The 56,273-nt window shown below is 68.5% G+C and carries 51 protein-coding genes, 1 tRNA gene and 1 pseudogene (2 of these 53 running past the window's edge); 24 read left to right on the top strand and 29 right to left on the bottom strand.

Translation table 11 applies throughout. The features are described from left to right. From fliL to M2437_RS18120, 4 genes are all read left to right on the top strand, one after another. Positions 1–148 carry the 3' portion of a flagellar basal body-associated protein FliL gene (fliL, locus tag M2437_RS18135; protein WP_003606770.1) on the top strand. 371 nt of this gene lie to the left of the window's left edge, so the window shows 148 of its 519 coding nt (coding positions 372–519); the start codon falls outside the window, past its left edge; the stop codon is at positions 146–148. 79 nt (positions 149–227) lie between these two features. Continuing rightward, the gene (gene fliM, locus M2437_RS18130) at positions 228–1,448 is read left to right on the top strand and encodes a flagellar motor switch protein FliM (protein WP_003606769.1); all 1,221 of its coding nucleotides are present in this window, start codon (positions 228–230) and stop codon (positions 1,446–1,448) included. Positions 1,449–1,461: 13 nt separating this feature from the next. Then, complete coding sequence (locus M2437_RS18125) at positions 1,462–1,950, top strand: DUF6468 domain-containing protein (RefSeq protein WP_012753229.1); 489 nt, start codon at positions 1,462–1,464, stop codon at positions 1,948–1,950. Next, entirely contained in the window at positions 1,947–2,744 is a 798-nt protein-coding gene (locus M2437_RS18120; protein WP_253388273.1) for a MotE family protein, read from the top strand. The genes M2437_RS18125 and M2437_RS18120 overlap by 4 nt, the downstream gene beginning before the upstream one ends. 3 nt (positions 2,745–2,747) lie before the next feature. On the opposite strand, the gene M2437_RS18115 is transcribed toward M2437_RS18120, so the two are convergent. After that, complete coding sequence (locus M2437_RS18115) at positions 2,748–3,242, bottom strand: glutathione peroxidase (RefSeq protein ID WP_253388272.1); 495 nt, start codon at positions 3,240–3,242, stop codon at positions 2,748–2,750. Positions 3,243–3,572: 330 nt separating this feature from the next. Between M2437_RS18115 and M2437_RS18110 the strand changes: the two genes are divergently transcribed. From M2437_RS18110 to M2437_RS18100, 3 genes are read left to right on the top strand one after another with little or no spacing between them, the layout of a single operon-like run. Beyond that, positions 3,573–4,271 carry an invasion associated locus B family protein gene (locus M2437_RS18110; RefSeq protein WP_253388271.1) on the top strand — a complete coding sequence of 233 codons (699 nt, stop codon included), beginning with the start codon at positions 3,573–3,575 and terminating at the stop codon, positions 4,269–4,271. A 46-nt stretch (positions 4,272–4,317) separates the two neighbouring features. Then, a complete protein-coding gene (locus tag M2437_RS18105; protein ID WP_253388270.1) occupies positions 4,318–5,559 on the top strand; it encodes a lytic murein transglycosylase in 1,242 nt (413 codons plus the stop codon). A gap of 6 nt (positions 5,560–5,565) precedes the next feature. Beyond that, positions 5,566–6,150 carry an NAD(P)H-dependent oxidoreductase gene (locus tag M2437_RS18100; RefSeq protein WP_253388269.1) on the top strand — a complete coding sequence of 195 codons (585 nt, stop codon included), beginning with the start codon at positions 5,566–5,568 and terminating at the stop codon, positions 6,148–6,150. A 39-nt stretch (positions 6,151–6,189) separates the two neighbouring features. Here M2437_RS18100 and M2437_RS18095 read toward each other — a convergent pair whose 3' ends face one another. The 3 genes from M2437_RS18095 to M2437_RS18085 all read right to left on the bottom strand — a co-directional run bounded on the left by M2437_RS18095 (position 6,190) and on the right by M2437_RS18085 (position 9,235). Continuing rightward, positions 6,190–7,074 carry a translation factor GTPase family protein gene (locus M2437_RS18095; RefSeq protein ID WP_253388268.1) on the bottom strand — a complete coding sequence of 295 codons (885 nt, stop codon included), beginning with the start codon at positions 7,072–7,074 and terminating at the stop codon, positions 6,190–6,192. Positions 7,075–7,302: 228 nt separating this feature from the next. Then, positions 7,303–7,698: a GFA family protein gene (locus M2437_RS18090; RefSeq protein WP_253388267.1), complete on the bottom strand. Its 396-nt coding sequence runs from the start codon at positions 7,696–7,698 to the stop codon at positions 7,303–7,305. A gap of 193 nt (positions 7,699–7,891) precedes the next feature. Then, positions 7,892–9,235 carry a dicarboxylate/amino acid:cation symporter gene (locus M2437_RS18085; RefSeq protein ID WP_253388266.1) on the bottom strand — a complete coding sequence of 448 codons (1,344 nt, stop codon included), beginning with the start codon at positions 9,233–9,235 and terminating at the stop codon, positions 7,892–7,894. Between the two features lie 311 nt (positions 9,236–9,546). Here M2437_RS18085 and M2437_RS18080 point away from each other — a divergent pair, with 311 nt between their 5' ends. Next, the gene (locus M2437_RS18080; RefSeq protein WP_253388265.1) at positions 9,547–11,424 is read left to right on the top strand and encodes a sensor histidine kinase; all 1,878 of its coding nucleotides are present in this window, start codon (positions 9,547–9,549) and stop codon (positions 11,422–11,424) included. Next, positions 11,421–12,773 (top strand): sigma-54-dependent transcriptional regulator, encoded by a 1,353-nt coding sequence (locus M2437_RS18075; protein WP_253388264.1) that lies wholly within the window; start codon positions 11,421–11,423, stop codon positions 12,771–12,773. Before M2437_RS18080 ends, M2437_RS18075 begins: the two co-directional genes overlap by 4 nt. A gap of 13 nt (positions 12,774–12,786) precedes the next feature. Here the strand turns inward: M2437_RS18075 and M2437_RS18070 are convergent, their stop codons facing one another. From M2437_RS18070 to M2437_RS18040, 7 genes are all read right to left on the bottom strand, one after another. Further along, positions 12,787–13,845, bottom strand: coding sequence for a GGDEF domain-containing protein (locus tag M2437_RS18070; RefSeq protein ID WP_015823308.1), 1,059 nt, complete (start codon positions 13,843–13,845; stop codon positions 12,787–12,789). A gap of 254 nt (positions 13,846–14,099) precedes the next feature. Then, positions 14,100–17,111, bottom strand: a complete 3,012-nt coding sequence (locus M2437_RS18065) for a bifunctional diguanylate cyclase/phosphodiesterase (protein ID WP_253388263.1) — start codon at positions 17,109–17,111, stop codon at positions 14,100–14,102. 418 nt (positions 17,112–17,529) lie between these two features. Further along, positions 17,530–19,002, bottom strand: a complete 1,473-nt coding sequence (gene gatB, locus M2437_RS18060; RefSeq protein WP_015951442.1) for an Asp-tRNA(Asn)/Glu-tRNA(Gln) amidotransferase subunit GatB — start codon at positions 19,000–19,002, stop codon at positions 17,530–17,532. Positions 19,003–19,311: 309 nt separating this feature from the next. After that, positions 19,312–20,199: a cation diffusion facilitator family transporter gene (locus M2437_RS18055; RefSeq protein ID WP_015823312.1), complete on the bottom strand. Its 888-nt coding sequence runs from the start codon at positions 20,197–20,199 to the stop codon at positions 19,312–19,314. A 73-nt stretch (positions 20,200–20,272) separates the two neighbouring features. Continuing rightward, positions 20,273–20,536 (bottom strand): hypothetical protein, encoded by a 264-nt coding sequence (locus M2437_RS18050; RefSeq protein WP_056118228.1) that lies wholly within the window; start codon positions 20,534–20,536, stop codon positions 20,273–20,275. A gap of 32 nt (positions 20,537–20,568) precedes the next feature. Then, positions 20,569–20,817 carry a hypothetical protein gene (locus M2437_RS18045; RefSeq protein WP_253388262.1) on the bottom strand — a complete coding sequence of 83 codons (249 nt, stop codon included), beginning with the start codon at positions 20,815–20,817 and terminating at the stop codon, positions 20,569–20,571. Between the two features lie 66 nt (positions 20,818–20,883). Then, complete coding sequence (locus tag M2437_RS18040; protein WP_253389643.1) at positions 20,884–22,437, bottom strand: FAD-dependent oxidoreductase; 1,554 nt, start codon at positions 22,435–22,437, stop codon at positions 20,884–20,886. On the opposite strand from M2437_RS18040, the gene queA reads away from it, so the two are divergent. The 3 genes from queA to tgt are packed head-to-tail and all read left to right on the top strand — an operon-like array spanning position 22,436 to position 25,529. Beyond that, positions 22,436–23,542, top strand: coding sequence for a tRNA preQ1(34) S-adenosylmethionine ribosyltransferase-isomerase QueA (gene queA / locus M2437_RS18035; protein WP_015951447.1), 1,107 nt, complete (start codon positions 22,436–22,438; stop codon positions 23,540–23,542). The genes M2437_RS18040 and queA overlap by 2 nt on opposite strands. After that, positions 23,539–24,381, top strand: a complete 843-nt coding sequence (locus M2437_RS18030) for an aminoglycoside adenylyltransferase domain-containing protein (RefSeq protein ID WP_253388261.1) — start codon at positions 23,539–23,541, stop codon at positions 24,379–24,381. The genes queA and M2437_RS18030 overlap by 4 nt, the downstream gene beginning before the upstream one ends. Further along, on the top strand, positions 24,378–25,529 hold the full coding sequence (gene tgt / locus M2437_RS18025; protein ID WP_253388260.1) for a tRNA guanosine(34) transglycosylase Tgt: 1,152 nt from the start codon (positions 24,378–24,380) through the stop codon (positions 25,527–25,529). The genes M2437_RS18030 and tgt overlap by 4 nt, the downstream gene beginning before the upstream one ends. A 23-nt stretch (positions 25,530–25,552) precedes the next feature. Here tgt and M2437_RS18020 read toward each other — a convergent pair whose 3' ends face one another. Continuing rightward, a complete protein-coding gene (locus tag M2437_RS18020) occupies positions 25,553–25,810 on the bottom strand; it encodes a hypothetical protein (RefSeq protein WP_003602368.1) in 258 nt (85 codons plus the stop codon). A gap of 201 nt (positions 25,811–26,011) precedes the next feature. Beyond that, positions 26,012–27,079 carry a hypothetical protein gene (locus tag M2437_RS18015; RefSeq protein ID WP_253388259.1) on the bottom strand — a complete coding sequence of 356 codons (1,068 nt, stop codon included), beginning with the start codon at positions 27,077–27,079 and terminating at the stop codon, positions 26,012–26,014. Between the two features lie 134 nt (positions 27,080–27,213). Here M2437_RS18015 and M2437_RS18010 point away from each other — a divergent pair. The 3 genes from M2437_RS18010 (at position 27,214) to M2437_RS18000 (ending at position 28,782) form a co-directional block, all read left to right on the top strand. Continuing rightward, a tRNA-Lys gene (locus tag M2437_RS18010) sits at positions 27,214–27,289 on the top strand. A 181-nt stretch (positions 27,290–27,470) separates the two neighbouring features. Further along, positions 27,471–28,340: a hypothetical protein gene (locus M2437_RS18005; protein WP_253388258.1), complete on the top strand. Its 870-nt coding sequence runs from the start codon at positions 27,471–27,473 to the stop codon at positions 28,338–28,340. Between the two features lie 52 nt (positions 28,341–28,392). Next, positions 28,393–28,782 (top strand): hypothetical protein, encoded by a 390-nt coding sequence (locus tag M2437_RS18000; RefSeq protein ID WP_253388257.1) that lies wholly within the window; start codon positions 28,393–28,395, stop codon positions 28,780–28,782. Positions 28,783–28,841: 59 nt separating this feature from the next. On the opposite strand, the gene M2437_RS17995 is transcribed toward M2437_RS18000, so the two are convergent. Next, positions 28,842–29,441 (bottom strand): hypothetical protein, encoded by a 600-nt coding sequence (locus tag M2437_RS17995; protein ID WP_253388256.1) that lies wholly within the window; start codon positions 29,439–29,441, stop codon positions 28,842–28,844. A gap of 138 nt (positions 29,442–29,579) precedes the next feature. On the opposite strand from M2437_RS17995, the gene M2437_RS17990 reads away from it, so the two are divergent. The 5 genes from M2437_RS17990 to M2437_RS17970 all read left to right on the top strand — a co-directional run bounded on the left by M2437_RS17990 (position 29,580) and on the right by M2437_RS17970 (position 34,636). Further along, positions 29,580–30,308: a hypothetical protein gene (locus M2437_RS17990; protein WP_253388255.1), complete on the top strand. Its 729-nt coding sequence runs from the start codon at positions 29,580–29,582 to the stop codon at positions 30,306–30,308. Continuing rightward, a complete protein-coding gene (locus M2437_RS17985) occupies positions 30,277–30,558 on the top strand; it encodes a hypothetical protein (protein ID WP_253388254.1) in 282 nt (93 codons plus the stop codon). The genes M2437_RS17990 and M2437_RS17985 overlap by 32 nt, the downstream gene beginning before the upstream one ends. Positions 30,559–31,034: 476 nt before the next feature. Next, entirely contained in the window at positions 31,035–32,369 is a 1,335-nt protein-coding gene (locus M2437_RS17980; protein ID WP_253388253.1) for a leucine-rich repeat-containing protein kinase family protein, read from the top strand. A gap of 99 nt (positions 32,370–32,468) precedes the next feature. Next, positions 32,469–34,007 (top strand): CYTH and CHAD domain-containing protein, encoded by a 1,539-nt coding sequence (locus M2437_RS17975; protein ID WP_253388252.1) that lies wholly within the window; start codon positions 32,469–32,471, stop codon positions 34,005–34,007. Positions 34,008–34,129: 122 nt separating this feature from the next. After that, positions 34,130–34,636 (top strand): CYTH domain-containing protein, encoded by a 507-nt coding sequence (locus M2437_RS17970; protein WP_182568046.1) that lies wholly within the window; start codon positions 34,130–34,132, stop codon positions 34,634–34,636. Between the two features lie 9 nt (positions 34,637–34,645). On the opposite strand, the gene M2437_RS17965 is transcribed toward M2437_RS17970, so the two are convergent. The 3 genes from M2437_RS17965 to M2437_RS17955 are packed head-to-tail and all read right to left on the bottom strand — an operon-like array spanning position 34,646 to position 36,449. Then, entirely contained in the window at positions 34,646–35,527 is an 882-nt protein-coding gene (locus M2437_RS17965; protein ID WP_253388251.1) for a sigma-70 family RNA polymerase sigma factor, read from the bottom strand. Continuing rightward, positions 35,517–35,981: a carboxymuconolactone decarboxylase family protein gene (locus M2437_RS17960; RefSeq protein ID WP_082291317.1), complete on the bottom strand. Its 465-nt coding sequence runs from the start codon at positions 35,979–35,981 to the stop codon at positions 35,517–35,519. Before M2437_RS17960 ends, M2437_RS17965 begins: the two co-directional genes overlap by 11 nt. A 33-nt stretch (positions 35,982–36,014) precedes the next feature. Then, positions 36,015–36,449 (bottom strand): cupin domain-containing protein, encoded by a 435-nt coding sequence (locus tag M2437_RS17955; RefSeq protein WP_253388250.1) that lies wholly within the window; start codon positions 36,447–36,449, stop codon positions 36,015–36,017. A gap of 194 nt (positions 36,450–36,643) precedes the next feature. On the opposite strand from M2437_RS17955, the gene M2437_RS17950 reads away from it, so the two are divergent. After that, the gene (locus M2437_RS17950; RefSeq protein ID WP_253388249.1) at positions 36,644–38,371 is read left to right on the top strand and encodes an adenylate/guanylate cyclase domain-containing protein; all 1,728 of its coding nucleotides are present in this window, start codon (positions 36,644–36,646) and stop codon (positions 38,369–38,371) included. Between the two features lie 8 nt (positions 38,372–38,379). On the opposite strand, the gene M2437_RS17945 is transcribed toward M2437_RS17950, so the two are convergent. The 3 genes from M2437_RS17945 to M2437_RS17935 all read right to left on the bottom strand — a co-directional run bounded on the left by M2437_RS17945 (position 38,380) and on the right by M2437_RS17935 (position 41,642). Further along, entirely contained in the window at positions 38,380–39,201 is an 822-nt protein-coding gene (locus M2437_RS17945) for an alpha/beta fold hydrolase (RefSeq protein ID WP_253388248.1), read from the bottom strand. A 68-nt stretch (positions 39,202–39,269) separates the two neighbouring features. Beyond that, positions 39,270–40,457, bottom strand: a complete 1,188-nt coding sequence (locus M2437_RS17940; protein WP_253388247.1) for an L-dopachrome tautomerase-related protein — start codon at positions 40,455–40,457, stop codon at positions 39,270–39,272. A 90-nt stretch (positions 40,458–40,547) separates the two neighbouring features. Continuing rightward, positions 40,548–41,642 carry a catalase family protein gene (locus M2437_RS17935; RefSeq protein WP_253388246.1) on the bottom strand — a complete coding sequence of 365 codons (1,095 nt, stop codon included), beginning with the start codon at positions 41,640–41,642 and terminating at the stop codon, positions 40,548–40,550. 201 nt (positions 41,643–41,843) lie between these two features. Between M2437_RS17935 and M2437_RS17930 the strand changes: the two genes are divergently transcribed. After that, positions 41,844–42,086, top strand: a complete 243-nt coding sequence (locus M2437_RS17930) for a hypothetical protein (protein ID WP_015951539.1) — start codon at positions 41,844–41,846, stop codon at positions 42,084–42,086. A gap of 80 nt (positions 42,087–42,166) precedes the next feature. On the opposite strand, the gene M2437_RS17925 is transcribed toward M2437_RS17930, so the two are convergent. From M2437_RS17925 to M2437_RS17900, 6 genes and pseudogenes are all read right to left on the bottom strand, one after another. Then, the gene (locus M2437_RS17925) at positions 42,167–44,299 is read right to left on the bottom strand and encodes a sodium-translocating pyrophosphatase (protein WP_012254400.1); all 2,133 of its coding nucleotides are present in this window, start codon (positions 44,297–44,299) and stop codon (positions 42,167–42,169) included. Positions 44,300–44,646: 347 nt separating this feature from the next. Continuing rightward, positions 44,647–44,772: a hypothetical protein gene (locus tag M2437_RS17920; RefSeq protein ID WP_499006930.1), complete on the bottom strand. Its 126-nt coding sequence runs from the start codon at positions 44,770–44,772 to the stop codon at positions 44,647–44,649. Positions 44,773–45,127: 355 nt separating this feature from the next. After that, positions 45,128–45,475, bottom strand: a complete 348-nt coding sequence (locus M2437_RS17915; RefSeq protein ID WP_253388245.1) for a hypothetical protein — start codon at positions 45,473–45,475, stop codon at positions 45,128–45,130. A gap of 212 nt (positions 45,476–45,687) precedes the next feature. Continuing rightward, a complete protein-coding gene (locus M2437_RS17910; protein WP_253388244.1) occupies positions 45,688–45,903 on the bottom strand; it encodes a hypothetical protein in 216 nt (71 codons plus the stop codon). 217 nt (positions 45,904–46,120) lie between these two features. Then, positions 46,121–47,342 (bottom strand): annotated as a pseudogene (locus tag M2437_RS17905) (LL-diaminopimelate aminotransferase). Between the two features lie 145 nt (positions 47,343–47,487). Continuing rightward, entirely contained in the window at positions 47,488–47,853 is a 366-nt protein-coding gene (locus M2437_RS17900; protein ID WP_253388243.1) for a hypothetical protein, read from the bottom strand. A gap of 127 nt (positions 47,854–47,980) precedes the next feature. Between M2437_RS17900 and M2437_RS17895 the strand changes: the two genes are divergently transcribed. Both M2437_RS17895 and M2437_RS17890 read left to right on the top strand, forming a co-directional pair. Next, a complete protein-coding gene (locus M2437_RS17895) occupies positions 47,981–49,798 on the top strand; it encodes a PHA/PHB synthase family protein (RefSeq protein WP_253388242.1) in 1,818 nt (605 codons plus the stop codon). Positions 49,799–49,923: 125 nt separating this feature from the next. After that, positions 49,924–51,741, top strand: a complete 1,818-nt coding sequence (locus M2437_RS17890; protein WP_253388241.1) for a cation:proton antiporter domain-containing protein — start codon at positions 49,924–49,926, stop codon at positions 51,739–51,741. A 12-nt stretch (positions 51,742–51,753) separates the two neighbouring features. On the opposite strand, the gene M2437_RS17885 is transcribed toward M2437_RS17890, so the two are convergent. From M2437_RS17885 to M2437_RS17875, 3 genes are all read right to left on the bottom strand, one after another. Beyond that, positions 51,754–52,857, bottom strand: a complete 1,104-nt coding sequence (locus M2437_RS17885) for a helix-turn-helix transcriptional regulator (RefSeq protein WP_244426791.1) — start codon at positions 52,855–52,857, stop codon at positions 51,754–51,756. A 324-nt stretch (positions 52,858–53,181) separates the two neighbouring features. Beyond that, positions 53,182–55,272, bottom strand: a complete 2,091-nt coding sequence (glyS, locus tag M2437_RS17880; protein WP_253388240.1) for a glycine--tRNA ligase subunit beta — start codon at positions 55,270–55,272, stop codon at positions 53,182–53,184. 155 nt (positions 55,273–55,427) lie between these two features. Then, positions 55,428–56,273: the 3' portion of a PhoX family protein gene (locus M2437_RS17875; protein WP_253388239.1), read on the bottom strand. It continues 1,041 nt past the right edge of the window; 846 of the gene's 1,887 nt are visible here — the last part of the coding sequence; the start codon falls outside the window, past its right edge; the stop codon is at positions 55,428–55,430.

Genomic DNA, 56,273 nt, shown 5'->3' with positions numbered 1-56,273 from the left:
GACCTACCTGCGCGAGATCCGGGCGAGCGATCTTGCTGGTTCCGCCGGTCTCTACCGCCTGCGCGAGGAATTGCTGCGGCGGGTCAACATCGCGCTGCACCCGGCCAAGGCCGAGGCGGTGCTGTTCAAGGACGTGATCGTCCAGTGAATCGCGCGGCCGCCCCGTCCCGAAACCCAAATCTCTCCGAATCCCCCTTTCGTAAGACAACCGCGAGCGCGCGACAGGCATGATCGGCCCCGAAGACGAGTTGGAGGACGATTGGGCGGCCGCCTTTGCCGAGCAGGGCGGGGAGGGCGGTGGCGGCGACGCGTCGCTGGCCGAGGAATGGGGCGCGGCGCTCGCCGAGCAGGGCACGACCAAGAGCGCAGGCGACGTCGCCGCCGAATGGGCGACGATGATCGAGGACGGGGAGACCGAGAATCTCCCCGAACTCGCCGGCAACGACCGCATCCTGAACCAGGACGAGATCGACGGCGTCCTCGGCTTTTCCCTGCGCGAGCTCTCCGCCTCCGGGGCAGGGGGCGTGCGCGCCATCGTCGATTCGGGCGTCGTTCAGTACGAACGCCTGCCGATGCTGGAAATCGTCTTCGACCGGATGATCCGGTTGCTGTCGACGAGCCTGCGCAACTTCTTCCAGGATAACGTCGAGGTGACCCTCGACAACATCACCTCGGTCCGGTTCGGCGACTATCTCAACGCGATCCCGCTCCCGACCCTGCTCGGCGTGTTCAAGGCCGATGCCTGGGAGGGCTCGGGCCTCGTCACCGTGGAGCAGACGCTCGCCTACTCGACCATGGATCTCCTGCTGGGAGGCAAGCGCGGCGGCTCGTCGAGCCGGCTCGACGGGCGGCCCTTCACCACGATCGAGATGAGCCTCGTGCGCCGCCTGGTCGAGATCATCCTCACCGACCTCGAACTGTCGTTCCAGCCGCTCTCGCCGGTGCGCTTCGGCATCGACCGCATCGAGACCAACCCACGCTTCGCCACCATCACCCGGCCCGGCAACGCCGCGATCCTGATCACGCTCAAGCTCGACATGGACGGGCGCGGCGGCGGGATGCAGATCCTGTTCCCCTACGCGACGGTCGAGCCGATCCGTGACCTGCTGATGCAGAGCTTCATGGGCGAGCGGCTCGGGCGCGATCAGGTCTGGGAAAGCCACCTCGCCACCGAGATCTGGCAGGCGGATGTGGACATGGAGGCGGTGCTGCACGAGGTGACGCTGCCCCTGAAGCGGGTGCTCAACCTCAAGGTCGGCGACACGCTGATGTTCGACCGCAAGCCCTCTGATCTCATCACCGTGCGCTGTGGCGACTGGGCGCTGACGCAAGGACGGATCGGCCGGATCGACGATGCGATCGCGGTGCAGATCGCCCGGCCGCTGCGGCAGTCCCGCACAACGCTGCAGGCCTACGAGATCTCGATGCAGAACCGTAACGACGGGTAGCGGCAGGAAGACCATGATGACCTTCTTCGTCTCGATGGCCGCCGACGTGCTCGTCGCCGTTCTTCTGGTCGCCACCATCGCCTCCTCGGTGAAGCTGTCGGGGCGCATCAACCGGCTCAAGGCGGACGAGGCGGCCCTGCGCTCCACCATCGGCGACCTCGTGGTGGCGAGCGCCACCGCCGAGCGGGCCATCGCCGGCCTGCGCGCCACCCTCGACGAGTGCGACCGGACGCTGACCGAGCGTCTCGCCGGCGCCGAGCGCACCAGCACCGATCTCGCCGCACATGTGCAGGCGGGGGAGAGCGTGATCAGCCGCATCGCGGCCATCGTCGGCCAGGCGCGGACCACGGCGGCGCCTGCCGCCGCCCCCGCCGCGCCGCGTCCGGTGGCCATCGAGGCCGTGCCCGCCATCGGCAACGGCGAGCGCGTCGGCGCGGCGCTCGCCGCGGCCCAGGCCCTGTCCGAACGCGCCCTCGATCGCCTCCGGGCCAGGGCCGCATGACCCTTCCCGCGCGCCGACTCGCACGTCTCGCGAGCCTTCCGGCGCGCCCTTTCCGGCTGCGCCTGATCGACGCCGTGACCCTGGCGGCGATCGGGCTTCTCGTGCTCAAGCTCACCGCGCTGGTGGCCGCGGACGAGCCGGCGCCCGGCGCGCCGCTGCCGGAATTCGCCCGCGTGCTGGCCAAGGCGCGCACCAATTACGAGCCGACCGACCCGACGACCACGGGCTCCGTCTCGGCGCCGCCGAAGACGGCGGAACCCGCTCCGCCGCCGGTCTACCAGCCGCAGGTGCCCGAACCGGTCTCGGATAGCGAGCGGGCGATCCTGGAAAAGCTCGCGGCCCGCCGCGACACGCTCAAGCAGCGCCGGGACGAACTCGACCTGCGCGAGCAGATGCTCAAGGATGCCGAGCGCAAGCTCGAAACCGGCGTGGCCGACCTGAAGGGCGCCGAGGACAAGGTCGGGTCCGAGGGGACCAAGCGGGCCGAGGCCGAGAAGGCCGGGATGAAGGGCATCGTCCTCATGTACGAGACGATGAAGCCGAAGGACGCGGCCCGGGTCTTCGACCGCCTGAACCTCGAGACGCTGGTGCCGATCGTGACGGCGATGAACCCGCGCAAGATGGCCGAGGTGCTCGCCCTCATGGGCTCGGAGCCGGCCGAGAAGCTGACCGTGGCACTCGCCAACCGCGCCCGTGGCCTCGAAGCGCCCCAGGCATCCGCCGCGATCCCCGGCCTGCCCCCCGGCGAGTTGCCGGCGATCGATCCGGGGCCGACGTCACGGGTGGGACGGTAAGGGCTACCCGGTCGGCTCGGCCAGGGCCCGCTCGATCGCACCGTCCAGGGCCTCGGGCTTCGTGGATGGGGAGAAGCGGCCGATCACCCGGCCGTCCCGGCCGATCAGGAATTTCGTGAAATTCCACTTGATGGCCTGCGTGCCGAACAGACCGGGCTTCTCGCGCTTGAGATCGACATAGAGCGGGTCGGCGCCCGGGCCGTTGACCTCCACCTTGGCGAGGACCGGAAAGGTCACGTCGTAGGTCAGCGAGCAGAACTGCTCGATGGCGGCGGCATCGCCCGGCTCCTGTGCTCCGAACTGGTTGCAGGGCAGGCCGAGCACCACGAGGCCGCGGGCACGATGGCGCCGCCATAGGGTCTCCAAGCCCTGATACTGCGGCGTGAACCCGCATTTCGAAGCGGTGTTGACCACCAGAAGCACCTTGCCGCGATACTGCGACAGGGAATGCGGTCCGCCGCGCGCGTCGCGCGGAGCGTGATCGTAGAGGTTGCTCATGACCCCTCCCAACGCCGTCGATTGCTCAATAGTCCCACCTCCAAGGGTGATATTGTCCTGAATTTCATGGAACGATTCCAGGCTCGATTGGAAATTCCATTGTCCCGTGCCGTGCGGCGTCCCTGCAATTGCATCCTTGATCAAGCGGGGCTAGAGCGCTCTCGGCTGGGCCGGATACCGGCCTGGCGCAAGAGAGCACGTTAAAACAAGGGCTTAGTGTCTCCTACACAACTCCTGCCGCGCCAACGGGCCCGGAAGGGAGACGATCGGTGATCGGGCGTTGTGTGAGACAGTCTCAGAGCCCCGGACGACACTCGCAGGAGCTCCACCATGCCGTCCCTGTCCCGCGGAACCGCGTCCTCCACGGCGCTTCTGCTCGCCGGATTGATGGCCCTGGTCGGGCCGACCATCGCCTCCGCTCAGGATGCCGCGCCCGAGGCCGCCCCCGCGGAGCCGGCCGCGCGACCGAAGCCGCGCCCGCGCAAGCCGGCACCGAAGAAGGAAGAGGCGAAAGAGCCGGCGAGCGCCGCGCCCTCCGGCACGGTGCTGGAACCCGCAGCCGCCTCCGGATCGGCCCAGTGGCCGCCCGGCGCCACCTCGGTCAGCGAGAGCTACGGCGATTGGACGATGAACTGCAACCGCGCCGAGGCGCGCACCGATTGCGTGATCATCCAGTCGCAGGGCGACCGACGCACGGGCAAGCGGCTGTTCAGCGTCGAGTTGCGGCCGCCCAAGGACGGGAAGAGCGAGGGCCTGATCCTGATGCCGTTCGGCCTTCAGATCGAACCCGGCGTCTCATTCAAGCTCGACGACCGGCAACTCGGAAAGGGCGCGCCCTTCTCGTTCTGCGTCAGCGACGGCTGCCTCGTGCCGGTCAGCCTGCCGACGCTGGCCACCGACACGATGAAGACGGCGACCAGCCTCACCGTCTCGGCGACGAAGCCGGACGCCAAGGAGCCGACGATCATCACCGTGCCGCTCTCCGGCTTCGCCGCCGCCTTCGCCCGGGCGAGCGCCTTCGGAAGCTGACGCGCCCGGTCGCGCGATCGGCCGGAGAAATGGTAAGGCTGCGCCCATGCAGCCCTCTGCCAAAGCGCTCCTTCTCGCCACCGCGATCCTCGCCGGGCCGATCCCGGCGCGGGCCGAGGCACCGACCGACCCGGCGCCGCCGGATTTCGCGCGCTGCCTCGGTGAATTGAAGACGCTCGCCGAGGAGCGAGGGGTTCCGCGAACAGTGGCCGAGACGGCCCTGTCGGGGATCGCGCCCGATCCGTCGGTGGTGCCGGCAACCCAGTCGCAGGCCGAGTTCGTGAAGCCGGTCTGGGAGTATATCGAGGCGAGCGTCACGCCGGAGCGGATCGCGACGGGCCAAGCCAAGCTCGCCCAATGGTCCGAGGTGCTGGGGCGGATCGAGGCGGCCTATGGCGTCGATCGGCACATTCTGGTCGCCTTCTGGGGCGTCGAGTCGAATTACGGGGCCGCCCTCGAAGGCGCCGGCATCCGTCCGGTCGTGCCGGCGCTGGCGACGCTGGCCTGCGGCGATCCCGCCCGGCCCGGCCTGTGGCGTGACGAACTCGTCGCGGCCCTGAAGATCCTCGCCGACGGCGATGCCGACGCGGAACGGATGCGCGGATCCTGGGCCGGTGCCATGGGCCACACCCAGTTCATGCCGACCGCCTTCCTGCGCCACGCGGTCGATTTCGATGGCGACGGCCGGCGCGACATCTGGCACTCGGTGCCCGACGCGCTCGCCTCGACAGCCAACTTCCTGAAACAGTCCGGCTGGCGCGCGGGCGAGGGCTGGGGCCTCGAGGTGCTGCTGCCGGACGGGTTCGATTACCGGGTCGCCGACGAAACCACCGAGCGGCCCTTCGCCGAATGGCAAAGGCTGGGCCTCAAGCCAGCCAACGGCGCCTTTCCTGATGGTGCGGAGCGCCGCGCCGCCCTGCTGCTGCCGACGGGCGCGAAGGGCCCGGCCTTCCTGCTGGAACCGAACTTCCGGGTGATCCTGCGCTACAACACGGCGCTCGCCTACGCGCTCACCGTGGCGCATCTCTCCGACCGGCTGCGCGGCGCACCCGGCTTCACCCGCGACTGGCCGCGGACCGACCGCATGCTCACGACCGAGGAGCGCACCGACCTGCAGACCCGGCTCGCGGCGCTGGGTCATCCGGTCGGCGGCGCCGACGGCAAGATCGGCCCGAAGACCCGTGCCGCGATCCGCGCCTTCCAGGAAGCCAAGGGCCTCGTCCCCGACGGCTCTGCCGATGCCGCCCTGCTCGATCGGGTGCGGGCGGCGAACGCGCCGGCACCGTAGCCGCCGATGCGCGTCCTGCTGGTCCATTGCCATCCCCGCCGCGATAGCTTCAACGCGGCCCTGCGCGACACCGCCGCCGCCGCGCTTGAAGCGGCGGGCCATGTGATCGAACGGCTCGATCTCTACGAAGAGGGTTTCGATCCGCGGCTGAGTGCGGGGGAACGGGGCGCCTATTACGACGAGGGTGCCGGGCGGCCGGACCTTGCCGGCCACATCGCCGCCCTGCGCCGGGCCGAGGCACTGGTCCTCGTCTACCCGACATGGTGGTTCGGGCCGCCGGCCATGCTGAAAGGCTGGTTCGACCGAGTCTGGCTGCCGGGCGTGGCCTTCGCGCTGGGCGGGGCGAAGGTGCTGCAACCACGCCTCACCAACATCCGACGGATTGCCGTGGTGACGACCTACGGCTCGCCGCGCTGGCTGCTCTGGCTCGTCGGCTGGCCCGATTGGCGGCTGTTCCGCTTCGGCATCCGCCCGCTTTGTGCCCCGCGCTGCCGGCTCGACTGGATCGCGCTCACCGGCATGGATGGGGCCACGCAGCCAATGCGCGCGCGTTTCATCGAGCGGGTTCGCCGACGGCTGTCGGCGTTCTGATGTTCTTGCGCGAGCGCTCTCACGCTCGGCGCAAAATCCTTACGCGCGTAGCGCAGCAACCATCGGCGGCGGATCAAGATCCAACGATGGGACGGGTGCATAATGGCTGAATGCCATTGAAAAGCAGGCTTCGTCGCCGGCCACGGATTGCAGGCGCGAACCAAAACCAAGCATTTCAGCGAGCGGCACCGTCGCGGTGATGATGGTCGCGTCGCTGCGCACGCTCCTGTCCCGGATCAGGCCACGGCGACCTTGCAAGTCGCTGATCACCCGTGCGGCGGATCGCTCCGGTACGGCGATTTCGACTGCCATGATCGGCTCGGCGAGCACGGCGCTGCCGTGAAGCGCCTCACGGAAAGCTGCGCGGGCTGCGATTTCGAAGGCGAGGGGCGAAGAATCGATCTCGTGATAAGCGCCGTCGATCAGTTCAGCGGTGACCTCGATAACGGGACAGCCGGCCACGACACCGGCGCTCAGCACCGAAGCGAAGCCCCTCTCGATACCATCGACGTACTCGCTCGGCAGAATCCCTTCGGTCATCGTCGCGTTGAAGACGTTGCCGACACCGGGCTCGCTCGGTTCGAACCGGAGCTTCACGCGCGCGAACTGGCTTTCGTTGCCTTTGATCACACGCTTGTGCAGGAAGTCGATCTCACGTCGCCGGGTCAGTCTCTCGCGATAAGCGACCTGCAGCCGCCCGGTCTCGAAGGCGATCGGACCGGCTCGGAGACGCTCGAGTGCGGCGCCGAGAGAACTCTCGGTCCCGGCTTTGAAGATGAATTGGCCGGTCGTCGAATCGGTCGAGAAATCAAGGCCCGGAGTCTCGGCCACCAATTCCAGCAATGCGCTGCGCAGGCTGCTCCGGTCATCGTCGGACACCGCCGCGACGGAGATCTCGATCAGCGGCCACGGCGCACTGGGCATGACGGGCTCTCGGCAGGCGACGGACCGGCTATCCGCACGTTCTGCTTCGCAGGCGCATCAGGTAAATGCAACATAGGGTAGAATACAAAGCCCCACGCATGTCCCGGAGGATACCTCGTACAATCGACGACGATGAGGACTCATCGCCGATTGCTCACGCGGCGGCGTGGCGAGCTTCCGCCGAACGCCTGGAAACCGAGCATCGGTCGGGATCCATACAGCTTGGTATCAAGCGCCCGGAAATCGCTCGAAGCTCGGCAACCGGTGCGCCTCCTCCATCCAGGCGACGCGTTCGGCCACCTGGATATGCGCCTGCGGCGGCAGGGCTTCGGGCGTATCGAGGGTGCCGGTCTGCACGTCGATCATACCCGGCAGGGTCTGCTCGTTGACGTAGAACAGGCCCGTGCCGCAACGCCCGCAGAAATGCCGCCGTCCGTGCTCGGAAGAGGCATAGACCGAGGGCTCGCCGGAGATTGTCACGCGCTCGGCCGGCACCGTCGCCCAGCCGACCATCGGCGCGCCGGAATGGCGCCGGCAATCCGAGCAGTGGCAGAGCGTGTTATGGGCCACCTCGCTCGGCATCTCGTAGGTGATGGCCCCGCAATGGCAGCGTCCCTTGAGCATGAAACCTCCTCGAATCGCCAAGCAGCGATGCGCCGGAGGATAGAGCATCGTCTCCAAGGACCGGTAAGAACAGACGCTGCGAAAATGCGCTCCGAGAGGCCTCAGAAAGCGAGAAACCGCGGCAGCCCTTTTCCGGCTGCCGCGGCTCCCATACCGGACGAAGGACGCAGGACGGTGCGCCCTCCTGACCGGATCACTCAGCCGGCTGAAGGACCGGGGCAGGGGTCGCCTCGGCGACCGGCTTGCCACCCAGCGCGGCGTGAAGCTTGGCCTCGTCGACCTCACCTTCCCAGCGGGCGACGACGATGCAGGCCACCGCGTTGCCGATGAAGTTGGTGAGGGCGCGGCACTCCGACATGAAGCGGTCAATGCCGAGGATCAGCGCCATGCCGACGACCGGCACGGAGGGGACGACGGCGAGCGTCGCGGCCAAGGTGATGAAGCCCGAGCCGGTCACGCCCGCAGCGCCCTTCGAGGAGAGCATGGCCACCAGCAGCAGCAGGATCTGCTCGCCATAGGTGATTGGGGTGTCGGTGGCCTGGGCGATGAAGAGCGCCGCCATCGTCATGTAGATGTTGGTGCCGTCGAGGTTGAACGAGTAGCCGGTCGGGACCACGAGGCCGACGACGGGGCGCGAGCAGCCGGCCTTCTCCATCTTGTCGATGAGCGAGGGCAGGGCCGACTCCGAGGAGGAGGTGCCGAGCACCAGCATCAGCTCTTCCTTGATGTAGCGGATGAGCTTGAGGATGGAGAAGCCGTTGTAGCGGGCGACCGCGCCGAGCACGCCGAGCACGAAGATCGCCGAGGTCAGGTAGAAGGCGCCGACGAGGTAGGCGAGGTTGGCGAGCGAGGAGATGCCGTACTTGCCGATGGTGAAGGCCATCGCGCCGAAGGCACCGATGGGGGCGACCTTCATGATGATGTTGACGACGCCGAAGATCGCCTCCGACATCACCTTGATGATGTCGAGAACCGGCTTGCCGCGCTCGCCGAGGAAGGCGAGGCCGAAGCCGAACAGCACCGAGAAGAACAGCACCTGGAGGATTTCACCGCCCGCGAACGCACCGACGGCCGTCGTCGGGATGATGTTCATCAGGAAGTCGGCGATGTTCTGCTCCTTGGCCTTGCCGGCATAGGTCGCGACCGCCTTCGGATCGAGCGAGTTCGGGTCGATATGCAGGCCGTGGCCGGGCTGGAGCACGTTGGCGACGACGAGGCCGACGATCAGGGCCAGCGTCGAGAAGGTGATGAAGTAGATGAGCGCCTTGCCGCCGACGCGGCCGACCTTCTCGAGATTGGTCATGCCGGCGATGCCGGAGACGACGGTGAGGAAGATCACCGGCGCGATGATCATCTTGACGAGCTTGATGAAGGCGTCGCCGAGCGGCTTCATGTCGGCGCCGAGCTTCGGGTAGAAATGCCCGAGGGCAATGCCGATGGCGACGGCGACCAGCACCTGGAAGTACAGCGTGCGATAGAGCCGCTTGGGTGCGGGCGGCGCGTGGGGCGCGGTCAAAGGGGACGGCACGGTGGCCATGGGCGTTTCTCCCTGTCGGACGGTGGGCGGTCCGTCGGATCGGTTCGCCGGACGCCTCCCGAGGAGGATTCCGGTACCGTCCGCTCTTGCTTTTGGCCTCGCGGCACACAGCTCTGCAGTTCAGTCATGGCTGCGTTACGATCAGGGAATGGCAACCAGCATGCCAATCCGAAGGCGCCGATAACTTTTTGTTAAAGCACTGAAATGAATGATATTTCACGTTCGCAGGTGCAAGGCGCTGGAATGCCTGGTGCGGTGATCCGCACGCAGGGTTCCGGATCGTTCCGGAATTTCGCACTGGACTGGCCGCGGTGATCGTCGCCGCTCCGCTTTCCGCGAAAGATTACCGGCGGGCGCTCGTGGTGCTGGCGGGGCTCGCGGCTCTGCTGCTGTCGGGCTGGCTCGGCGGGCGGGTGGCGGAACGGTGGGCGCTGACCGATCTGCGGCGTTCGGCCTCCTCGACGCTTGGACTCCAGGTCGCGGCGCTTCGGGCCGAGATGCAGGCGCAGAGTTCGCTGCCGCTCGCGCTCGCCGCGGACCCCGAGATCGCTCGCATCGTGGCACCCGCGCCCGACCCCGAACTCGTCGAGGGTGTGAACGGTCGCCTCGCTCAGATCGCTGAGGCGACCGGGGCCGCGGTGATCTACGTGATGGGCACCGATGGCGTGACGGTCGCCGCGAGCAACGCGACCTCGGAAAAGAGCTTCCTCGGCCGGGACTACGGCTTTCGCCCCTATTTCAGGGAATCGATGGCGACCGGCTCCGGCTCGCAATTCGCGCTCGGCACGGTCAGCGGCCGGCCGGGCTACTATCTCGCTCGCCGGCTGCCCCGCGCGGCCGGCGTCGTCGTCGTGAAGATCGAGTTCGACGCGATCGAGGCGGCATGGCGCACGAGCCGCGAGAGCGTGTTCGTTACCGATGCCCGCGGTATCGTGCTGGTGGCGAGCGACCCGGCCTGGCGCTTCAAGGCTCTGCGCGCCATCGACGAGGCGGAGCGCAGGCGCATCCGCGAGGCGCTCGAATTCGGCGAAGCGACGCTCTTGCCCCTGCCACTCTACGCCGATCTCGGCGCGAATGATCTCGTCCGGGTCGGCGGCAGCGCCAAGCCCGCTTGGCCGGCGCTGATGCTCGACGCCCCGATCCCCGGCACCGAATGGCGCCTCCACACCCTGACCCCGATCGCCGCCGCGGTTCAGCGCGAGCGGGCGCAGGGCCGGGTGATCGCCCTGCTGACGACGAGTCTTGCCTGGGCCGGGCTCGCCATGCTGATGGGCCGGCGGCGGCGGATGCGGACCCGGCTCGCAGAGGCCGCCGCCCGGCGCGAGGACCTGGAGGCGCGGGTGGCCGAGCGCACGCACGCGCTCAGCGACGCCAACCGGCAGCTTCTCGGCGAGATCGAGGAGCGCCGCCGCGCCGAGGCCGAGCGCGAGCGCCTCGGCCGCGAACTGGCCCAGGCCGGGCGGCTCGCGGCTTTGGGCCAATTCGCGGCCAGCATGGCCCACGAGATCAACCAGCCGCTCGCCGCGATCCGCTCCTATGCCGACAACACCGCGATTCTCGTGCGCCGCGGACGCGTCGAGGATGCGGCGGAGAACGTCTCGGCGATCGGTCGGCTGACCGAGCGCATCGGCACCCTGACCCGCCAGCTCAAGGGCTTCGCCCGCCGCGCCTCGGGCCGGCGCGAGCCGGTGCGCTTGGCCGACATCGTCCGCGGGAGCCTCGAAGTCGTCTCCTGGCGCGCCGCCCAAGCCGGCATCGCCCTCAATGCGCCGCTTCCCGCGCCCGATCTCGCCGTGCTCGGTGACGGGCCGCGCCTGGAACAGGTCGTCGTCAACCTGATGCAGAATGCCCTCGACGCCGTGACCGGCCGCCCGGAGCCGCGGATCGCCCTGCGGGTCGAGGCGAGCGAGGAGCGGATCGCGGTCGAGGTCGCCGACAACGGACCGGGCATCCCGGAAGCTGTGCGGGCGCAGGTGTTCGACCCGTTCTTCACCACGAAATCCGAAGGCCTCGGGCTCGGTCTGGCGATCTGCCGCGGTATCGTCGAGGAATGCGGCGGAACGCTCGGGCTGCACTCGGGCGCCGACGGCACGACCTTCCGGATGGAGTTGACCCGCGCCCCCGCTCCGGCGGACGCGGGGCAGGACAAGCGGAACGCGAAGCCGGTCGGGAGCCTGGAGGCCATATGAGCAGCGAGCCGGACGGCGCGTCCGAGCGGATCGTCTTCATCGACGACGAGGAGGACGTGCGGCGCGCCAACCGCCAGAGCCTCGAACTCGACGGCTTCCAGGTCGAGACCTTCGAGGCGGGGGAACCCGCGCTCGCAGCGATCCGGGCCGAGCCACCGGGGGTCGTCGTCACCGACGTGCGTCTGCCGGGTCTCGACGGGCGCGCCCTGCTGGAGCGGATCCAGGCCGAGGACCCGGACCTGCCCGTGATCCTCATCACCGGGCACGGCGATATCTCGATGGCGGTCGCGGCGATGCGCTCGGGCGCCTATGATTTCCTGGCCAAACCCTATCCGGCCGAAGCGCTGATGGGGTCGGTGCGCCGCGCCCTCGACCGCCGCCGGCTCGTTCTGGAGAACCGCCGGCTCATCGCCCGGCTCGACGCGGCGATCGAGGAGGATCCCGCCTTCCTCGGCATCTCGCCGGAAATCGTGCGCCTACGCCGCCTCGTGCGCGACGTGGCTGGCGCCGATGTCGACGTGCTCGTGCTCGGCGAGACGGGCTCCGGCAAGGAGGTGGTGGCCAACGCCCTCCACCGCTGGAGCCGGCGCGCCTCGAAGAACTTCGTCGCGATGAATTGCGGCGCGCTGCCCGACAGCGTGGTGGAAAGCGAACTCTTCGGCCACGAGGCCGGCGCCTTCACCGGGGCGCTCAAGCGCCGGGTCGGGCGCATCGAGCACGCGCAAGGGGGCACGCTGTTCCTCGACGAGATCGAAAGCATGCCGCTGGCGCTTCAGGTGAAGCTGCTGCGGGTGCTGCAGGAGCGGGTGGTCGAGCCGCTGGGCACCAACGAGCGGCGGCCGATCGATATGCGGGTCGTCTCGGCCACGAAGGTCGATCTCGGCCAGGAGGCCGCCGCCGGCACGTTCCGCGACGACCTCTACCACCGGCTCAACGTCGTCACGGTCGTCATCCCGCCCTTGCGCGAGCGGCGTGAGGACATCCTGATGCTGTTCCAGCACTTCCTGGCCCGCGCCGCCGCCCGGTTCGGCCGCGAGGCGCCCCCCGTGACGGCGGCGATGCGCGATCACCTCCTGCGCCATTCCTGGCCGGGCAACGTGCGCGAACTCGATCATTTCGCCGAACGCTGCGCCTTGGGCCTCGCCGGTCAGGCCGCCCCGGAGGCGGCGCCGACGACAGCGCTCAGCCTGTCCGACCAGGTCGAGCGGTTCGAGCGCGGGGTGATCCGCGAGGAGCTGATCATGGCCGGCGGCGACGTGCGGCTGGCAGCCGAGTCCCTCGGCGTGCCGCGCAAGACCCTCTACGACAAGATCGCCCGCTACGGTCTCGCGCCGACCGATTTCCGTTGATCGCCGCGCGACCTCACGCGACCGCGGCCCGCGGCGTCGGGCAGACACGGTCGCGGCCGGTCCGCTTGGCCTCGTAGAGCGCGCGGTCGGCCCGCTCGATCACGTCGCGGGCGGCTTCGCCCGGCCGGTACTGCGCGACGCCGGCCGAGATGGTGACCTGTGCCACGACATCGCCGGTGCCGCGCTTGACCAGCCGCTGACCCCGCAGCCGGCCGCAGATCTCCTGGGCGAGCGCGACGCCGGCGCCGATGCCGGCCTCGCCGAGCACGATCGCGAATTCCTCGCCGCCGTAGCGCGCGGCGAGGTCGCGATCCGTCGTCTTCGCGCTGAGCAGCCGTCCGACGAGGCGCAGCACCTGATCGCCGAAGCGGTGGCCGTGCCGGTCGTTGAGACCCTTGAAGTGGTCGATGTCGAGCATGAGCAGGGAGAAAGTGCTGCCGGAATCGCTCCGGGTGCGGGCGATCGAGTCGCGCAGGAACCCGTCGAAGGTCTTGCGGTTGGCAAGCCCCGTCAGGGCATCGGTCGCCGCCGCGCGCTGCGTCTCGACGAGATCCTTGTGCAGCTTGGCGATGTGGGCGGCGGAGACCGAGAGCTGCTCCTCGAGCAGGTGATTGCGGGTCTGCGCCTGCTCGGTCTCACCGATCAGGGCGACGAGCGCCGTCATCAGCTCATCGGCGGTCGGCCGTGCATTCAGGCGGCCGGACCAATGGGTCAGGGCATCACCATAGCCGGCGAGCGCCTTCCGACTGCCCGCGACGCGCTCCGCCAGGGTACCGGCCGCCTCCGCCAGCCGGCCCGCCCCATCGAGCACGGAGGCCTCTGTCGCGGTCCCAGCGATGCAGGCGTCGTAGAGCGCGCTCGCCTGCTCCTCGGTCAGCGTTCCACCGGGTGCCAGACAGGCCGCGAGGCGTTCGCTCAGCGGCGGATTGGCGCCGGCGAAGAAGGTGTGCAGCAATTCGTAGTTCCGCGGGGAGGGCGGCAGCGCATATTGCCGCAGCGCCTCCCAGGCGCGGTGCGCGGGAGCCAGAGCGCGGTCGAGGTCCGGATCCGCCTGCTGCATCTGTCCCTGCATCACCGCCCCTCGAGCGCTTTCCGACGAAGCGGGTTCCGGTTCATCGAAAGAAAGCGCCGCAAACAAGAGGATAGAGCGGTGCCCGACCCAACGGGGTCGGACACCGCTCTCGCCATCGACGTCACGGCCGAAGCGATAGCCGATTACTCTTAAATTTCAGTCTTTCCGATCGACGCGCCGGCTCGCCCTCCGCTCAGGACTTCCGCCGATCCGTCTTCGACAGGTGCCACCATCCACCGTCCTCGTGCACCGGCTCAGGCTGCCACCCGCCCCGCGACGAGGGTCATGGCCTCCGCGGCGGGCAACGGGCGGCCGAGCAGGAAGCCCTGCACCTCGGTGCAGCCCTTGCGCCGCACCTGCACCAATTGCTCCTCCGTCTCCACGCCCTCGGCGGTGATGGCCATGCCGAGGCGCTCGCCCAAACCCACCACCGCGCGCACCACCGCCGCCGCCACGGGCTCGTCGATGTCGCGGATGAAGGCGCGATCGATCTTGATCTTGTCGAAGGGGAACCGGCACAGGTAGCTCAGGGACGAGTAGCCCGTGCCGAAATCGTCGAGCGCGATCCGCACGCCCATGGCGCGCAGGCGGTGCAGAGAACCGATCACGGCGTCCGAATCCTGCATCAGCACGCTTTCGGTGATCTCCAGTTCGAGCCGCCCGGCCGGTAGGCCCGAGGCCGCGAGCGCGCGCATGACGCTCTGCTCCAGCCCGGTCTTGCGGAACTGCACCGCCGAGACGTTGACGGCGACCCGCAGATCGCCCGGCCAGGACGCCGCCTCGCGGCAGGCCTCGTGCAGCGCCCAGGCGCCGAGTTGGGTAATGAGGCCGCTCTCCTCCGCCAGCGGGATGAAGGCCCCCGGCGAGATCGGCCCGCGCAACGGATGATTCCAGCGCAACAGAGCCTCGAAGCCCTGCGGTGCACCGTCCGCGAGGGCGAAGATCGGTTGGTAATGCAGCGCGAACCCGCCGGAGCGGATCGACTCGCGCATCTCGATTTCCAGGAGGTTGCGGGTCACGACCGCGAGAGCCATCCCGCTCTCGTAGAAACGGAAGGTGTTCCGCCCGGAATCCTTGGCCCGGTAGAGTGCGATGTCGGCGTTCTTGAACAGGGTGTCGGCGCTGTCGCCGTGCTTGGGCCAAACCGCCACGCCGATGCTGACGCCGACGGTGGTGGCGCGGCCGCCGAGATCGACCGGCCGCCCGGCGGCCTGGATCAGCCGGCGGGCGAAGGCGGCGATGCGGCGCTGCTTCCCCCGGCTTGGCAAGATGATCGCGAACTCGTCCCCGCCGAGCCGGGCCACCACGTCGCCCTCGCGCAGGGTCGTGCGGAGGCGGCCCGCGACGACGCGGAGCAGGGCGTCGCCCGCGGGATGGCCGAAGGTGTCGTTGACCGCTTTGAAGCGGTCGAGGTCGCAGCACAGCACCACCACCGAGCCGCCGTCGCGCCGGGCCCCGTCGATCTCCCGGGCCAGGGTCTCCTGGAACAGCCGGCGATTGGGCAGCCCGGTCAGCGCGTCGTGGCGGGCCATGTGCTCGATCAGCGCCTGGGCGCGCTTGCGCTCCGTCGCATCCGCGACGGTGCCCTCGAACCAGATCGGCCGGCCCGCCGCGTCGCGCACCACCCAGGCGGTCTCGGAGACCCAGATGCGTTCCCCGCCCGCGTGGCGGCGCACCTCGGATACGAAGTCCTCGACGTGGCCCTCCCGCTCCAGGCAGGCCAGGAAGGCCTCGTGCCGGCCCGGCTCGATGTACCAGTCATGGCTGAAGCCGCCCTCCGGCAGGGACAGGCCCGCATCGCCGTAGCCGTGCAGCCGGGCCAGCGCCCGGTTGGCTTGGACGATGCCGCCGTCGAGCCGGGCCCGATAGACGCCGATCACCGCATTCTGAAACAACGACTGGTAATCGGCCTCGGCCGAGCGCAAGGCCGCCTCGCTCTGCCGCGACGCCGTCAGGTCGGTGAAGGTGCAGATGTGGCCGCCGGAGGCCATCGGAGCGTGCCGTACCCCCAGAATCGTGCCGTTGGGCCGCATCCCCTCGTAGCATTGGACGCCGGGCGGGAAGTCACCGTGCTCCAGCCATTCCTGGGCTTCGGGCGGCGCATGCACGAACTCGCCGCGCCGGCCGAGAAAGCGCCGCACCGCCCTGTAGGACACACCCTCGTGCAGAACATCCTCCGGCAGTTCGAGGAGATCGCGGACGCGCTGGTTGTGGACCTGAACCCGGTCGTCGGGGCCGATCATGACGAGGCCCTGATCCATCGCCTCGAGAGCGGCCCGCATCGCCTCGCCGGTCTCGCGCAGGCGCTGCTCGGAGCGGGCCATGCCGGTGACATCGAGGCAGACGCCGAAGATCGAGACGAGGCGGCCCGCCTCATCGTGTTCGCCGATCCCGTGAACGGCCACCACCCGGATCTCGCCGTCGGGACGAAGGATGCGAGAGCGGTGCTCGTAGCCACCCCCCAGAGTCCGGCTGCGGCCCGCGAGCGCCTCGTCCATGGCGGCCCAGACGCGTTCGCGGTCATCCGGATGATAGAAGCCGATATGGGTTTCGAGCGGCAGCGTCGCGCGTTCGGCGTTGCGCCCGAAGATGCGGGCGATCCCGTCCGACCACGCGATGGTGCGGGTGGCCGCATCGATCCGCCAATGGCCGAAGGCGGCGATTTGTTCGGCCATGGCATGGGCCGCCTCGAGCGCCCTCTGGCGCGCCTCCCATTCCAAGAGATGCGCCTCCGCCCGCCGGCGTTCCGCGGCCTCGCTCGCGCGGTGGGCTTCGTCGAGCTCAAGATGCGCCTCGGCGACGAGCGCCAATTCTTGAAGGACGCGCACTCGGTCGGACGAGACATCGTCCCGCGGCACACAATCCATCAGGCACAGCGTGCCGACGACCCGGCCCGCTCCCGAGCGGATCGCCAGACCCGCGTAGAAGCGGGCATGCGGCGCGCCGAGGACGAGGGGAGAATGGACGAAACGCTCGTCGCGGATCAGGTCCGGCACCACGAGGGCGTGACCGCGCGGCTGGCGGATCGTGTGTTGGCAGCAGGCGTCTTCGCGGTCGATGACGGCCTCCGCGAGCCCGTAGCGGGCGCGGAAACGGATGCGATCCGCGTCGATGAGCGCGATCGCCGCCATGGGGACGGCGAAGATTTCGGCGACGGAGCGGCACAGAGCGTCGAGGCGGCTTTCCAACCCGTCCTCCCGCGGCGCGTTCTGGACGGGTGCAGCGGCTCCACGATCGCTGTGTGGCACCGGACGGGACGCGGACATCGCTTGGCTCCCCCGAAAGCGTCGACCGAGGCCGGCGCCCGAGGCTGGTGGGGAGAGCGAAGCTTCTCAGCTCGAAGTTAAAGGAGATTGGATGCTGAGAGACAATTCCTGAAAATATTTCCCCGCCCGCGACCCTCGCGACGCGAAATGCGAATTGACTTAACGTTGGCCCGAGGGTCGCCCGGCGACCGTCGGGCCAACATCTGCGGTAACGGCTCGAATCCTGATCTGGCTAGAGTTGTATCCGATCGGATTGCATCGAGCCGACGTCTCCAGGTCTCTGTTTCAATGCGCTTTCTTTCGCCGAACCGGCATCCGCTTCGCTGAAAAAGCGATCGAGGTCATCGCGTTGCCGCGCGTTCTTCCGACGAACCGGTGGCCAATTGATCGGAACGCACTCTAGATGCGACCACAGGGCCTACTCGATACCGAGTTTGTCCTTCAGCAGCGCGTTGACCGCGGCCGGATTGGCCTTGCCGCCCGTCGCCTTCATGGTCTGGCCGACGAACCAGCCGAGCAGGGTCGGCTTGGCCTTGGCCTGCTCGACCTTGTCGGGGTTGGCGGCGATGATCGCGTCCACCGCCGCCTCGATGGCGCCGGTATCGGTGACCTGCTTCATGCCGCGGGCCTCGACGATCGCGCGCGGGTCGCCGCCCTCGGACCAGACGATCTCGAACAGGTCCTTGGCGATCTTGCCTGAGATCACGCCGTCGCCGATCAGATCGACGATGGTGCCGAGCTGCTCGGCGGAGACCGGTGTGTCCTCGATGCTGCGCCCCTCCTTGTTGAGGCGGCCGAACAGCTCGTTGATGACCCAGTTCGCGGCGGCCTTGCCGTCGCGCCCGCGGGCGACCGCCTCGAAGTAGTCGGCCGAGGCCCGCTCGGCGACGAGCACGCCGGCATCATAGGCGCTAAGGCCGAAATCCTTGATGAAGCGCGCCTTCTTGGCGTCCGGCAGTTCCGGCAGGCCCGAGGCCAGCGCATCGACGTAGGCCTGATCGAATTCGAGCGGCAACAGGTCGGGATCGGGGAAGTAGCGATAATCGTGCGCCTCTTCCTTCGAGCGCATCGAGCGGGTCTCGCCCTTGCCCGGGTCGTAGAGGCGCGTCTCCTGATCGATCTTGCCGCCGTCCTCCAGGATCGCGATCTGGCGGCGCGCCTCGGTCTCGATGGCCTGACCGATGAAGCGGATCGAGTTGACGTTCTTGATCTCGCAGCGCGTGCCGAGCGGCTCGCCGGGGCGGCGCACGGAGACGTTCACGTCGGCGCGAAGGCTCCCCTTCTCCATGTCGCCGTCGCAGGTGCCGAGATAGCGCAGGATCGTGCGCAGCTTCGTCACGTAGGCTCTGGCCTCCTCGGAGGAGCGCAGATCGGGCCGGGAGACGATCTCCATCAGCGCCACGCCGGAGCGGTTGAGATCGACGAAGCTCTTGGTCGGATCCTGATCGTGCAGCGACTTGCCGGCATCCTGTTCGAGGTGCAGGCGCTCGATGCCCACCGTGATCGACTCGCCCTCGGGCAGATCGACCAGCACCTCGCCCTCGCCGACGATCGGGTCCTTGTACTGCGAGATCTGGTAGCCCTGCGGCAGGTCCGGATAGAAGTAGTTCTTCCGGTCGAACACCGAGCGAAGGTTGATCTGGGCCTTCAGCCCGAGACCGGTACGCACGGCCTGGGCGACGCATTCCTCGTTGATGACCGGCAGCATGCCGGGCATGGCCGCATCGACCAGCGAAACGTGGTCGTTGGGCTCGCCGCCGAATTCGGTCGAGGCGCCGGAGAACAGCTTGGAGCGGCTCGTGACCTGGGCGTGGATCTCCATGCCGATCACGACCTCCCAGTCGTGGAGGCCGCCCTTGATGAGCTTCTTCGGATCGACGCGCTCGGTCATTCTCTTCGACTTCAGTGCCGGCGCCGCCGGATCGGCGCCTGTCCGAGTGTGTAGGGAGCCCGTGCCGGACGGGTCAAGCGGGTGAAGCCGCGCTTGGCCGCGGCGCGGCGAGCGTCACGGCCGGGCCGCTCCCGAAGTCGGGGCCGTCGTCTCGGTCAGCCCGTGATGGCCGAGCACCCGGATCAGGTCGGGCACGAGTTGGCTGAGATCGCTCGCCCAGCATCCGTCGAACGGGTCGTAGGCGTTCCGGTCGCTCGGCGTGGAAGACCCGCTTCAATGCAAGCCGCCTTATCGCGCCCCAAGCCGGCTTCAAATCACGGGCACGCCGCGCAGCTTGGCCTGATCGCCGGGCTCGACATGGATCACCACGACCGCGCCCTCGATCCCCGCTTCGATCACACCCTCCAGCCGGTCGCAGATCGCGTGGGATTCGAACACGGTCATCTCGCCCGGCACGACGAGGTGGAAGTCGATGAAGGTGGCGCTGCCGGCATGGCGGGTGCGCACGTCGTGGGCCTCTAGGGCGCCCTCGCTGTGAGCCGAGATCAGGGCGCGGATGCGCGTGACCATTTCGGGCGAGGCCGCCTGATCCATCAGGCCGTTGATTGAATCGCGCACCATCGTCCAGCCCGACCACAGGATGTTGAGGGCCACCAAGCCTGCCACGACCGGATCGAGCACCGGCGTTCCGGTAGCGAGGACAAAGCCGAGGCCGAGGAGCACGCCGCCCGACGTCACCACGTCGGCGAGGATGTGGCGGGCATCGGCCAACAGGGCGGGCGAGCGCAGCCGCCGGCCGCGCCGGAACAGCAGCGTCGCCCAGACCGCGTTGATGATGGTGGCGACGCCGTTGACAGCCAGACCGAGCGCGGGCGCGTCGAGGGGCTTCGGGTCGAGAATGCCGAAATACGCCTCGCGCAGGATCAGCAGGGCGGCGACGATGACCAGCGCGCCCTCGATCACCGCGGAGAAATACTCCGCCTTGTGGTGGCCGTAGGGGTGATCCTCGTCGGCCGGCTGCGCGGCGACGCGCACGGCCAGGAACGCGCAGGCCGCGGCCACGACGTTGATGATGCTCTCCAGCGCGTCGGAATAGAGCGCGAGGCTGCCGGTGAGCCAATAGGCGGTGAATTTCAGCGCCGTGACGAGCACGCCGACGGCGGCGCTCGCCAGGGCAGCCTTTTCGGTTCCTGTCATGCGGCTCAAGGGGGCGGGGAGGGGACGGCCCCGCCCTTACGATCCGTGGCCCCGGAAGGCCACGGCAAAGGTTTTAGCTCGGGCTATCGCCGTCCCGATCGGCCGCCTGCGCGGATGCGGGCAGGCGTCCGCGGGCGACCTCCTTGGCACGGCTGCGTTCGGCCTTTTCGCGGGCACGCTGCGCCCTGCGGGCATAGTTGCGGCTGATCCAGCCGAAGCTCGCCCGCGCCGACAATTCGTCGAAGCGAGTGGCCTCCCGCTCCCAGTAGCGCACGAGCTGCGCGTCGAGGGTCTCGTGCGGGGGGCGTTTGCCGGTTTCGGTCGTGGTTTCGGTCATGGCGCGAAGATTCCTGTGGCCGGCGGCACGGCTCAAGCGTCCGGCGCGGGTGGCGTGTCGGTCTCCTCGACCAGCAGCGCCTCCGCGTCGCCCCGGAAACTGCCGGGTCGGACATCGCCTGTGGGATGGCCCGGCGTGCCGAAGGGCTCGCTTGGATAGGCTTCCTCGAAACGGCGGCGGGCGTCGTTCGCGTTCTCGGCCTTGAGGGTGATCCGCGGCGTTTCCGGAAGCGGCCAGCGCGGGTCGGCTGGATCCCGCGGGCTGATTGCAAACCATTTCATTGTGGGCGGCGTTCTCCGGCGAATCGCTACCTCAACGCGCGAACAGGCGCCTCGGCTGCACCGCGTTCAGGCCGGTCTGCATTCTTTCAGGTAGTGCGCCGCGGCGTCCCAGTCGGCGGCGCCGGCTGCGAGGCCGACATACCCGTCGGGGCGCACCAGATGCAGGCGCTCCGGCTCGGGGTTCGCTCGTGGTGCGGGCTGAACCAGACCGGGGAAGCGGGCGGCCAGCGCCGTCCCGCGCTCGGCATCGGCCGCGTAGAGGACGAAGCGCGGGTCGGTGCCCGCGCCCGGCGGCGGACCGGCCGCATCTTCCGGCCGCCAGCGCCGGCCGGCGCCGGGCCCGACCGAGAGCGGAGAGGCGGGATAGCCGATCGCGATTTCGCTCATCGTCGCCGCCATCCGGCGCCGCACGGCGTGAAAGCCGAGGAACAGACGCAGGGCGCGGTTGCGGACGGCCTGGGCGAGGGGGTGGGTGAGCGTCGCCATGGCGGTGAGCCATCCGGCATTGCGCAGGACCATCTCGCCGACGGCGTTGCGCTCCGAACTGTAGCTGTCGAGGAGCGATGGGGCGGCCGCGCCGCGCCGCACCAGAGCGAGCTTCCAGGCCAGGTTCACCGCGTCCTGCATGCCGGTATTCATGCCCTGGCCGCCGGCCGGGCTGTGGATATGCGCGGCATCGCCCGCCAGGAACACGCGGCCCCGGCCATACTCCGACACCTTCCGCTCATGGATGCGGAAGCGGCTGAGCCAGACCGGATCGAAGACGCGGAGGCCGGGCCCGGCCCGAGCGGCGACCAGGGCCTGGACCTCTTCCAGCGTCGGATCGGGTCGCGGCCGGCCGTCCGCGCGTCCGACCGTGGCGACCACCCGCGCCCGGCCGCCGGGGATCGGGAAGATCACGAACGGTCCGTCCCGGTGGAAATAGACCGCGATCGCGTCGCCGGGCGGGACCCCCTCGCCGTCGAGGCGGATGTCGGCGAGCAGCCACTCGTCGCCCTGCGCCGTGCCGCGGAAGGGCAGACCGAGCCCGTGCCGCACGGCGCTGTGGGCGCCGTCGCAGCCGATCAGGAAGCCTGTCGCCACCCGTTCCTCGCGCCCGTCGGCGTGGGAGAGCCGTGCCTCCACCCCGTCGGGCGTCTGTGAGAAGCGCGTGAGTTCGACTGCGCGCTCGACCGCGACCCCGAAGCTGCGTAGGTGTTCGGCCAGCAGCCGCTCGGTGTCGCTCTGCGGAATCATCAGCCCGAAGGCGTAGGGGCTGGCGATGTCGGAGAAGTCCGGGCCGCCGAGCACCCGGCCGCCACCGCGCAGCGTCGCGCCGCGGGCGCGCAGGCCCGCCGCGAGGAAGGCCTCGGTGCAGCCCATCCGGTCCATCAATTCGAGGGTGCGCGACCAGACGACGAGCGCCTTCGAGGTCTGCGTCGCCTGAGGCGCGCGGTCGATCAGCCGGATGCTGACGCCGTAGCGCGCCAGCTCGCAGGCGAGCGTCAGGCCGACCGGCCCGGCGCCGACGATCAGCACGTCTGCCATTGCGATGCCTCCGGTGTCATGCTGCTCCGGCCGGCTTCTGCGATCAATCCGCCATTTGCGTCGGACGCCCATCCGTGCTGATGGCCCTGAGATGCGTGTGGACCTGTTCGATTTCGAGTTGCCGGAGGCGGCGATCGCCCTGCGGCCGGCGAGCCCGCGCGACGCGAGCCGCCTGCTCGTGGTGCGCCCCGGCGACCCCTTGGCGGATCGCGGCGTGCGCGATCTGCCCGCCCTGCTCAGCCCCGGCGACGCCCTCGTCTTCAACGACACGCGGGTGATCCCCGCCCGGCTCTCCGGCATCCGCCATCGGGCCGGTGGCTCGGGACAGCGCTGCGAGGCGATGCTGCACCTGCGCGAGGCGCCCGATCGCTGGCGCGCCTTCGCCCGCCCGGCCAAGCGCCTCGCCCCCGGCGACCGCATCCGCTTCGGCAGCGAGGGCGCCAGTGAAGTCTGCGCCCTGTCGGGGCTTGATGCCACGGTTGAGGAGCGGGGGGAGGGCGGCGAGATCCTGCTGCGCTTCGACCTGTCCGGGCCGGCGCTCGACGAGGCCATCGCCGGGCTCGGCGCCCTGCCGCTGCCCCCCTACATCGCGGGCAAGCGGCCCACCGACGCGCAGGACACGACCGACTACCAGACCGTCTATGCCCGCGAGCCCGGCGCGGTCGCCGCCCCCACCGCCGGCCTGCATTTCTCGGACGCGCTGCTCGCGGGCATCGACGCGGCGGGGATCGAGCGGGTCCACGTCACCCTGCATGTCGGGGCCGGCACGTTCCTGCCCGTGAAGGCGGACGATACCGACGCCCACCGGATGCACGCCGAGATCGGCATCCTCGATGCCGCCACCGCCGCGCGGCTCAACGCCGTGCGGGCGAGGGGCAACCGGGTTGTCGCCGTCGGCACCACCGCCCTGCGCCTGCTGGAGAGCGCGGCCGACCCGGACGGCACGATCCGCCCGTTCTCCGGGGCTACCGACATCTTCATCACGCCGGGCTACCGCTTCCGCGCGGTCGATGCCCTGGTGACGAACTTCCACCTGCCACGCTCGACCCTGTTCATGCTGGTCTCGGCCTTTGCCGGCCTCGATACCATGCGCGCGGCCTATGCCCACGCGATCCAATCCGGCTATCGCTTCTACTCCTACGGGGATGCCAGCCTGCTGTTTCCGGAGGGTGCCCCGGTTTCGGAGTCCATCACATGAGCAGCCGGCGCCCACCGCTCCGGGTCGATGTCGCCCGCACCGTCGATCGCTTCCTCGGCCTGATGGCGAGCGAGGGCGGCCCGAAACTGCGCGGCCTCTATCTCGTCGGCTCGGTGGCGCTCGGTGATTTCCGACCGGGCCGCAGCAACATCGATTTTGTCGCCCTCCTCGACGGCCCCCTCAGTGCGGCAGAGACGGACGCGCTGGCGCGGGTTCACGCCGCCCTGGCGCGGGCCGGCGGGCCGCATTTCGATGGCTTCTACCTGCCGATCGAGGCCCTGCGTCACCCGCCGGAGCCCGGCGCCGTCGTGCCCTTCAGCGTGGACGGGCAGCTTCGCAGCGGCGAGCCCTGCCGTGGGGTGAACCCGGCCACTTGGCGGTGCCTTGCCCGGTCCAGCCGTCCGATCCTCGGGGCGACGCCGGCGGCGCTGAACATCGCCGACGACGACGCGACGCTGCACGCCTACGGCCTCGCCCACCTCGAAGCCCATTGGCGCCCCTGGCTCGTGCATCACGAGACCGCGCTGGCCGGCAAGGCGCCCGACGACGCCTGCGATGCGGGGGCCCTGGAATGGGGCGTGCTGGGGGTGGGCCGCATCATCGAGACCCTCGCCAGCGGCCGGATCGTCTCGAAGACCGAGGCCGGACGCCGCCTGACGGCCCTGCTTCCGAAAATCTATCACGAAGCGGTCGAGGACGCCCTCGCGGCCCGTTTCGGCGACTTGGAGGCGGTGTCGCAAGCGACGATGCGGGCCGGCCTCGATGCGATGCGTTTCCTGATCGACGCCGCGCCGGGCTATCACGCCCGCCCCGAGCCTCCCACATCCCCGGACCGATGACCGAACCGCTCGATCCCCCGACCGACTTCTCTTTCACGGTCTCCGCCACCGACGGACAGGCCCGCACCGGCCACATCGCCATGCCGCGCGGAAACATCCGCACGCCGGCCTTCATGCCGGTGGGCACGGCCGCGACCGTGAAGGCGATGTATCCGGAGCAGGTGCGCGATCTGGGCGCCGACGTGGTGCTCGGCAACACCTACCACCTGATGCTGCGCCCCGGCGCCGAGCGGATGGCGCGGCTCGGCGGCCTCCACCGCTTCATGCGCTGGGACGGCCCGATCCTCACCGATTCCGGCGGCTTCCAGGTGATGTCGCTGTCGGCCCTGCGAAAGATCGACGAAGAGGGCGTGACCTTCCGTTCGCATATCGACGGCACCGCCCACCGGATGAGCCCGGAGCGCTCGATCGAGATCCAGGGCCTGCTCGGCTCCGACATCCAGATGCAGCTCGACGAATGCGTGCGCCTGCCGGCCGAGCGGCCGGAGATCGAGAAGGCGATGCACCTCTCCCTGCGCTGGGCCGAGCGCTGCCGCGTCGCCTTCGGCGAGCAGCCCGGCAAGGCACTCTTCGGCATCGTCCAGGGCGGCGACGTGCCGGAATTACGCGTCGAGAGCGCGCGGGCGCTGACCGATCTTGGCCTCAAGGGCTACGCCATCGGCGGGCTTGCCGTTGGCGAGCCGCAGGCGGTGATGCTGGCGATGATCGAGACGGTGGAGCCGCATCTGCCGGCCGGCAAGCCGCGCTACCTCATGGGCGTCGGCACCCCCGACGACCTGATGCAGTCGGTGATGCGCGGCATCGACATGTTCGATTGCGTGATGCCGACCCGCGCCGGCCGCCACGGCCTCGCCTATACAAGGCACGGCCGGATCAACCTGCGCAACGCCCGCCACGCCGAGGACACGCGGCCGCTGGACGAGGCCTCGGACTGCCCGGCGGCGCGGGACTATTCGCGCGCCTATCTCCACCACCTCGTTCGGTCCGACGAGATCCTGGGGATGATGCTGCTGACCTGGAACAACCTCGCCTATTATCAGGCCCTGATGGCCGGCATGCGCGCGGCGATCGCGGCCGGGCGGCTCGCGGATTTCGTGGCCGAGACCAAGGACGGCTGGGCGCGGGCCGAGGCCGCCGCGAAGGGCTGACGGCCAGCCGGCCTGAGCTGGCCTCAGCGCAGGTCGGCGCGCTTCTGGGCCTTGTTGTAGCTGGTGATGGCCGCCTGGCAGCCCGGCGAGAGCTTGGCCTTGTTCTGCTTGAAGCAGGCGCGCACCTCGGTGCTGTCCGGCGCGAACTCGCCGCAATAGCTGAGGTAATCCCCGGTGCAGTACTGCCGCAGGGCGTCGCGGTCCCCCGCCGGTGCCGCCGCCGGGCCGGCCAGAGCCGCGCTCGTGGTGATCATCAGGGCGATGGCTGTGCGTGCGATCATGGGACTCTCTGCAACTCCGATATGACGGCCCCCGTCCGCCCCTGCCTTCGAGGCAGGCGCAGCGGGAGGGGCCGCGGGGTGTAGAGCCTGCCGATCGGGCGAGAGTACGGCCGGCTCGTGGCAGTCCAAGCCACACGGACCAAGCCACTCATGCGCCACGGAGAACCCCCGTTCCGCGGCGCGGTTCATCGAATTTTCGGCCTAAGGCGCGTGCGCCAGAACCCGGTAGGTGCCCTCAGGATCGTCGCGCCCGCTCGCCTGCGCCGCCTTCAGACCGGCCACGATCCGGCCTGCGATCGGCAGCCGGTAATGCAGCGGATCCCAGTAGTTCGCGTCCTGCGTCGTGATCGGCGACGGGATGCGGAAATCGACCACGGTCGCCCCATGGGCCGCGCCGATCCGCGTCACCTGCGCCTTGCAGGCGGCCTCCCGCGCCGCGGCGGGCGAACCGGGCGCCGCCTGCTGCGAGACGTGGACGGGCGGGAAGACCAGAAGCGTCCGGGTCTCGGGCGGGGCCTGCGCCAGGAGCGCGTCGAGCCAGCCAAGCGCCGGCATCGGCGCGTCGGGGGGCGTCGGCCGGTAGCCCGGCACGGCCTCGGCGGCAGCCTGGATCGCCTCAGCGCTGCGGATATGCGCCTGCGCGCGGGCCGCGTCGTACAGCGCCTCGGGCGGGGTGAAGACCGCGTAGCCGTTCCCGGCGAGCCGCGCGCGCACGAGCCCGAGCCGGTACAGCGCGGCCTCGAATGCGGTGCCGAGGCTCTGCCAGTTCACCTGCCGCAGCGCGTCCCACAGGGTGATGCGTCCGTAGAGCCAAGCGGGAAAGGCGCGGAAGGTCAGGCGGCGCTCGGCCGCATCCGGCTCGCACCAGGTCGGGTCGATGCCGAACAGCAGCGTTTTCGGCCGCTCGTGGCGCAGGTAGAGCCGGGCCAATTCGCTCTGCTCGTAGGGGGTCGCCGCATTCATCGACAGGTTGGCGAAGCGGCCCCCGAAGGCGCGGCCGAGATCCGCCGGGTCGAGCAGGCGCAGGGTCGAGGTGCCGAACACCGCCGCATCGTAGGCGCCGCTGCGCGCGATCTGCGGGTACATGAAGCGCTGGTTGCCATCCATCAGCGGCCCCTGCGCCCGCCCCGGCCCGGCCCGCAACCCGTAGGGGTCGAGGGCGGCCACGAAGCCGATGCAGACGGCGCCGAGAACCGCCGCCACAGCCAGGAACAGCTGGACGAAGCGCCGCCATTCCGGCGGCGCGCCCGCCGGGTTCGCTCTCGTCATCGGGTTTCGTATCGACTCAGCAGTTGGCACCATGCGGAAGCCGTGTTGACCCTCCCGGCCCGACCCCCTATTGCGAGCCCCACGTCCCGAGCGCAACCGGCCCGCCCCACGGCGGCCCCGCGCGAACCGGGTGCGAGCGCGTAGCTCAGTTGGTAGAGCAACGGACTTTTAATCTGTAGGTCCTGGGTTCGAGTCCCAGCGCGCTCACCACTCTTTCAATGACTTAGCCATCGAGGCGATAAGCCGCCAGCGCCCTCGGGTAACATTAAGGGTAACGGCGGCCATCCGTTTGCCTGTTGAAATCACCTCTCATGCTCGGAGTGCAATCGACGGCTCCGATTCCAGCAAGTCGCAACCCGGCTTAGGTTGGTCCGTGAAGCACGGATTGAACATGTCGACCGCTAATCCCACACCTGAAAAAGATCAGCCGGTGAACCCGCAGAACGGTATGGCGGCAGCCGATAGGCTGTGGCCCTGGTACGTTGTCACCGCCATCTATATCATCGGCTGCAGCATCATTCTTTTCGATCGTGCGACGGAGTTCGGCGATTTTTTCGAGCCGGCGGACGGTGCTCCTGGTCGCCTGCGGCTCAACGAGATTGGTGACATTGCCGCTGGCATTTTTGCACCTTTGGCCTTTCTTTGGCTATTCATCGCCACTCAGTTGCAGCGCAAGGAACTCCGTCTTCAACATGCCGAGCTGGCCGAAACACGGAATGTACTAGCCGGCCAGCAGTTGGAGCTGGAGAAAGCCGCCGAAGAAAGCAATCGGCAAACGGCAATTATGCGTGATACACTCAAATCCGCAACGACAAGGAGTTCCTACGAGTCGTTTAGCTATATATTGTACTTGATTTGTCGTCGCGCATATTTAGCAAACGATTGGTACTTTAAGACCCGATCAGGCAGTATCCAATTACTTAAGTTTCAACCGGACCTTTACCTCTCAGAGAACGACAATTCTGTCTTGGATACTTTCATTGAAAAACTACACAAAAATATATCCTATTTTCGCAATCGCCATATGACCGATGAAGATACCCCCGTTTTTGAAGACCGAGACACACGAAAAACAATCGCAACGCTGAGATTTCTTTCGGAGTCATTGTCTAATATTACACAAGAATCTGAGTTCAAGCAAAACGATCTCGTGAGATTGCGCATTGAGGGAATTCCATTTGCCTCCCTGATAGACGAAATAAAGTTTTTTGTAGAATGGTGCGATAAATTCGATCCAGATATATTCACGGAAGAGGAATAATCTCGTTAGATGGATGTAGCGCTCCACATCCGGTCTGGGTAGCCGCGGGGAAATGACCGATCCCGCCCGCCTCAACACCCTGATCGAGCGCGTCGCCGATGCCACGGCGCCGGAGCGGAGCCTGTTCGCTGAGGTCTTCGTCGCCTGCGCCGGAAAGCAGCACCCAGACATCAAGGCGCACTTCGCGATGCGGATGGAGGCTCAGGCGTGGATCGAGGCTGCGCTGATCCTGACGACCTGCGCCCTGCCAGGGTGGCGAGTTCAGACGAACACCGGCCGCGGGCCCGGCGAGGTGATTCTGCTTGCTCCGCAGACCGATGATCCACCGGGCTCGGAGCCGAGCGAGCCGGCGCACCATACCGGGGGCGTGGCACTCGCCATACTGGTGGCCGTACTAAAGAAATTATCGATCAGAGATCAGATGCCTTACCGCCCGCGGTGATGCACCAGTCTGGGTCCGGGCTGTTTATCAAGCCGCGGTAGAATGTCAGTGTTATCGTCTTACCGCCGAAAACTCATAAACTGAAAATTAGGCTTTATATCTGCGCTTCTATTGGTCACGGCCGAACCCCAATTCCAGTAATAAATCAGCAGAACGAACAGGCCAATTATAATGGCTATAATTATTCGCTTGGTCCAGACGAAAGTTGCCTCACCCCGCTTGACGCGCTTCCATTCGAATTTGAGAAGCTTCTTAGCCGAGGTGATGAACTCTCCCTCGATAGCTTTAATTTTGTCAGGGGTAAGGTTTGAGTTGTTCCCGGCTATTCCCTCAAAATTCGCCATTGCCCTAATAAGTCGTTTGGCTGGTTTCTCCTTCGGATTAATTCGGAATGTAATGCCATGGCTAGCTTCATTCAGCAGCTTGTAGCTGGAAGAAAGACTGGAGGCATCAACAGTCTGCCCAGACTTCTGCAATCGAACTAAATCCGATATGGCGTTAATTTGCACTAAATAGGCGATAAGGCATTTACGGAGTTCATCAATCCAAGCTTGACGAAACTCTGATACTTTTTGTTCTTTTCCTATTATGAGGCCAAAGAGAGATACAAGACCGGCAATTAAGGCTGCGCCAACCGCACCTACGCTGATGTCGTTCATCGCACCCATTCGAGAAATGCCGTTTCAGTCGGCTCGGATCCATCTCTGTGGCTAAGTCGGATGGAGCTTCCATTAGACGTTGCAGCTGCTCGGTAGGCTTCGCAAGCATGTGCGGCGATTCGGGTGGGGATACGTAGCGTGACCGAGAGATTGGCCTTTCATTTCGATGGTGCATTAGCTGATTCACATAGGATGAATTTCTATGAGTCCGCCCGTTTCCAATATGCAGCGGCCCGTCTCCTAGTTAAGCTCGCCCAATTTCGGAGCAAAGGCAGGTTCGTCAAGAACATTACCAACAAATCAAACTTTGATGTTCAGCTAGTTAGTCAGACAGATGGGTCATTCAACATCAACATAGAAGGGCCAACGCAAAGCTCAACGGAAGAATCTTTCGTAAAAATTCCTCTGGCAGATCTGCTCGCGTTTGTAAGTGAGCGTATTGTCGAGAAGGTAGACGACTCTGCTCTTCAAGGTGTGTCACTTCCTAGCCGTCGGCCGATTGCTGATGCGGCGGCGGATGCTCAGGATCAAGCGACAGCGGTCGATGAATTAGTAGAGGCGGCGATGGAAGATAATTCCATTATCGCCAGCCTACAGCCTCAGACGCGGGAACTGATACGGCGGCGCGTTGCCGAGGTGTATCGGGAAAAAAGGTTGTCAGTCAGTCAGGCGCCCATCTCATTGATCGATTTTGCAAGAAGCCAGAAGCTTATTGCTATGTCTGCCCCCCTAATCAGCGAGATGGCAACGGCTCTTCGTAAAAGCGCCAACACTCTCGAAATCACATCTACAGTCGGGGGGGCAATCTCAACCTGTTCTTTTTTTAGACAGAAAGATGGCTCAAGAGATAGAAACGGCTGTTGTTGATCAAGAAATCACGCCGATCCTCGGAAATATTACACAGTTTAACAAAAAGCATGGCTGGGGCAAACTGGAAGTCGAAGGAAAAATAATCAGCTTCAGCATTCCTTCTAACATACTGCGAACAATCAAACCAAAGCTTATCGACAGCATGAAGAGTGATGTTGTTTTTCTCCAGACATATCAAGTGAAGGATAGGTCCGGAGAGGTAGTCCGCCTTATAGCAGTAGGCATACTGCCAACTCCTGCAGCCTAGCAACATGCGACGTTTATTCGACATCCCCGGACTTATGCGCACCCACAAGGCTAGCGAGCGCTTTCTTCGCCTCGCCGTCCGCGGCCGCGATCTGCTCGTCGAGAACAGGGGTGATGACCTCGCCGCCGGCCGCGTGGAAGGCTCGGGACCAAGTCTCGACCTCCTGCCGGCTTCAGCCTGCCTGTGCGTAGAACCGGGCGCGTCGGAGCATGGCGTCCCAGGTATCCTGAGGTAGGGCCTTCAGCCGTTCAGCATCGTCGCCGGCCTGCTTCACCAGCTTTTCGGCAGATTGTCTGCCGTCGCGGGCCCCGAAGCTCCGAGCCTTCTCGATTCGGCTCGGCAATCTCGTCGTGACCGCACCGACCTAGCGTGGTCTTCCAAGGGCTCGGCGATGCTACCAGTTCCATCCAAGCTGAAGGCGCTTGATCGCCGCCCGCCGGGCGGTCATCCCGGCGGGAGCCCCCCGTGAGACCCCCATGGACACTTCACCGCCCCCCACGCTGCAAGCCCTCCGCCGCGGCGACCTCGCCGGAGCGCGGGAGCTGCGACTGAGCGGAACCCTAAAAGAAGTCCCGCCCGAAATTTTTGGTCTCGCCGATACCCTGGAGCTGCTGGATCTCAGCGATTGCGGCCTCACCGCGCTCCCGGATGACATCGGCCGGCTCAAGCGGCTGCGGGTCCTGTTCTGCTCGGGCAATCGCTTCGAGCGTCTGCCGCCCGCGCTCGGGGATTGTCCGGCGCTGAGCCAGGTCGGGTTCCGCGCCACCGGCTTGCGGGAGGTGCCGGGCGAGGCGCTGCCGCCGGCCCTGCGTTGGCTCACGCTGACCGACAACCGGATCGCGCACCTGCCGGACGCCCTCGGCCGGCGCCCGCACCTGCAGAAGCTGATGCTGGCGGGAAACCGGCTGGCGGCGCTGCCACCCTCGCTCGAAGGCGCGCCAAGCCTCGAACTGCTGCGCCTCTCCGCCAACCGCTTCGACGCGCTGCCCGCTTGGCTGACGGCTTTGCCGCGGCTCGCCTGGATCGCCTGGGCCGGCAATCCCCTCGGCGGCGAGCCGGCGCCGGCCCGCGTGCCGCAGGTGCCCTGGGCGGCGCTGGCGCTCGGCCCGTGCCTCGGCGAGGGCGCCTCGGGGCGGATCCACCGGGCTTTGTGGCGTCGGCCGGATGGGGAGGCGGCGGTCGCGGTGAAACTGTTCAAGGGCCGCATGACCAGCGACGGGCTGCCCGAACAGGAGATGGCGGCCTGCCTCGCCGCCGGCCGGCATCCCCACCTCACCGGCGCGCTCGGGCGGATCGAGGGGCATCCGGACGGGGTGCAGGGGCTGCTGATGCCGCTGATCCCGGAGGGCTGGCGGGTTCTGGCCGGATCGCCGAGCCTGGAAAGCTGCAGCCGCGACGTCTACGCGCCGGATCTCGCCCTGGCGCCGGAAACGGCGTTGCGCATCGCGGCCGGCGTGGCGCGGGCGGCGGCCCATCTTCACGGCTGCGGCGTGCTCCACGGCGACCTCTACGGCCACAACACTTTGTGGGACGGGGGCGCGGGCGAGGCGGTGCTAAGCGATTTCGGAGCCGCCTCCGTGCTGCCGCGCGGCGAGGCCGGCGCCGCCTGGCAGCGCATCGAGACCCGCGCCTGGGGCATCCTGCTCGGCGAATTGCTCGACCATTGTGCGACCGAACCCGCCTGCATCGCGGATTGGCGCGCGCTGGAGCAGGCCTGTCGGGGGGCCGATCCCCGGGCGCGGCCGTCGATGGCGGAGGTTGTGCGCACCATATCCCCGCTTCTGTCGCTGGATCGTCACGCGGATGCGTGATCCATCACGGGTTCAGCCGCGTTGTGCCTGTCCCGGACGATGCGGCAGGATGTAGGCTCACATCCGCCACAACCCTCACGAGGAGCAGGACGAAACCGCATGAGCGACCCGCGCGAGATCGAGCTGAAGCTGGAATGCGAGCCCTCCGACCTCGCCGTCCTGCAGGATCATCCGCTCCTGCGGGAGGCGGCGGTCCAGGGGGAAGCCGAGCTCGCCTCCGTCTATTTCGACACGCCGGACCGGCAGCTGCACGCGGCCGGCCTCGGGCTGCGGGTGCGCGAGAGCGAGGGGCGCTTCGTCCAGACCCTCAAGGCCGAGGGCGATGGCCTGTTCGACCGGCCGGAATGGGAGCAGCCGGTCGAGGGCGCCGAGCCGGACCGGGCCGCGCTCGCCGACACGCCCTTCGCGCGCCGCGTCGCGGACGATGCCGCGCTGGAGCCGCTCTTCACCACCCGCGTCACCCGGCGGACCTACCTCGTCGAACAGGGCGAGTCCCGCATCGAGGTCGCCCTCGATCTCGGCCGGATCGAGTCGCCGGCCGCGGGCGACGACATCCTGTCGATCTGCGAGATCGAGCTCGAACTGAAGGAGGGGACCGCGAGCGACGTGTTCGCGCTCGCCTACGCCATCGCCGCCCTCGTGCCCGTGCGGCTCGGCGTGCGCAGCAAGGCCGAGCGCGGCTACGCCCTGGCCGCCGGCAAGATCGACCGGGTGCGCAAGTCGGAGCCGGTGCCGCTGCATGACGACATGAGCGCGGCGGAGGCGTTCCGCGCCGTCGCCCATGCCTGCTTGCGCCACATGCGCATCAACGAGGACATCCTGCTCAAGAGCCGCGACGCCGATGCGCTGCACCAGATGCGCGTCGCAATCCGGCGCCTGCGCTCGGCCTTCTCGCTGTTCGGCGACCTCGTGGACGATCCGCTCGGCGTTCGCATCCGCGCGGAGCTGAAGGCGGCGACCGAGCCGCTGGGCCGGGCGCGCAACCTCGATGTCTTCCTCGCCACCATCCTGCCGGCCGAGCGCGAGCGCCATCCCGACGAGGTCGGCCTGCTCGGCCTCGAGCGGCAGCTCGAAGACGAGCGTGCGAAGGCCTATCGCGACCTCGCCGCGCTGCTGCGCTCCGATGCGTGGCGGATGCTGCTGCTCGACCTGATCGGCTGGATCAATGCCGGCCCCTGGCTGCGGGACGACAGCCCCGGCCGCGTCTCCCTGCGCGAGGAGCCGGCCCGCGTCTTCGCCGCCCGCGAACTCGACCGGCGGCGGCGGCAGGTGAAGCGGCGCGGGCGCCATCTCGATGACCTCGACCCCGAGGAGCGCCACCGGGTGCGCATCGCCGCCAAGAAGCTGCGCTACGGCGCGGAATTCTTCGCGCCGTTGTTCCCCGGCAAGAAGGCGGGCAAGCGCCACGGCGCTTTCGGCAAGGCGCTTTCCGACCTGCAGGACCATCTCGGCGCGCTCAACGACATCGCGACCGGCCACGAATTGATGCGGGACCTGACGGTCGAGCCAGCCGGCGCGACGACCCTGTTCGCCGCCGGGATGACGGCGGCCGATATCGAGGCGCGCAGCCGCAAGCTCCTGGAGGCGGCGGCCGAGGCGCACGAGGATCTCGTCGACACCAAGCCGTTCTGGCGTTGAGGTTATCCCGACCCGCGAGAGGGCGTTGCGCGGGAGACGATGGCGCGCAACCTGTGAGTACCGTAAGGCGGAGCGGCTGAAGGGGGCGGGAATAATCCCGCCGCCAGGGTCCTTTTGTGCCGATGCGTTTCGAGGTCGAGCGGAAATTCCTCGTGGCCGATGACGGCTGGAAGGCGGGCGTCGTCCGCCGGCACCGGCTCACCGACGGGCTGATCGGGCAGTTCGACACCGGCAAGGTGCGGGTTCGGCTCGACGAGGACCGGGCCTGGCTCACCATCAAGGGCGCGCGCGTCGGCCTCGGCCGGCCGGAATTCGAGTACGAGATTCCGCGGGCGGACGCGGAAGCGATGATGCGCCTCGTCTGTGACACCTGTTTCATCGAGAAGACCCGCCACTGCGTGCCGCATGCTGGGCTCGTCTGGGAGATCGATGTCTACGGTGGGACGCTGGCCGGGATGATCCTGGCCGAGGTGGAGCTGGAGCACGAGGACCAGGCTTTCGAGCGCCCGGCCTGGCTCGGCCTCGAGGTGACCGGAGATCCGCGCTTCCGCCAATCGGCGCTGCTGCGCCGCTTCGAGGAGGCCGGGCGCCGCGTCACCCTGGAAGAGGTGCTGGCCGCGCCGCTGTGAGGGCTGCGCTCAGCGCACGTCCGGCATCGCCACAGCTTCGGCCACGCGGCGCAGCTTGTCCGGGTTGCGGGTGATGTAGATGCCCGCGATCCGCCCGTCGCGGATGTCCAGTGCCGTCACTTGGAGGACGCCGCCGCGTTCCAGGCTGATGAAGCCCGGCAGGCCATCCACCCGCATGGCGCGGAGAAGGGTGGCGGGCGACCCGGCATATTTGCGGGCGAGCCCCGCGAACAGCCGCAGGACGCGATCGATTCCGCGAATCGGGTTGAGGAAGGCGATAACCTTGCCGCCACCGTCCGCCCGCATCGTCACGGTCTCGGACAGCAGGCCGCGCAGGGCGGCGACGTCGCCGCTGCGCGAGGCGTCGAAGAAGGCGCGCGCAATCCGCTCGCCCTCCTCGGGCGGCAGAGGGTAGCGCGGGCGCTCGGCGCGGACATGCTGGCGGGCCCGCACGGCGAGCTGGCGCACCGCCGGAGCCGCTCGCCCCAGCGTCGCCGCCACCTCGTCGAGGGGCACGCCGAACACGTCGTGCAGGAGGAAGGCCGCCCGTTCCAGGGGCGAGAGACGCTCCAGCGCCATCATCAGCGTGAGGGTGAGGTCGTCGCCGTCGATCGCCTCTTCCGTGTCGAGAGAGGGTTCCGGCAGCCACGGCCCGACATAGACCTCCCGGCGGGCGCGGGCCGATTTCATCGTGTCGAGGCAGAGCCGGGTGACGATGCGCGACAGGAAAGCACCCGGCACCGCGACGGCGGCGCGGTCCGCCGCCTGCCAGCGCAGCCACGCGCTCTGAACCACATCCTCCGCTTCGGCGAAGGAGCCGAGCATCCGGTAGGCAAGGCGGGTCAGCCGCGCCCGCTCCGCCTCGAACGGATCGGACGCTTCAGGCCGCATCACGGGACGGGTCGGGATGGTGGACGCCGCGCAGGCCGACCTGCAACCGGTTCCACAGGTTGATCGCGCCGATCTGAAGCGTGAGCTGCACCTGTTCGGCCTCCGTGAAGGACGTCCGCAGGTCGGCATAGAGCGCGTCGGGCGCACCCGTCTCCGACAGGCGGGTCAGCGCCTCGGTCCAGGCCAAGGCCGCGCGCTCGCGCGGGCTGTAGAGCGCCGCCTCTCGCCACGCGTTGAGCAGAACGATCCGCATCTCGCTCTCGCCATGCCGGCGGGCCTCGGTGGTGTGCAGGCCGATGCAGTAGGCGCAGCCGTTGATCTGCGAGGCGCGCAGCTTCACGAGATCGATCAGGCTCCGCTCGAGGCCACCGGTCCGCAGGCTCGTCTCCACCGCGAGCATCGCCTTGATGGCGGCGGGTGCGTGATCGTAAGGGTTTTCGACACGCGGTGTCATGGGCTTCTTCCTTCTCGTTGCAGAGGGTGAGGTTCAGCGGATTGGCGTGGTCAGGCTGGTCTCGTCGCTGTCGAGGACGAAGACGGCGAGCAGGCGGGCCGGCTCGGTGGCGCTCGCGTTAGCGCTGACGGCGTGGCGGTCGCCGGGCATCTCCGTGAAGCTCTCACCGGCCCGGCAGACCCGCTCGGGCCCGTCGTTCACCCGGCTGCGGATCGCCCCTTCCAGCACCGTCGCGGTGATGAAGGCGCTCTTGGCATGCGTATGCGCGGGCGAGGCACCGCCCGGCCCGTAGGTGACGAGCACGGCGCGCAGGCTCTTGCCCGGCACGTTGGGCAGGGCATGGTCGAAGACGAGGGCGGCCGTGGCGTCCCCGCCTGTCCCGGCGGCCTCTCCCCCCTTCATCTCGTGAGCGGCAGCGCTCGTCAGCAGCGCCGCGAAGGCGGCGGCACGCAGACACGATCGGATCATCATCCTTCTCCATCGAAGCGGCGATGGGGAGGGCGGCAAGCCGGCCCGTTCCATCGTCATGCCCCCATGACGAGGCGGAAGGCGGCGCCGTGACATGGGACGCACGAATTTTTCCCGCGCGGCAGACAGTTTCGTCGGAGCGCCGCCGCGCGCTATGAGAGGCTGAAGCGGTTTTCGAAGAAGGAGCGGGGGCGGTGGGGCAGGCGGCGCGTCCGGGCTTCGGCCGCACCCTTGGCTTGCGCTGGCCCGCCCGGCCCACCCTGCGTCAGCTTCGCCTCGGCAGCGGCCTCGTGCTGTTCGCCTACGTGCTCACGCACCTGCTCTGCCACGCACTGGGCAACATCTCGCTCGATGCGCTGGAGACCGGGCTCACGGTGAAGGTTGCGCTCTGGCGCACGCCGCCGGCACTCGTGGTCCTCTACGGCGCGCTTCTCATCCACCTCGCCCTCGGGCTCCAGGCTTTCTACGAGCGGCGCTTCTACCGGGTGCGGCCGGCCGAGACCGCGCAGCTCCTGCTCGGCCTCGCGGTTCCCCTGCTCCTCCTCAGTCATGTCGTCGGCACGCGTCTGGCTTGGAGCGTGGAAGAGCTCGACCGGGGCTATGCCCAGGTTCTCTACGCCGCCTGGGTCGCCGCGCCGGGCCACGGCCTGATGCTGGCGGCGGGTCTGGTCGTCGCGTGGCTGCACGGCTGCTTCGGCCTCTATTTTTGGCTCCGGCTCAAGCGCGGCTTTGCCCGCGCCGCGCCCTGGCTGCTCGCGGGCGCGGTGCTGGTGCCGGTGCTGGCCCTCCTCGGCGTGGTGCAGGGCGGCCGCAGCGTCGCGGCGCTCGCCGCCGATCCAGCGTGGCGGGCACAGGAACTCGGGCCGAACCATCTCGGGCTGGCCGAGCAGACCGAACGGCTCGGCGCGATCCGGCGCGGGCTGTTCCTGGCCTATCTGGCGTTGCTCGCCCTCGTCCTGCTCGCGCGCGGCGCCCGCACCCTCGCCGAGACGCGGGGCGGCTTCGTGCGCATCGGCTATCCCGATGGGCGCACCGTGCGCATGCCGCGGGGGAGCAGCGTGCTGGAAGCGAGCCGGCGCGGCCGCATCCCGCATGCGAGCGTGTGCGGCGGGCGCGGCCGCTGCTCGACCTGCCGCATCCGGGTCGTCGATACGGAGCGCAGCCGCCTCTTGCCGGAGCCGGAACGGGCCGAGCGTCTCGTCCTCGACCGCATCGGCGCGAGCCCCGGCATCAGGCTCGCCTGCCAGCTCCGGCCCGACGGCGACCTCACCGTCGCGCCGCTGTTCACACCGCAGGCCCGCGCCGCCTCCGTGCGTGATCCGGAGCGGGCCGCGACCGGCGAGGAGCGGTTCGTCGTCGTGCTGTTCGCCGACTTGCGCGGCTCGACCCGGTTCGCGGAGGAACACCTGCCCTACGACACCGTCTTCGTCATCGGCCGCTTCCTCGGCGCCGTCGGCCGGGCGGTGCGCGAGTCGGGCGGAACCGTGAACCAGCATCTCGGCGACGGGCTGATGGCGATCTTCGGCCTCGATCGCGATCCCAAGCACGCGGCCCGCGACGCCCTCAAGGCGGTCGATGGCATCGCGCGCCATGTGGAGCAGCTCAACCGCATGCTCGCCGCCGATCTCGGCGAGCGCCTGCGCTACGGCGTCGGCCTGCATGCGGGCATGGCCATCGTCGGCGAGTTCGGCGACGAGACCGAATCCCGCTTCACGGTGCTCGGCGACACGGTCAACGTCGCCGCCCGACTGGAGGGGCTGACCGGGCCGATGCGGCAAGTCGCGATCGTCTCGGAGGCCGTCTACGAGGCCGCTGGCCTCTCCCCCGGCGCGCTGCAGGAGCTGACGCTGACGGGGCGCGCCCAGCCGCTCCGGGCGCGCCTGATTGGTGCCGACGCGTCGGCAGCACTTCAGGACGGCTGACCGGCCCCTTACGCGCGCAGGAAGGCCAGGAGATCCTCGGTCAGCCGGTCCTTGTGGGTGAAGGGGATGGCGTGCGGTGCGCCCTCGTAGATCGCGAGACGGGCGCCGGGAATGGCCTGCGCCGCGGCCTTGCCGCTGATGTCGAAGGGTACGGTCTGGTCAGCGTCGCCGTGGATCACCAGGGTCGGCACCCGGAATGCCGCCATGTCGACCCGGAAATCCGTCCCGCCGAACGCGCGCACGCAATCGACCGTCGCCTTGGGCGAGGCCCGCATCGCCAGCATCCCGGTCCAGGCCATCAGCTCCGACGAGGCCGGCGAGGAAGGCAGGCCGGCGCCGAAGAAGCTCTTGACGAAATTCGACCAAAAATGCGGCCGGTCCCTTTCGATCCCCTCGATCATCCCCTCGAACACGCTGGCATCGACGCCCTCGGGGTGATCGGGCGTCTTGGCGAGCATCGGCGTCACCGCCGAGACCAGCACCGCGCGCGCCACCCGTGCGCCGCCATGGCGCGCGAGGTAGCGGGCGATCTCGCCGCCGCCCATGGAGAAGCCGACGAGGGTCACGTCCTGAAGGTCGAGGCTGTCGAGCACGGCCTTCAGGTCGTCGGCGAAGGTATCGTAATCGTAGCCGCTCCAGGGCTGGTCCGAGCGCCCGAACCCCCGCCGGTCGAAAGCGATGGTGCGAAAGCCCGCACCTGTCAGAGCCGGCTGCTGATACTCCCACATGTCGGCATCGAGCGGCCAGCCGTGGATCAGCACGACCGGAGGGCCGCTGCCCCAATCCTTGTAGAAGAGGCGCGTCGCGTCCCTGGTCTCGATGAAGGGCATGCGGGGCTCCTTGAGCGGAGCGCGCCGATGCGCGCCCCATGGGTCCGTTGGGTCGTCAGAGGGCCGGCTCAGCGGGCCGGAGCGGTCTGGGTCGAGCCGGTGGCGTCGAAGGCGGGCGGCTTGATCGCCCACAGCTCTGTCGGCAGGCTGAGCGGCGCGCCGGGCTTGTAGTCGGCCGAATCCTGGATGTGCGAGGTGGTGACGTAGATCGTCCCGTCCGGCCCCTCGCCGAAGGTGTCCGGCCAGCGCAGGCTTGGGTCCTGCACCAGCGTGGCGAGCCCGTCCTTGCCGCCCGCGAGGTCGCGCACCTTCACCGCGTTGTCCTGCGGCGAGGTCACGTACATGCGCCCGTCCCGGCGGGCGATCAGCAGGCCGTCGGCGACGCCGTTCTCGCCGACCTTCACGACCTTGCTTGAAAGGCTCTTGTCGGTGAGCGTGTCGGGCACGACCGAGGCGGCGGCCCAGCCGGTGAGCGCATCGGTCGGCAGGCTGTAGAGCGTCTTGCCCTTGATCGCCTGCCAATAGAGCGTCTTGCCGTCGTTCGAGAGTGCGATGCCGTCGGCGGCGAATTCCACGCCGCGCCCGTCGGGCCGGCGCAGCGGCTGGCCGTCGTAGCTCACGGTCACCGACTTGTCGGGCATGGTCGAGGGATCGCCCGACAGGATGCGCTTGGCCGATCCGCTGTCGAGATCGACGACGATCAGCGCGCCCTCGGCACCGGAATCGGTGAGGTAGGCGGTCTTGCCGTCCGGCGAGATCCGCACGTCGTTGAGGTAGGAGGCTTGGAGAACCGTTGTGGTGTCGAACGGAATCGTCTTGATGACCTTGTTGGTTTTCAGGTCGATCCCGACGAGCTTCGGCCCGTCCTTGATCACATGCGCCATGGCGGGGGCGGCGGCGTCGACCACCCAGAGCCGGTCCTGCCCGTCGGCGACGACGCTCTGCACGCAGACGAAATGGTCCTTCGGCGAGAGTTCATCCGCCCGCGCGTTGCGCCACGCGTTCCACTGGTCGTCGGGGAAAGGCACGGGCTTGCCGTCCTTCAGTTCGGCCACCGAGACCGGCGCGTCCTCGCTCCAGCGCGGGAAGTTGACGAAGATGCGCCCGTCGCGAGCCACCGTGATGCCGGTCACCTGATGCTCAAAGCTGGCGACTTTGGTGAGCGCGGCCTTTCCCTCCTGCGCTCGGGCGGGGAGGGGGTTCACCATCGTGCCCGTGAGGAGTGCCACGGCGAGGGCGGTCAGGGATCTGGTCATGGTCGGACAACCTCGGGCCGATGATCGGCGGGATTGCCAGCGCAACCCCGGCGCATGCGGCCGGGGTCCTTCACGAAAGCGTTGTCCCCGTCAGGCCGGCACGTCGTCGATCGAGGCCGGCTCCGCCTCCGGCACGCCGTTGCGCGCGTGGCGAAAGCGGGAGAGCGCCTGATAGGTCTTCAGCCGCGCCCGCATCAGCGAGCCCAGCGGCCGGTGCGCCACGAGGCTGTGAGCGGGACGGAAGGAGAGCACGTCGTCGGCGTAGTTCCGCCGGGCCTCGCTGAGCGCGTCCTGCGCCGGCAGAACGAGGCGGGCAACGGTGCGATAGGGGCTCTGCGCCTCGTCCCAGCGCTTCAAGGCGTCCTCGACCGGCATCGCTTCGAGGTTCAGGCAGAGCTGGACGCGAATCTCGAACACCGCCTCGCTTCCCGCGAGATAGCTCAGCACCGCGTGGCGGAAGACGTTTCCGTCCTCGCGGCCGGTGTCGAGCCGCGCGTCGGCGAGCGCCGCCTGCGCCGGTGAGGCGGGAAAGGCGCCAAGCTTGGCGACGTGGTCGCCGTAGCGGAGCGCGGCCTGGGAGTAGTACGGCTCGACCAGCGGATGGTGCGGCACATGGCCGAAGAAGTCGAGGAGCGGCGAACTCTCGCCCGTCATCGATTTCACCACCCCGTCGAGCGCCCGCGCGCTCCGGGAGACCGCGGCCTTCACCGCTTCCGGGGCGGAGGTGCCGGCCTCCAGCTGCTTCATGCTGCCCAGGAAACCCTTGGCGTCGGGATTGGGGAAGACCGGCCCAGTGGCGAAGACGAAGTCCTGGGTCGGCGCCTCGTGGCCGGGCAGCTTGTCGCCCTCGACGCCGAGCACCTTGATCGCCATGCCGCGATGGGTCGAGACGCGGTCCTTCAGGAGTTCGCCGGGCCCCTGCGCGAAGCGCACGATGACGGAATGCGTGCCCGGCGTCGCGAACAGGCCCTGCGCCAGTTCGGGCGGAAGGTTCGGGAGGATTTCCATCGTACCGACGGCAACGCCGCTGATCTTGGCATGCGAGGCCCGCACCGCATGCCCGTAGCGCTTCGCGGTGATCTCGCTCTCGTGGGTCATCGCGGCGATGATCCGATCGATGGTCTCGTTCTCGTCGGGGCTCAGCGTCTCGATACCGTCGTGGTAGCGAATCGGTGCGGCAGTCATGAAAAGTCTCGCCTCTCAGCAAATCTGAGGGAGCGAACCGGGAGAACGCGTGAAAGTTCGGGCCGCGCCCCGGCCTACAACTTCTCATCGCGTATCTTTGAGGAGCCGGGCGTCGACGCGAATTCCGACCTGAAGTTCGCTGGAACGGTTCAGGTTCGCTCGCCGTTACAGGCGCAGATTTATCCCAATCGGAGGATTGTCATGCGCAAATCCCTTCTCGCCGCCGCCGCGGTTCTGACGCTCGCCGGGGCCTCGGGCGCCATGGCCCAGACCACCGTGATCGAGCGCGACGCGCCGGATCGGGTCGTGGTGGATCGCTCGCCCAGCAGCTCCTCGACCACCGTCGAGCGGCGAGAGCATTCGGACGGATGCTCCAGCAAGACGGTGACGAAGGAAAACGATGTGGGCGACCGCAAGACGGTCACCAAGGAGAACTGCGACTGATTTTCTTGGAATTTCAGTCCTGAAAAAAAAGAACCCGCCGCGGATGACCGCGGCGGGTTCTTTTTTTGCGATGTCCGGGCTCAGGCGTGGGCGAGCACGGCGAGCAGCAACAGGGCGATGATGTTGGTGATCTTGATCGCCGGGTTCACGGCGGGGCCCGCCGTGTCCTTGTAGGGGTCGCCGACGGTGTCGCCGGTCACGGCCGCCTTGTGCGCGTCCGAGCCCTTGCCGCCGTGGTGGCCGTCCTCGATGTACTTCTTGGCGTTGTCCCAGGCGCCGCCGCCCGAGGTCATCGAGATCGCGACGTAGAGGCCGGTCAGGATCACGCCGAGCAGCGAGGCGCCGACCGTGGCGAAAGCCTGCGACTTGCCCGCAATCGCCTGGATCACGAAGAAGATCACGATCGGCGACAGCACCGGCAGCAGCGAGGGGATGATCATCTCCTTGATCGCCGCCCGGGTCAGCATGTCCACCGCTCGGCCGTAATCCGGCCGGTCGGTCCCCTGCATGATGCCGGGCTTGGCGCGGAACTGGCGCCGCACCTCCTCGACCACCGCACCGGCTGCGCGGCCCACCGCCGTCATGGCGATGCCCGCGAACAGGAACGGGATCAGGCCGCCGAGCAGGAGGCCCACCACGACGTAGGGGTTGGAGAGGGAGAAATCGACGCTCACGCCTTGGAAGAAGCGGTACTGCGTCGGGCTGGCATTGGCGATGAAGTAGTTCAGGTCCGAGGTGTAGGCGGCAAACAGCACCAGGGCGCCGAGGCCAGCCGAGCCGATGGCGTAGCCCTTGGTGACGGCCTTGGTGGTGTTGCCGACCGCATCGAGCGCGTCGGTCGCCTTGCGCACCTCGGCGGGGAGGCCTGCCATCTCGGCGATGCCGCCGGCATTGTCGGTGACCGGGCCGAAGGCATCGAGGGCGACGATGAAGCCCGCGAGCGCCAGCATCGCCGTGACCGCGATGGCGATGCCGAACAGCCCGGCCAGCGCGTAGGTGGAGATGATGCCCGCCACGATGACGAGGGCCGGCAGCGCCGTCGATTCGAGCGAGATCGCGAGCCCCTGGATCACGTTGGTGCCGTGGCCGGTGACGGAGGCGGTGGCGATCGACTTCACCGGGCGGAAGTTCGTGCCGGTGTAGTACTCGGTGATGACGACGATCAGCGCGGTGATGACGAGGCCGAGCACCGCGCATCCGAACAGGGCGCCCGAGGAGAAGGTCAGGCCGGTATTCGTCGTGAAGGTGGTCGAGAACCCGCCGAACAGCGCGAGATTCACGCCGGCGATGGCCACGATCGAGAGCACGCCCGCCGCGATCAGGCCCTTGTAGAGTGCGCCCATGATCGACTGGTTGGCACCGAGCTTCACCGCGTAGGTGCCGATGATCGAGGTGACGATGCAGGCCGCCCCGATGGCGAGCGGGTAGATCATCATGGCTTCGAGCACGGGCGCGTTGCCCGCAAAGAAGATCGCGGCGAGCACCATGGTGGCGACCACGGTCACCGCGTAGGTCTCGAACAGGTCCGCGGCCATGCCGGCGCAGTCGCCGACGTTGTCGCCCACGTTGTCGGCGATGGTGGCGGGGTTGCGCGGATCATCCTCGGGAATACCGGCCTCGACCTTGCCGACGAGATCGCCGCCGACATCGGCGCCCTTGGTGAAGATGCCACCGCCCAGCCGCGCGAAGATCGAGATCAGCGAGGCGCCGAAGCCGAGCGCCACCAGCGAGTCGATGACTTCGCGGCTTCCCGGCGCCAGCCCGGCGCCGCGGGTGAGGAAGAGGTAGTAGAGGGCTACGCCGAGCAGCGCGAGGCCCGCCACCAGCATGCCGGTGACCGCGCCGGACTTGAAGGCGACCTCCAGCCCGCCGCCGAGCGACTGCGTGGCGGCCTGCGCCGTGCGGACATTGGCACGAACCGAGACGTTCATGCCGATGAAGCCGGCCGCGCCCGAGAGCACCGCGCCGATCAGGAAGCCGATGGCGACCTTGATCCCGAGAAAGTAGGCCAGAAGGACGAAGAGGACGACGCCGACGATCCCGATCGTGGCGTATTGGCGCCTGAGATAAGCCTGCGCGCCCTCGGCGATGGCGCCTGCGATCTCCTGCATGCGCTGGGTGCCGGCATCGCGTCGCATTACGTCACGGATAGTCACGACACCGTAGGCAACGGCGCAGAGCCCGCCCACGATGATCAGCAAAAGTGCGGTCATGCGTGCGTCCTTGATTTTTGATTGTGGTATGCCGAGCCCGGCCGGAATGGCCGTCGAACGTTGCTGCGACGTTGCTCGGCTTCAGGCGCCCTCCCTTGAGAAGCTGAACTTAATTGCCAAACTTCGGCGTCAAGCGCAAATGCCTCGTGCCGTTGAGAACCTTTCGAAACGGCCAATACGCAGAATACTGACAAGTTTCGCGTTATTGCAGTGCAATCGCTGCGGCGCCAGACATTCGGAGAAGCTGCCTTCGCTCCCCGTCCGGACAATCTCGAGGCAGCCCATTTTTGGCGTCGGCGCAGAAGATCGGAGGGCCGGGAGCACCTCGGATCGCGCGCCGCCTCGGCTCAGCCCGTAAAGCCGTCGGCCTCGATGGCCGCCGGGCTTTGCTTCGGGTTCCACAGACGCCAGGCGGAAGGGCTCATCGCCGCCGATGAGATGGTTGCTGCCGCGAGCAACGCCTTTGCCGGCATCGCCGATCTTCGGTTCGCTGCAAGGAAGCGAAGAAGCGGACCCGATACGATCAGGGGGCGTTGATCGGGCGTTCGGAAATCATCATCGATGTCCGGCCCCCAGACGGGCCGAAACGGTATCGAACTTGGCGCATCGAAGTTGGGGCGGGGCGCTCTCGGGACACGCGCCCCGGATTCAGGCCGCAATCACGCTGTCAGAGCAGTGCGGCCGGACGAATGCCGGACGCACGAGCGCGTTTACCGGCGGCGGCCGGCTCGGGAGAAAACGTCTCGATCCGAGACCGGGCGCAACCCTGGCCCATGCGCAGAAAACCGAGCGCCCGGCATGCCGACCGCGCGCCCCGAGGCCGGCGCCTCAACGCAACGGCGGAGCCCGGTAGGCGGGGGCCAGGACGTAGCCGTCCGAGGCACGGCGCGGGCCCTGCGGCGTCGCGACGACCACATTGCCGTAATAGTCGTTGCCGGTGGGGCCGAAACCGCCGCCATTCATCACGGTCGGCACCGGCACGGCACCGATGGCGCGCAGATCCTGACCGTCGGTGCTGATCGGCGGGCCACGGAAGCGGCCGCTCTCGGGATCGACCTCGTACACCGTCGGCCCGCGCGCATCGCCGTAGGGGCGATCCTGCAAGTTCTGGGCGGAAGCCCCCTGGGCGGCGAGCCCGAAGAGGGAGGCGGCAAGGAGGAGGCGGGCACGGGCCACGGGTTGCTCCGTCGTCGGCGCTCTTCCGACCGAAGCGATGGCCGCTCCGACCCGTGAGAACGCATCAAGATAGGACATGAGCCGATCGGGATCGCAGCGCAATCGGGATCGGCTCGGGCTGACGTCTCGAGGCTGCGATCAGACCCCGGAACGTGACAAGGAAACGTTGACGTGGAAAGGCCCGGCGTTCCCGGCCTTCCGCAACCGTCGCCTCACCCCTTCGATTGCAGGACGGTGCGCGGTTCGCGCACCACGGGGCTGCAATCGGACTTGTAGGCGTTCAGCGGGAGCGGCGTCGAGCTACAGGAATAGGCCTCCTCGGGCGAGGGGGCGGGTACGGGATCGCGCGCCAGGATCGGGTGGGGCGCGCAGGCTCCGGCGGCAGCGCCGGCGAGCGCCAGGGCGGCGAAGAGCTTCAGGCGGCGCATGCGGAACCTCGAAACGCGTCCGTCCGCCGGGACGACCCGGCGGCAAAACCGGACATGACCCTGCGGATACGGATGCCCGCTGACAAGCTTCCCCGGTCCGATGCCCGCCCGGACAGGGCCGATTGCGCGGGCCCTGTCGCCCCGCCGCAACAACGTCCGGCGCGGTTCATCCAGCCGCGCCGATCCCGCCATCAGCCGGGATCGGCGCTACGCGATACTAGACCGCCTTCTGCAACGGCACGACGTTGTGGAGCGTGCGGTCGGCGTTGTCGAAGAAGCGGCGGACGTTGCGGGCCGCCTGCCGGATGCGCTGCTCGTTCTCGACGAGCGCGATGCGGACATAGTCGTCCCCGTGCTCGCCAAAGCCGATCCCCGGCGCCACGGCGACATCCGATTTTTCCAGAAGCAGCTTGGAGAATTCCAGGCTGCCGAGCTCCCGGAATTTTTCCGGGATCGGCACCCAGGCGAACATCGAGGCTTCGGGCGTCGGCAGCTTCCAGCCGGCCTTGCCGAAGGACTCGACCAGGGCGTCGCGGCGCTTCTTGTAGGTCGCGCGCATCTCCTTGATGCAGTCGTCCGGTCCGTTGAGCGCAGCGGTGGCCGCCACTTGGATCGGCGTGAAGGCACCGTAATCGAGGTAGGACTTCACCCGCGTCAGCGCCGCGAGCAGGCGCTCGTTGCCGACGGCGAAGCCCATGCGCCAGCCCGCCATCGAGAAGGTCTTCGACAGCGAGGTGAACTCCACGGTGCAATCGATCGCGCCCGGCACCTGCAGCACGGAGGGCGGCGGGTTGTTGTCGTCGAAATAAACCTCGGCATAGGCGAGATCCGAGAGCAGGATCAGTTCGTGCTTCTTCGCGAAGGCGACGAGATCCCGGTAGAAGTCGAGGCTCGCGACGTAGGCCGTCGGGTTCGAGGGGTAGCAGACGACGAGCGCCACCGGCTTCGGGATCGAGTGGACGACCGCCTTTTCCAGGGCCGGGAAGCATCGCCGGGGTCGGCTCGGCGGGCACGGAGCGGATCACGCCGCCCGCCATCAGGAAGCCGAAGGCGTGGATCGGGTAGCTCGGGTTCGGCACCAGCACCACGTCGCCGGGCGCGGTGATCGCCTGGGCCATGTTGGCGAAGCCCTCCTTCGAGCCGAGCGTCGCCACCACCTGCGTGTCCGGGTTGAGGCTCACCCCGAAGCGGCGCTGGTAGTAGCCGGCCTGGGCGCGGCGCAGGCCGGCAATGCCCTTGGAGGCGGAGTAGCGGTCGGTGCGCGGCTTGCCGGCGGTCTCGACGAGCTTCTCGATGACGTGGCGCGGCGCGTCGAGATCGGGATTGCCCATGCCGAGATCGATGATGTCGGCGCCGCGGGCTCGGGCGGCGGCCTTGATCCGGTTCACCTGCTCGAAGACGTAAGGCGGAAGGCGCTTGATGCGGTGGAAATCGGTCATGGCGTTGGTCTGTCCGGTGTCGCGGAACTGATCCTCCCGCGAGGATGCGTCGGCGGTGAGGAGCCTGCCTGTTTACCATCGACGCGTTCGCGCGCCGACTTAAAAATCAACATCGCGAGGCCCCGCCGCGATCGGGGTGGAACGATCACTCCACCGGGTTGGGCGCGAGCCCCTGCGCGGCATTCTTGGCCGCCCCTTCCGCCGCGCGCCCTTTGGACTCGTTGCGGTTGCGTGCGCCTTCCAGCTCGGCCTGCAGGGCGCTCTGTCCGGCCGAATTGCGGGCGCGGATGACACGCCGGGGCGCCGATTCGCCCACCGGCATGTAGCTCGCATCGCTCTTGCGGGATTGCGCCACGAAATCGGGCGCCTCCACCGGCTTGATGCCGGAGCCCGCACCGACCATCGCCGCCTTCAGCGGATTCACGTCGCCGGAGCAGCCGCCGGTCGACGCCGCGGCGGCGAAAACCGGCAAGGCGATGGCGATGGCGCGGACGGTGCGGCGCACGTTCATGACAACGGTCTGAAAATGGAGTCTGGGATGGGCGACTTCTGCTGGGTGGAGCGTTAATTTGTCGGAAACGAGGCTCGGGCCGTCCCATGGGGCGGGATGCGGGCGGACCTTTGGGAGGACGTGTCGCGTGGGCACCGAGCGGACGAACCCGGCAGCGCCGGATTTCGAGACCATCGCGCGCAACGCGAATCAGCTCGCGGAGGTGTTCCGGCAATCGGCCGCCGCCTCGCTGAAGCCGTTCGAGCCCGCGGGCCAGGGAGCCCTGCTCCCGGGCGCGCAGCTCCAGGGCGCCAGCGAGATCGACGAGATGACTCGCACCCTCACGCGGGTCGCGGAGACGTGGCTGAAGGATCCCGAGAAGGCGCTCCAGGCCCAGACCAAGCTCGGCCAGTCCTTCGCCGCGCTCTGGGCCTCGACCCTGACCCGGATGCAGGGGGCCGTCGCCGAGCCGGTCGTCCAGCCCCCGCCGACGGACAAGCGCTTCGCCCATGCCGATTGGAGCGCGAACCCGGTCTTCGACCTGATCAAGCAGAGCTACCTGCTCCTTGGCCGCTGGGCCGAGGAGATGGTCGAGACGGCCGAAGGCATCGATGAGCACACCCGCCACAAGGCGGAGTTCTACCTGCGCCAGCTCCTCTCGGCCTACTCGCCCTCGAACTTCGTGATGACGAACCCCGAACTCTTGCGCCAGACGCTGGAGGAGGGGGGCGCCAACCTGATGCGCGGCATGAAGATGCTGCAGGAGGATCTGGAAGCCGGCGGCGGTCAGCTCCGGGTGCGGCAGACGGACCTGTCCGCCTTCACCTTCGGCAAGGACGTGGCGGTGACCCCCGGCGAGGTCATCTTCCGCAACGATCTGATGGAGTTGATCCAGTACGCGCCCACGACTGAGACGGTGCTGAAGCGTCCGCTGCTGATCGTGCCGCCCTGGATCAACAAGTTCTACATCCTCGATCTCAACCCGCAGAAGAGCCTCATCGGCTGGATGGTGTCTCAAGGGATCACGGTGTTCGTGATCTCCTGGGTGAACCCGGACGAGCGCCACCGCGACAAGGACTTCGAGTCCTACATGCGGGAAGGCATCGAGACCGCCATCGACATGATCGGCGTGGCGACCGGCGAGACCGATGTCGCCGCGGCAGGCTACTGCGTGGGCGGCACGCTGCTCGCCGTCACGCTGGCCTACCAGGCGGCGACCGGCAACCGGCGCATCAAGAGCGCGACCTTCCTCACCACGCAGGTCGATTTCACCCATGCGGGCGATCTCAAGGTCTTCGCTGACGAGGGGCAGATCAAGGCGATCGAGGAGCGGATGGCCGAGCACGGCTACCTGGAGGGCGCGCGCATGGCCAACGCCTTCAACATGCTCAGGCCCAACGACCTGATCTGGTCCTACGTCGTCAACAACTACGTGCGCGGCAAGGCGCCGGCCGCCTTCGACCTTCTCTACTGGAACGCGGACGCCACGCGGATGCCCGCGGCCAACCACTCGTTCTACCTGCGCAATTGCTACCTCAACAACACGCTCGCCAAGGGGCAGATGGTGCTCGGCAACGTGCGCCTCGACCTCAAGAAGGTGAAGGTGCCGGTCTTCAACCTCGCGACCCGCGAGGACCATATCGCCCCGGCGCTCTCGGTCTTCGAAGGGTCGACCAAGTTCGGCGGCAAGGTCGATTACGTGCTGGCGGGCTCGGGCCACATCGCCGGCGTCGTCGCCCCGCCGGGCCCCAAGGCCAAATACGGCTTTCGCACCGGCGGCCCGGCCCGAGGCCGGTTCGAGGATTGGGTCGCGGCGGCGACGGAGCATCCGGGCTCGTGGTGGCCCTACTGGTACAAGTGGCTCGAGGAGCAGGCACCCGAGCGCGTGCCCGCCCGCATTCCCGGAACGGGGGCGCTGCCTTCCCTGGCGCCGGCACCGGGCACCTATGTCCGCATGAAGGCGTGAGGGCATGAAGGTGTGAGGGATCGACAGGAACCGTGCACGCACTGCATCGCTGTTGCGGACACGGGACCGTGATTTGCCTTATCTGATCCTGGGGCCGGCTCCTGCCCCAGGAGGATAGAAGCGCGTTGCAACACGCCACCGATCTCATTTCGATCATCGCGCTGGGGCTGGTCTGCGCGTTCATCGGCGGCATGCTGGCCCAGCGGATGCGGCTTCCCCCGCTCGTCGGCTACCTCGTCGCCGGCATCGCCATCGGCCCGTTCACGCCGGGTTTCGTCGGCGATCCGGCTTTGGCGAGCCAGCTCGCCGAACTCGGCGTCATCCTGCTGATGTTCGGCGTTGGGCTCCACTTCTCCATCGGCGACCTGCTCGCGGTCCGCACCATCGCCCTGCCCGGTGCGATCGTGCAGATCACGGTGGCGACCGCCATGGGCGCGGGTCTCGCCTGGGGCTTCGGCTGGGGGGCCGGGGCGGGCCTCGTCTTCGGGCTGGCGCTCTCGGTGGCGAGCACCGTCGTGCTGCTGCGGGCGCTCGAAGGGCAGGGGCTTCTCGACTCGGACAAGGGCCGCATCGCCGTCGGCTGGCTGATCGTCGAGGATCTCGCCATGGTGGTGGCCCTGGTGCTGCTGCCGGCGCTGGCGCCCTCGCTCGGCGGCGAGGCGATGCAGGCCGCCGGCCATCACGGGCCGCCGGAGCACGGCCTGTGGGTGACGCTCGGGCTGACGCTCGCCAAGGTCGGCGTGTTCATCGCCGTGATGCTCGTCGGCGGGCGGCGCCTCATTCCCTACCTGCTGGGTCTGGCGGCCCGCACCGGCTCGCGCGAGCTGTTCACCCTGGCCGTGCTGGCGAGCGCCGTCGGTATTGCCTTCGCCTCGTCCGAGCTGTTCGGCGTGTCCTTCGCCCTCGGCGCGTTCTTCGCCGGGATGGTGCTCGCCGAATCGGACCTCAGCCATCAGGCGGCGGCCGATTCCCTGCCGTTGCAGGACGCCTTCGCGGTGCTGTTCTTCGTCTCGGTCGGCATGCTGTTCGATCCCGGCATCGTCCTGCGCGAGCCGCTCTCGATCCTCGGCGTGGTCGGCGTCATCGTGCTCGGCAAGTCGGTGGCGGCCATCGCCATCGTGCTCGCCTTCGGTCACCCCGTCGGCACGGCGCTGACCATCGCCGCGAGCCTCGCGCAGATCGGCGAGTTCTCCTTCATCCTGGCCGGTCTCGGCATTTCGCTGAAGCTGCTGCCGGAGGAGGGGCGCGACCTGATCCTCGGCGGCGCGCTGCTGTCGATCACCCTCAACCCGCTGTTCTTCGCACTGGCCGGCCGGGTGTCGCGCTGGCTCGGCGAGCGGCCGGAGCTGCGCCGCCGCCTGGAGCGCCGCGCCGCCGCTCCGCTGCCGGTCAACGCATCCGCGCCCGGCATGAGCGGCCACGCGGTGATCATCGGCTACGGCCGTGTCGGCAGCGCCATCGGCAAGGCGTTAGAGGATTGGAACCTGCCCTTCGTGGTGGTGGAGCGCGACCGGCGGCGGGTCGAGGAGTTGCGCGCCCAGGGCGTGCCGGCGGTGTTCGGGGACGCCACGGCGCCCGGCATCCTGGAGGCCGCCGATATCGGCTCCGCCCGCCTCGTCGTCGTCGCGACGCCCGACCCGCATCAGGCGCGCCGGCTGCTCACCAAGGCACGGGCGACCAATCCCAGCATCGACAGCGTGGTGCGAACCCATAGCGACAGCGAGCGCCGCCGGTTGGAGGAGGACGGCGTCGGCCTCGTCCTCATGGCCGAGCGGGAACTGGCGCTCGGCATGATGACCTACGCCCTGCGCAGCCTCGGCGTGCGCGAGGGCGAGGCGCGGCTGTTCGTGGATTCGAGCCGCTCGGAGAGCCAGGGCACGCCGGTCGCCGAACCGGAGCTGCCCGCGCCCGAACTGCGCCTGCGCCGGGACGAGCCGGAATAAGAGATCCGGTGGTCAGAGGCTGTCGAGACGGGTGATGAAGACCGCCAGCTCGCTCTGCCGACGGATCGCCAGCTTGCCGTAGACCGCCTTGAGCTGGCTGCGGACCGTGCTCTCGCCGACGGCGAGTTGCTCGGCCACCTCCCGCGGCGCCGCGCCCCGGCCGACCAGTGCCGCGACCCGCGCCTCGGCCCGGGTGAGGCCGAGCTGTTCCAGCAGCGGCTCGATCGGGCGCGTGCTCGGCGCGAGCAGGTCGCGCAGGAGTAGGACCACGCCGCCGCCGAGCCCGGCGCCGGCCACCGGAAACGGATCGGCGCCGCGCAAGGGGAGCGCCTCGACATAGAGCGGGCGCCCGCCGCCCCGGCGGCGCAGGAGGATCGTCTCCTGTCGCGGCCAACTGCGCTCCGGCAGAACATCCGCCAGGAAGCGGCCGAACCGCGCGCTGTCGATGGGCTCCGCCGCCTCCGGTTCGGCACCGGTGCGCAGGGCGAGGTAGCCCGCCGCCAGCCTTTCCGCCACGGGGCTGACAAGCCGGACACGGCCGCGGACATCGAGGACGACGATGCCGGCGCGCATCCGCTCCAGGGCGGAGGTCAGACCCTCCGCCTCGCGCCGCATCTCGCCGACGAGCGCCGTCAGCCGGAAGGCGCGGATGACGTGCGGGCCGACGAGCCCCATCCGCTCGATCTCGGCGCCCTCGAACGGCCCGTTGCGCACATCGCGCGAGGCGCTGAACGACAGGGTGTGGCGGTCCATCGGATCGGCCCCGACATAGGCGCAGAGATTGGCGAGGCGGTGCCGGTCGATGAAGTGCTGGAAGAACGGATCGGCGCGCTTCTCCTCCGCCGTGAGGTACATCTCGTCGACCGTGACCATGCCCGGCCGCATGATGCCGCGTTCCCGGCCGAGGCGGATGCGCGTGTCATGCTGCCACCAGCCGCCGACGCCGTAATCGAGATTCACGTCGGCGATCCGCTCGGAGGCCAGCGTCTGCGCCGTGCGCGCGGGATCGTGCGAGACGATCACCGCACCGCGGGCCCCGACCGCATCGGCGATCCCGTCGAGCGCGTCAGACCACGTCTCGGGTTCGACGGCCGCCGCGTAACACGCGTCGATCAAGGCGAGAGGATCGAAACCGGGCATCGACCGACATGAGAGATGTCGACCTGATTCCATCGGGTCGGCGCCTCCGGACCCTCATTGTGATGCGCCTTCCTTCGCCGAACCGGCAACCACTTCGACGGAAGGCGCTCCGGGTGGAACGAACCCCAGTCTGAAGCATGTTCCAGGGCAACCGACGATTGCCGCGGAGCCACAGCTCTCGATCTTGAGGGGTCTTTCCCGGATTGCCTCACGGCTTGCGGCGGAAATGTTACGCTCACGCGCGAACGCCGCCGCGAAGCCCGGATCGCCCCGCCGAGCCAGGGAGGCCGGGCCGCCCCGTCAGCCCTCGATGCGGGAGAAGTCGGCCACTTCGCGGGTCGCCGCGCGCAGGGCGTTGAGGAGCAGGAGCCGGTTCTTGCGCAGGGCCGGGTCGTCGGCGTTGACGGTGACCTTTTCGAAGAAGGCGTCCACCGGCGCCCGCAGCCGCGACAGCGCCCGCATCGCCCCGGCGAAATCCTCGGCCGCCACCGCCGCGGAAGCCTCCTGGCGGGCCGCCGCCAGTGCCTCGGCGAGCGCCCGCTCCTCCGGCTGGCCGGAAGCGGCCAGCGCCGCATCGGGAGCCTCGTCGTAGGCGCCGCCGTCCTTCTTCTCCTCGATGCGCAGGATGTTGGCCGCACGCTTGTAGCCGGCGAGCAGGTTTTTTCCGTCATCGGTGGCAAGGAACGCGCCCAGCGCCTCGACCCGCCGGACGACCAACAAAAGATCGTCCTGGCCGGGAAGGGCGAACACCGCGTCGATCAGGTCGTGACGAGCGCCCTGGTCGCGCAGGTAGACCTTGAGACGATCGGCGAAGAAGGCGAGGAGATCCGCCGTGCGCTCGTCGCTTCCGCTTGCGAAACGGCCTTTCAGAAGGGAGGCCAGCGACAGCCGCAGCGACCGTTCGATCACGGCGCGGATCACGCCCAAAGCCGCCCGCCGCAACGCGAACGGATCCTTGCTGCCGGTCGGCTTCTCGTCGATCGACCAGAAGCCTGCGAGCGTATCGAGCTTGTCGGCGAGCGCCACGGCGATGGAGACCGGATCGGTCGGCACGCGGTCGCTCGGACCCACCGGCTTGTAGTGCTCCTCGATCGCCGCGGCGACGCTGTCGTGCTCGCCCTGAAGCGCCGCGTATTTGCGGCCCATCAGGCCCTGCAATTCCGGAAACTCGCCGACCATCTCGGTGACGAGATCGGCCTTGGCGAGCCGGGCCGCGCGCTCGGCCAAAGCCGGGTCGGCCCCGACCAGCGGGGCGATTTCCTTCGCGAGCGCAGCGATGCGGGCGACGCGCTCGCCTTGCGTGCCGAGCTTCTCGTGGAAGACGATCGAATCGAGCTTGGGGAGGCGGTCCTCCAGCTTCGTCGCTTTGTCGGTCTCCCAGAAGAAGCGTGCGTCCGAGAGCCGGGCCCGCACCACGCGCTCGTTGCCGGCGGTGATCGCCGCGCCGCCATCGGAGGCGATGAGGTTCGAGACCAGGACGAAGGCCGGCGCCAGCTCGTCCGAGCCGGATTTGCGCAGCACGAAGCACTTCTGGTTGGCGCGGATCGTCGCCCGGATCGCCTCGGCCGGGATCTCCAGGAAGCGCTCCTCGAACGAGCCCATCAGCACCACGGGCCGTTCCACCAGCCCGGCCACCTCTTCTAGCAGACCTTCGTCCTCCACGAGGTCGAGGCCGCGGGCGAAGGCGAGATCCTTCGCGTCGTGCAGGATGATGTCCTTGCGCCGGTCGGCATCGAGGATCACGTCGGCGCGCTCCAGCGCCTGCACGTAATCGTCGAAGCGGCGCACCTCGAAGGGTTCGGGCGCGAGGAAGCGGTGGCCGCTCGTGACCGTGCCGGCGGTGATGCCATCCACCGAGAACGGCACGACCTCCGGCGTCTCGGTCTCGGGGCCGAAGGTGGCGACGATCGATTGCAGCGGGCGCACCCAGCGCAGGGAGCCGGGCTGGGCCGAGGCCGCGCCCCAGCGCATCGATTTTGGCCAGGGGAAGCTCTTGATGATGCCCGGCAGGATCTCGGCGAGCACGTCGAGCGTCTCGCGGCCGGGCCGCTCGATCACCGCGAGGTAGAACTCCCCCTTCTTCGGATCGGTGACGGTGGTGGCCTGATCGAGGCTCGCGAGCCCCGCGCTCTTCAGGAAGCCTTGCACGGCGGCTTCCGGCGCGCCGACACGGGGGCCGCGCCGCTCCTCGCGCACCGCCTCGCAGCGGGCGGGCAGCCCGGCGACGTGCAGCGCCAGCCGCCGCGGCGTCGCGAAGGCCTTTGCGCCCTCGTAGAGGAAACCGCGCTCGACCAGCGCGTCGGTGACGAGCTTCTTCAGATCCTCGGCCGCACGCCGCTGCATGCGCGCGGGGATCTCTTCGGAGCGGAGTTCGAGCAGAAGGTCAGGCATGCGCGCGGGAATAGCCGCCCGCTCGGGCCGCGTCGAGACGGGAGATGGTCCCCATCTGTCACCGCCGCCCCATCGTCATCGCGCGCGTCGGCGAAGCAGTCCAAGGACGCGGTTTCTCCGGATCGATTCGGCGTCTCCTCGGGATGAAAGTCCCGTCAGCCGATCCGTCCGCCCCCCGTCCGCCGCACCGCCACAACGGAGGGCCGCGGCGGCAGGTCGGGTGAAAAATCCGGCCAGCGGGTCGAGGGCTTCTCGTAGGAGCCGAGGGCGCCCTCCTCGTCGGGCTCGCCGGGATGCTGGACGGCGACGAAGAAGGTCTCGTCGTCGGGGGTGAAGCAGGGGCCGCATATCTCGGCGCCCACCGGCACCCGCAGGAAGTGGCGCGCGGTGCCCCGGCGCGGGCCTTCCGTTTCCACCGCCCAGATGCCATCGGCCCGGCCGGTGGCACGGCGGTTGTTGCCGTCGGTGGCGATCCAGAGGCGGCCGCGCCCGTCGACGGTGCAGTTGTCGGGCATCCCGAACCACCCGTTCTCCGTGGTGAGCGCGGAAAAGCTCGCCTTCACCTCGGGCTTGGCCGGGTCGCCGCAGCGCACCAGCACCTCCCAGCGGAAGATCGCGGCCGCGTGGTCGGTGCCGTCGGGGGTGATCTCGATGACGTGGCCGAAGGCGTTGGGGCCGCGCGGGTTGGCGGGCTCCTCTTGATCGGCGGTGCGCTTCCCGTTGTTGGTCAGCATTACGTAGACGCGGCCGGTGCGCGGGTTCGCCTCGATGTCCTCGGGCCGATCCATCGGTGTGGCGCCGAGGCTCTTGGCGGCGCGGCGGGTCTCGATCAGCACGTCGGCCTGGCCAGCGAAACCGTTGCTCGCATCGAGCCCGTTCGCGCCGTGCACCAACGGCAGCCAGCGGCCGGTGCCGTCGGGCTCGAACCGGGCGACGCTGAGCGTGCCGGAATCGAGAAGGTCGGCGTTGGCCGCGCGCTCGGCCTGCACCCGGCCCTCGCT

The organism is Methylorubrum pseudosasae (assembly GCF_029504475.1).
Classification (GTDB): Bacteria; Pseudomonadota; Alphaproteobacteria; order Rhizobiales; family Beijerinckiaceae; genus Methylobacterium; species Methylobacterium extorquens.
This window is presented reverse-complemented; position numbering and strand designations above follow the sequence as displayed.

Coding starts and splice junctions, on each gene's coding strand:
- M2437_RS17955 (WP_253388250.1), bottom strand. CDS start 36,449: ATGATCCGATCGTGTCTGCGTGCCGCCGCCTTCGCGGCGCTGCTGACG.
- M2437_RS18075 (WP_253388264.1), top strand. CDS start 11,421: ATGAGCAGCGAGCCGGACGGCGCGTCCGAGCGGATCGTCTTCATCGAC.
- M2437_RS17930 (WP_015951539.1), top strand. CDS start 41,844: ATGCGCAAATCCCTTCTCGCCGCCGCCGCGGTTCTGACGCTCGCCGGG.
- M2437_RS18005 (WP_253388258.1), top strand. CDS start 27,471: ATGTCGACCGCTAATCCCACACCTGAAAAAGATCAGCCGGTGAACCCG.
- M2437_RS18020 (WP_003602368.1), bottom strand. CDS start 25,810: ATGATCGCACGCACAGCCATCGCCCTGATGATCACCACGAGCGCGGCT.
- M2437_RS18055 (WP_015823312.1), bottom strand. CDS start 20,199: ATGACAGGAACCGAAAAGGCTGCCCTGGCGAGCGCCGCCGTCGGCGTG.
- M2437_RS18095 (WP_253388268.1), bottom strand. CDS start 7,074: ATGCCCAGTGCGCCGTGGCCGCTGATCGAGATCTCCGTCGCGGCGGTG.
- M2437_RS17980 (WP_253388253.1), top strand. CDS start 31,035: ATGGACACTTCACCGCCCCCCACGCTGCAAGCCCTCCGCCGCGGCGAC.
- M2437_RS18045 (WP_253388262.1), bottom strand. CDS start 20,817: ATGAAATGGTTTGCAATCAGCCCGCGGGATCCAGCCGACCCGCGCTGG.
- M2437_RS18070 (WP_015823308.1), bottom strand. CDS start 13,845: ATGCAGGGACAGATGCAGCAGGCGGATCCGGACCTCGACCGCGCTCTG.
- M2437_RS17985 (WP_253388254.1), top strand. CDS start 30,277: ATGGCTCAAGAGATAGAAACGGCTGTTGTTGATCAAGAAATCACGCCG.
- M2437_RS17965 (WP_253388251.1), bottom strand. CDS start 35,527: ATGCGGCCTGAAGCGTCCGATCCGTTCGAGGCGGAGCGGGCGCGGCTG.
- M2437_RS18050 (WP_056118228.1), bottom strand. CDS start 20,536: ATGACCGAAACCACGACCGAAACCGGCAAACGCCCCCCGCACGAGACC.
- M2437_RS17995 (WP_253388256.1), bottom strand. CDS start 29,441: ATGAACGACATCAGCGTAGGTGCGGTTGGCGCAGCCTTAATTGCCGGT.
- M2437_RS17945 (WP_253388248.1), bottom strand. CDS start 39,201: ATGCCCTTCATCGAGACCAGGGACGCGACGCGCCTCTTCTACAAGGAT.
- M2437_RS17900 (WP_253388243.1), bottom strand. CDS start 47,853: ATGAACGTGCGCCGCACCGTCCGCGCCATCGCCATCGCCTTGCCGGTT.
- M2437_RS17970 (WP_182568046.1), top strand. CDS start 34,130: ATGCGTTTCGAGGTCGAGCGGAAATTCCTCGTGGCCGATGACGGCTGG.
- M2437_RS18120 (WP_253388273.1), top strand. CDS start 1,947: ATGACCCTTCCCGCGCGCCGACTCGCACGTCTCGCGAGCCTTCCGGCG.
- M2437_RS18030 (WP_253388261.1), top strand. CDS start 23,539: ATGAGCAGCCGGCGCCCACCGCTCCGGGTCGATGTCGCCCGCACCGTC.
- M2437_RS17940 (WP_253388247.1), bottom strand. CDS start 40,457: ATGACCAGATCCCTGACCGCCCTCGCCGTGGCACTCCTCACGGGCACG.
- M2437_RS17910 (WP_253388244.1), bottom strand. CDS start 45,903: ATGCGCCGCCTGAAGCTCTTCGCCGCCCTGGCGCTCGCCGGCGCTGCC.
- M2437_RS18115 (WP_253388272.1), bottom strand. CDS start 3,242: ATGAGCAACCTCTACGATCACGCTCCGCGCGACGCGCGCGGCGGACCG.
- fliM (WP_003606769.1), top strand. CDS start 228: ATGATCGGCCCCGAAGACGAGTTGGAGGACGATTGGGCGGCCGCCTTT.
- tgt (WP_253388260.1), top strand. CDS start 24,378: ATGACCGAACCGCTCGATCCCCCGACCGACTTCTCTTTCACGGTCTCC.
- M2437_RS18000 (WP_253388257.1), top strand. CDS start 28,393: ATGACCGATCCCGCCCGCCTCAACACCCTGATCGAGCGCGTCGCCGAT.
- M2437_RS18065 (WP_253388263.1), bottom strand. CDS start 17,111: ATGTCCGCGTCCCGTCCGGTGCCACACAGCGATCGTGGAGCCGCTGCA.
- M2437_RS18085 (WP_253388266.1), bottom strand. CDS start 9,235: ATGGCCACCGTGCCGTCCCCTTTGACCGCGCCCCACGCGCCGCCCGCA.
- M2437_RS17975 (WP_253388252.1), top strand. CDS start 32,469: ATGAGCGACCCGCGCGAGATCGAGCTGAAGCTGGAATGCGAGCCCTCC.
- M2437_RS17935 (WP_253388246.1), bottom strand. CDS start 41,642: ATGACTGCCGCACCGATTCGCTACCACGACGGTATCGAGACGCTGAGC.
- M2437_RS18110 (WP_253388271.1), top strand. CDS start 3,573: ATGCCGTCCCTGTCCCGCGGAACCGCGTCCTCCACGGCGCTTCTGCTC.
- glyS (WP_253388240.1), bottom strand. CDS start 55,272: ATGCCTGACCTTCTGCTCGAACTCCGCTCCGAAGAGATCCCCGCGCGC.
- M2437_RS18100 (WP_253388269.1), top strand. CDS start 5,566: ATGCGCGTCCTGCTGGTCCATTGCCATCCCCGCCGCGATAGCTTCAAC.
- M2437_RS18015 (WP_253388259.1), bottom strand. CDS start 27,079: ATGACGAGAGCGAACCCGGCGGGCGCGCCGCCGGAATGGCGGCGCTTC.
- M2437_RS17920 (WP_499006930.1), bottom strand. CDS start 44,772: ATGCCGGCAAAGGCGTTGCTCGCGGCAGCAACCATCTCATCGGCGGCG.
- M2437_RS18105 (WP_253388270.1), top strand. CDS start 4,318: ATGCAGCCCTCTGCCAAAGCGCTCCTTCTCGCCACCGCGATCCTCGCC.
- M2437_RS17960 (WP_082291317.1), bottom strand. CDS start 35,981: ATGACACCGCGTGTCGAAAACCCTTACGATCACGCACCCGCCGCCATC.
- queA (WP_015951447.1), top strand. CDS start 22,436: ATGCGTGTGGACCTGTTCGATTTCGAGTTGCCGGAGGCGGCGATCGCC.
- M2437_RS18090 (WP_253388267.1), bottom strand. CDS start 7,698: ATGCTCAAGGGACGCTGCCATTGCGGGGCCATCACCTACGAGATGCCG.
- M2437_RS17925 (WP_012254400.1), bottom strand. CDS start 44,299: ATGACCGCACTTTTGCTGATCATCGTGGGCGGGCTCTGCGCCGTTGCC.
- M2437_RS18125 (WP_012753229.1), top strand. CDS start 1,462: ATGATGACCTTCTTCGTCTCGATGGCCGCCGACGTGCTCGTCGCCGTT.
- gatB (WP_015951442.1), bottom strand. CDS start 19,002: ATGACCGAGCGCGTCGATCCGAAGAAGCTCATCAAGGGCGGCCTCCAC.